A 50,524-nucleotide genomic window follows, 5' to 3' on the forward strand; every position below is an offset into this window, starting at 1 on the left:
TCTTCACGATCAGCGCCACCCTGAGTGTCCTGACCTGTCGGTGACCAGACACGCGGCCGGAAACGCGGTGTCGGGCGGGAGTGGGCAGCCCCGTCGCGGTGTAGCCACGGGAGCCTGGTCACCCGTACCGCAGAAGGGGTTGTGCCGTCAGGCGTCGGTAGTAAGGGCTGGAAAGCTGGAGCTCGGCGTGGGTGCCGGCGTTCGCGATGACGCCGCCGTCGATGACCAGGACGCGGGCCGCGGAGCGGATCGTCGAGAACCGGTGGGCGATGACCACCAGGGCGCACACCGACGCGACCTCGTGCAGGGTGGCGGTGAGGGCGTGTTCGCTGTCCGGGTCGAGGTGGGCGGTCGGTTCGTCGAGCAGGATCAGGTCGGGCCGGGCGAGCAGGCAGCGGGCGATGGCGACGCGCTGACGCTGGCCGCCGGAGAGGCGGCGGCCGTGGTCGCCGACCGGGGTGTCGAGGCCGTCCGGCAGGTCGGCGGCGACCCGGGTGAGCCCGGTCATGGCGAGGACCCGGCGCAGCTCACGGTCGGTGACCCGGCCGGCGCCGTAGAGCAGGTTGTCGCGCAGTGTTCCGGCGAGCAGCGGGCTGTCCTGTTCGACCAGTCCGACGGCGGAGCGGTGCCTGGCATACGGGGTGAATCGCGCATCCCGCCCGTGCAGCAGGATCGATCCGCGGTCCGGTTCGTAGAACCGTTCGGCCAGCGCGAAGATCGTCGACTTGCCGGCGCCGGACGGGCCGACCAGCGCCACCTGCCCGCGGGCCGGGATGGTGAACCCGATCCCGCGCAGCACCGGACGGCCGGGCCGGTAACCGAACCAGACGTCCTTGAACTCCAGCACCGGCCGCACGCCGCCACCGACCCGGGCGACCGCGACCGGCCGGTCCCGTTCGACCGGGAGCGCGAGCACCTCGTTGATCCGGTGCAGCGCCCCCGACCCCTGCTGGACCGCGCTGACCGCCTGGAAGATCTCGAACACCGGCGCGGCCAGGTAGGTCATCGCGAGCGTGAACGCGACCAGGTCACCGAGGCTCATCGCGCCCGACGACACCCGGGTCGCGCCGAACAGCAGCACCGCCAGGAACGCGCCGCTGACCGCCAGGTCGTTGGCCGGCCCGCTGAGCGCCACCATGCCGGCCATCCGCAGGTTCGCCAGGTAGGCCCGCCCGGCCGAGGTGTCCAGCCGTTCCGCTTCGAGGGGCTCGGCCCGGCAGGCACGGACCAGACGGATGCCGCCGAGCGCGCGTTCCAGATCGGCGAGCAGGGCGCCTTCGGCGTTCTGGGCGGTACGTGACGCGATCCGCACCCGCCGCACCACCGCCAGCAGCGCCCCGAACGAGCTGCCGAACAGCACGATCACGGTGGCCAGCAGCCACGGGTCGAGCCAGGCGAGCAGCGCGACCGCGGCGGCCAGCCCGATCAGCCCGGCCAGCCCGGTGCCGAGGCTCTGCGCGATCAGCGTCTTCACCACCGTGGTGTCCCCGCAGGCGCGGGCGATCAGGTCGCCGATCCGGCCGTCGTCGAACGCGGCGATCCGGACCCGCAGCAGGTGAGCGGTCAGGGTGCGGCGCAGGTCACGGGTCATCGTCTCGCCGGTGTGCGCCTGCACGTACCGGGCCAGGGCCAGGGCCGACGCCTGCGCGGCGAACAGGGCGGCCAGCGCGCCCAGCACCGGCCACCGCAGATCACCGGCCGCGGCGCCGTCGACCGCCTCCCGGGCCAGCAGCGGCTGGGTCAGCGCCAGCAGGGTGCCGAGCAGGCTGAGGGCGGCGGCGCCGGCGATCGGGCCGCGGTAGCCGCCGGCCAGCCGGCCCAGGTCCCGCCATCCGGCCATGCCCGTCCCCCTCTCACCAGGAGATCTGAACGTTAGGCAGGGGTTTTCGGCGGCGGCAACGGCGGTGGGCGGGGTGGCAGCGCGGCAAGAGGGCAGGCGGTCGCCCTTTCGTAGGATCCGGTCATGCGCCTGATCGACTCCCCTGATCTGCCGGACGCGGTGGTCACGCCGTCCGGTTCGCTGTCGCGTCATCAACTGCTGGAACAGGCCTCGCGGGTCGCCGGCCGGATCAAGGGCGCGCCGATCGTCGCCGTGGACGCCGTGCCCGATCTGTCGACCATCGTCGCGGTGACCGGGGCGCTGCTGGCCGGGGTTCCGATCGTGCCGATCCCCCCGGATGCCGGGGATCTGGAGAGGGCGCACATTCTGCGGGACTCCGGTGCAGCTCTTCTGGCAGGTTCCGACATTTCCGAGATATCGCCTGGTAGGCCCCGGCTCGACGCCGCCCTCGTGCTCTACACCAGCGGGACCACCGGCGCCCCCAAGGGCGTGGTGATCTCCTCCGAGGCCGTCGAGGCCGGCCTCGACGCCCTCGCCGAGGCCTGGCAGTGGACCGCGGAGGACACCCTCGTCCACGGCCTCCCGCTCTACCACGTGCACGGCCTGGTCCTCGGGGTCCTCGGCCCGCTGCGGCTCGGCTGCCGCCTGATCCACACCGGCCGACCCACCCCGCAGGCGTACGCCGCCAACCCCGGCACCATGTACTTCGGCGTGCCCACCGTCTGGTCGCGGATCGCCGCCGACCCGGCCGCCGCCCGCGCGCTGGCCCCGGCCCGCCTGCTGGTCTCCGGCAGCGCCCCGCTCCCGGCGCCGGTCTTCGACGACCTGGCCGCCCTGACCGGCCAGGCCCCGGTGGAGCGCTACGGCATGACCGAGACCCTGATCACGGTGAGCGCCCGGGCCGATGGGGAACGCCGGGCCGGCCAGGTCGGCCAGCCGCTGCCGGGCATCACCACCCGGCTGGTCGACGAGTCCGGCGCGCCGCTGCCGTCCGACGGCACGACCATCGGCCATCTCCAGGTGCGGGGCCCGACCCTGCTGGACGGCTACCTGCGCCCGGGCGGGGTGCGTCCGCCGGACCTGACCGACGGCTGGTTCCCGACCGGCGACGTGGCGACCGTCGGCCCGGACGGCTGGCACCGGATCGTCGGCCGCGCCTCCACCGACCTGATCAAGACGGGCGGCTACCGGGTCGGCGCCGGTGAGGTGGAGGACGCTCTGCTGCTGCACCCGGCGGTCCGGGAGGCCGCCGTGATCGGGGTCCCGCACCCGGACCTGGGCGAGCGGATCACCGCGTTCGTGGTGGCCGGCCCGGTCGCGCCGGCCGAGCTGATCGACTTCGTGGCCGGGCGGCTGGCCGTGCACAAGCGTCCCCGGGTCGTGCATCTGGTCGACGAGCTGCCCCGTAACGCGATGGGGAAGGTGCAAAAAAGTTTCCTAACCGAAGATTGACTCAAGCTTCGGTCTTCCGGTGCCGATCTCAGTGCTCGTGACGAGACCATCCCTTCGCCCGGCCGCCGTGCTCGCCCTGTCGGCGGCCTGGCTGCTGGTCGCCGTCGCGCTCGGCGCCGCCGGGCTGCTGTGGCCGGTGCCGGCGTGGCTGCTCTGGCCGGCCGCCATCGGCGCGACCGCGACGGCGACGGTGGCCTGCCGGAACGCCGCAGCCGACGGGCATGCCGTGGTGCGCGACTTCTGGCGGCGACTCACCAAGACCTGGGTCTTCCTCACTGTCGGCGGCGTCGTGCAACTCGCCAGCCGGCTCTTCATCGACGACTCCGAGGCGCTGAACCCGGTGGCCGCGGTCTGTTTCGCGGGCGCGGCCGCGTTCGCCATGGTGGCCGTGGTCCGGCTGCCGCGTGCCCGGCGCACCTGGCGCACGTCGCTCGCGATCGGCCTGGACATGGCCATCGTCACGACCGCGGCGGCGATCGTCTTCAGCCACTTCCTCTGGAACACCGCGAACCCGGCCACCGGCGGCACGGCCACCGCCACGTTCCTGCTGATCGTGATGATCACCGGGTCGGCCGCGGTGGCCGCCGTGATCAAGGCCGGGGTCAGCGGCGCCGGCCCGGCGCTGGCGCCCGCGCTGTGGACGCTCGCGCCGATCGGGCTGATCTCGCCCATCTCCTGGATCCTGGCCCCGGCCCTGGAACCGTGGCCGCACCTGGACACGTCGGTGGCCTCGCTGCCGGTGTCCAGCCTGATCGTCGCGATCGCCGCCTGGGTGCAGAGCCGGGTGACCGCCGCCGGCCGGCCCGCGGTGGCCCAGCCCTCCCCCGGCCGCCGGGGCGGGCCGTGGCGCAACATCAGCCTGGTGCCGTACCTCGCGGTCGCCGCGGTCGCCACCCTGCTGATCGTCGTGACGCTGCGGATGGGTTACCTGACGCCCGGCCTGGCCGGCGGCTCGGTGATGCTCACCGTGCTGGTGGTGACCCGCCAGCTGATCGCGCTGCTGGACAACGCGATCCTGCTGGACCGGCTGGAGGACCAGGCGCACCACGACGACCTGACCGGGCTGCCGAACCGCCGGCTGTTCACCGCGACGCTGGCCCGGCGGACCGAGCGGACCACCGTCGCGGTCTGTGACCTGGACGGATTCGCGGCGCTCAACGATCGGCTCGGCGACGAGACGGGCGACGCGCTGCTGCGGGCCGCGGCCGAGCGGGTCACCGCGGTCACCGGCGCGGAGGCGGTGGTGGCCCGGCTGCTCGGCGACGAGTTCGGCGTGCTGATGCCGGGTGGCGACACCACGCTCGCCGAGACGCTTGTGGACGCGTTCCGTACCCCGCTGCGGGTCGACTCCCGTGACCTGCTGGTGACGGTGACCGCCGGGGTCGCGACGGGCACCGGCGACGAGGTGCCGGATCTGCTGCGCCGCGCCGAGGTGGCGTTGCAGGCGGCCAAGTACACCGGCGCGGACCGGGCCCGGGAGCACAGCGGCGCCCTGGACGCCACCGCCCAGCACCACGCCGAGCTGGCCGCCGCCCTGCGCCGCGGCCTGGAGCTGAACGAGTTCCGCCTGCTCTACCAGCCCATCGTGGAGTTGCCGAGCGGAACCGTCACCGGGGTCGAGGCGCTGATCCGCTGGCACCCGGCCGACCAGCCGGTGATCTCGCCGGCCGAGTTCATCCCGGTCGCCGAGCACAGCGGTCTGATCATCGACCTGGGCGCGTGGATCCTCGACCAGGCGTGCGCCGACGCGGCCGCCTGGCAGCGCGAACACGGCGCGGGCGGCCCGCGGGTGAACATCAACGTGTCGGCGCGGCAGCTGCTCGACCCGGATCTGCCCGGGCTGGTGGCGAACGCCCTGCACCGGCACGGACTGGCCCCGGACCGGATCACCATCGAGATCACCGAGACCGCGGTGTTCGCCGGTGGCGCGGCCCTGGAGACGGTACGGGAGCTGCGCGAACTCGGTGTCGGCCTGGCCCTGGACGACTTCGGGACCGGGCACAGCTCGCTGACCCTGCTGCGGACCTGCCCGGTCACCACGCTCAAGGTGGACAAGTCGTTCATCGACGATCTGAACGGCACAGCCGAGCAGGAGGCCATCGCGTCGTCGCTGAGCACGATCGCCAGCACTCTCGGGCTGCGGGCGGTCGCCGAGGGTGTGGAGACCCGCGATCAGGCTGACCGTCTGCACGCGCTCGGTTACCGATACGCACAGGGCTTCTACTTCGCCCGCCCGGTGCCGGCCGCCGACATCACCGCGCTGCTCACCGCCCCGGCCCTCATCCCATGACCCTCAACATCATCGACACATCGACCGGTTATAGTCCCGGGCCGTGCGCCCCCTTTTCGCCGCCAGCGACATGCACGGCCATCGTGCCGAGTTCCGGGCCGCGCTGCGTGACTCCGGCCTGATCGACGGGGCCGGGGACTGGTGCGGCGCCGACGCCCGGTTGTGGGTGCTCGGCGACTACTTCGACCGCGGGCCGGACGGCATCGGGGTGGTCGACGACATCCGCCGGCTCACCGTTCAGGCGGCCCTGGCCGGTGGCGAGGTGGGCGCGCTGCTCGGCAACCACGAGGCCCATCTGCTGGCCGCGCACCGGTTCGGGTCGGCGCCGGTGCCCGGCTGGGCGGCCCGTGCCGACGGCTACTGGGGCGCCTGGATGACTCTGGGCGGGCGCGAGGACGACATGCGCCGGCTGACGCCCGAGCATCTGGAGTGGCTGCGGTCGCTGCCGGCGATGGCGCTGGTCGACGGCCATCTGCTGATGCACTGCGACAGCACCCGCTACCTGGAGTTCGGCGACACCGTGGAGGCGGTCAACAAGGCGGTCGCCGGGCATCTGGCCGGGCTCGATCCGGCCGAGTGGCTGACCTTCTGCTTCCTGGTCAGCGGTCGCGGCGAGCTGCATTCGCCGGAGGCGGCCGACTTCCTTCTCGCCGCCTTCGGCGGCTCGCTCATCGTCCACGGTCACAGCACGTTGATCAGTTGCTTCGGCCTCAGCCGGGCCGAGGCACGACGACCTTTCCGGTACGGCGGAGGCCGTGTCCTGGCCATCGACGGCGGCGTGTTCGAAGGTGGCGACCTGCTGGTGACACGCCTGCTCTGAAAGTGGCGGGCGTGAAGCCACCGGACAGGGGTACCGTCCGCAGGGTGATCTGTTCCTGTCCCGAGTGCGGTGCGGCCGGCGTGCCGCTGATCTTCGGGCTGCCGGCCGCCGAGGCGCAGGCCGCCGCCAGCCACGGGGAGCTGGCGCTGGGCGGCTGCCTGATGCCGGTGCAGCCGCCGAACTGGCAGTGCCCGCACGGCCACCGGTGGCGTGACGCCGACGAGACGGCCTGGGACGAGCGGTTGCTGGCGGTCCTCGTGGCACACGGCTACCCGGAGGACTGACCGGGCCCGATGCCCGAAAAATCAGCACTTAGCATTAGCGAAACAGTGAAGGCCGACAATTCAATAAGCGGGGTAGAACGACGAGAACCGCATTGTTATCGTCAACATCCGTTCCGGGAATTGATCATCTGGATTCATGCCGACGGGGGCCCCGCGATGCGCAGACGTTCTTTCGTGACCTTGACCGCGGCGGGCGTCGGCTCGCTGCTGGCGGGCTGCGCCGAGGACGAGGCGGGCGGGATCGACCTGAAGAATCCGCCGAAGGGCCCGATCTCGCTCGGTTTCTCCCAGGTCGGCGCCGAGGGCGGCTGGCGTCAGGCGAACACGAATTCGATCAAGAAGGCGGCCGAGCGCAACCGGATCGACCTGAACTTCAAGGACGCCGGCGGCGACCCGAAGAAGCAGATCGCCGACGTCCACTCGTTCATCGACGCCCGGGTCAACGTGATCGCGTTCGCCCCGGTGGTGGAGACCGGCTGGGGCGAGGTGCTGCGCCGGGCCCGGGACGCGGCGATCCCGGTGGTGCTGACCGACCGGCTGATCGACGAGAAGGACACCTCGCTCTGGGTCAGCTCGATCGGCGCCGAGTTCGCCTCCGAGGGCAACCTGGCCGCGATCTACCTGGAGAACGACTACGCCGGCACGACCGGGACGGTGAACGTGGTGGAGATCCTCGGCGCGACCGGGGCCACCCCGACCAAGCTGCGGGCGGAGGGCTTCGCCGCCACCGCCGCCAAGACCAGGCGCCTCAACATCATCGACAAGGCGACAGGCGACTGGACGAAGGACGGCGGCCGGGCCGCCATGCGGAAACTACTGGATCGCAACAAGCGGATCGACGCTGTTTTCGCGCAGAACGACGACATGGGATTGGGCGCTGTGATCGCTCTCGAAGAGGCCGGGAAGAAACCGGGGACAGCGCCGAAAATCGTCACCGTGGATGGCACGAAAGCGGCCCTTCAGGGACTCGCCGACGGCAAACTCACCTATGTAATCGAATGCAGTCCGGAGATCGGCGAGCCACTCATGTCGGTGGTCGTCGACCTGTTCCACGGCGGCCGCGTGCCGAAACGCATCGAGTCGGACAAGGCGGTCTTCGACCCGCAGACCGCCGCCGACGCCATGACCGGCCGCACCTATTGAGGACGGCCGGCCGGGCGCGCGAGAAACGGCGGATCAGTCGCCGACGGCCTTGAAAAGTGCGGCGACCTCGGCCGCCGACAGGTGCCGGAAACCGCCGGGCCGCAGGTCGCCGAGGCGGATCGGGCCGACCGCGGTACGGATCAGCCGGGTCACCGGGTGGCCGACGGCGTCCATCATCCGCCGGACGATGTGCTTGCGGCCCTCGTGCAGGACGATCTCCACCTGCGCGGTCTTGCCGATCGCGTCGACCAGGCGGAACGAGTCGACCTTGGCCGGGCCGTCCTCCAGCTCGACACCCGCCTGAAGGGCGCGGCCCACGCTGCGCGGCAGCGGCCCGACCACCTCGGCCAGGTAGGTCTTGTTGATCTCGTACGACGGGTGCATCAGCTTGTGCGCCAGCCCGCCGTCGTTGGTGAACAGCAGCAGCCCCTCGGACTCGGCGTCGAGCCGGCCCACGTGGAACAGCCGCTGCTCGAAATTCGCCCCGAGGAAGTCGGCCAGCTCGGTGCGGCCCTTCTCGTCGTCGAGGCTGGAGACGACGCCGCGCGGCTTGTTCAGCGCCACGTAGACGAGCTTGGTGTTGGTGATCACCCGCTGCCCGTCGACGTGGATCTCCGCCGTGGCGGGGTCGACCTTGTCGCCGAGCTTGGCGACCCGGCCGTTGACGGTGACGCGCCGCCGGAAGATCAGGTCTTCGCAGGCGCGCCGGGATCCAACACCGGCCGCCGCCAGGACTTTCTGGAGGCGTTCGGCGGTGTCAGCCTGAGGCATCGAGCACTTCTTCCACATCGTCGGGCAGGAACGGAGCGAGCGGCGGCAGCTGCTCGACCGAGTTGAGGCCCAGCTTCTCGAGGAACAACGGCGTCGTCCGGTACAGGTATGCCCCGGTTTCCGGCTCGGTGCCGACCTCCTCGATCAGGCCGCGAGTGACCAGCGTACGCATGACCCCGTCACAGTTCACACCGCGGATGGCCGAGATGCGGGATCTGGTTACCGGCTGCTTGTAGGCGACCACGGCGAGTGTCTCCAGGGCAGCCTGGGTGAGCCGCACCGACTGGCCGTCCAGCACGAACCGTTCGACGTAGGCCGCGTACTCCGGCCGGGTGTACAGCCGCCAGCCGCCGGCCACCCGCCGCAGGTCGATGCCGTGCCCGGCCGCCGTGTACCGCGCCGACACGTTCTCCAGGGTCCGCGCGATCCGCTCCACCGGCTGCTCCAGAACCTGCGCCAGCTGCAGCTCACCGACCGGCTCGTCGACGACCAGCATGATCGATTCGAGCGCCGCCGCGAGATCGGAATCATCAAGATCAACCACAGCGGCGGTACGGGCGACGCTCTCGGCAACCGCAGGAACATCCCCCCGGGGCCGCCGGGGCTGCGACGGCACCGAGGCCACCATGACCGGCTCCGGCGCCTTCGGTGTGACTTCCGGCTCGGCCTCCGCGACCGGCTCGACCTCGGGCTCAGCCTCGACCTCCGCGACCGGCTCGACCTCGGGCTCAGCCTCGACCTCCGCGACCGGCTCGACCTCGGGCTCCGGATCGAATTCAGCGATCGGCTCGGCCGCGGGCTCGATCTCCGGCTCGTCCTCCGCGACCGGCTCGACCTCAGGCTCGGCCTCGGGTTCGGGTTCAGCTGCCGCGACCGGCTCAGCTTCCGGCTCGTCCTCCGTGAACGGCTCGCTCTCCGGATCGGCCTCCGCGGACGGCTCGCTCTCCCGATCGGATTCAGCGATCGGCTCGACCTCGGCCGCCGCCTCGGCTTCCGCAGCCGCCTCGGCTTCCGCGGCCGCTTCGGCTTCCGCCTGGTACTCGCGGTCGGGCTCCCGCCGGCGCTCCCAGGGCGGCACCCACGCCGCTGCCTGCGCGGCCAGGGAATCGGGATGCTCCTCGCTGCTCACGAACTCTCCTCCACAACCGCGGGTGCGGCGTCATCCGTGCCAAGATCGCCATCAGGGGCGTCCGAGTCAAGGCGCGCGGCCGCGGGATCGTCCGAACCGGTATCGTCCTCTGCCGGTTTGCTGCCCTCGTAGTCGTCCACCTCCAGCTCGACGTCACTGTCCCCGCCGATCCAGCGGACGGTCAGCTCGTCGAGGGAGACCGGCTGCTCGAAGTCGATCAGCCCTTCGCGGTAGAGCTCCAGCAACGCCAGGAACCGGGCCACGACCTCGAGCGTGTTGTCACAGTCGGCGACGAGCAGGCTGAACGTGGCCACCCCGGCCCGGCGCAGCCGGTCACGCAGCAGATTGGCATGCTCGCGGACACTGACCCGCACCTGATGGATGTGCGCGATGGAGACCTGCGGCGGCCCCGGTTTGGGCAGGAAACTCTTCAGCGCCATCTTCAGCAGGCGCTCCGGCCCGATGCCCAGCACCAACTCGGGGAGCGCTTCCGCGTACCGCTGCTCGAGGGTCACCATCCGCGGCCAGCGACGCGCCCCGGTGGCCTCGAGCTCGGCGATGTGCGCGGCCGCCTCCTTGTAGGCCTTGTATTGCAGGAGCCGGGCGAAGAGCAGGTCGCGCGCCTCGAGCAGCGCCAGGTCCTCCTCGTCCTCGACCTCGGCGGCGGGCAGCAGCCGGGCCGCCTTGAGGTCCAGCAGGGTCGCCGCGACCAGCAGGAACTCGCTGGTCTCGCCGAGGTCCCAGTCGTCGCCCATGGCTCTGATGTAGGCGATGAAGTCGTCGGTGACCTGGTGCAGCGCGATCTCGGTGACGTCCAGCTTGTGCTTGCCGATCAGCTGGAGCAGCAGATCGAACGGGCCGGTGAAGTTGTCCAGCCGGACGGTGAATCCGCTGGCCTCCATCTCCACGCCGGCGGGCGCGACGGCCGGGACGGCGTCGCCGGAGTCCGGGGGCGACGGGGCGGGCTCTTCAAGCACGTGCCGACCGTAGACCATGCCTGTGACGAGTTCCTCCGGGTGCACGCTTCTCCAACGTCACAATCCCGGCCGGGTTGCTCCGCCACCGGGTTACCGGCCGGTTACATTTCCTCGCGATCCCGGTTACGCTGCGGCGATGCGGTCACTGATCTCACCCCGGCTGCTTCTTCGCGAGTGGGAGGAGAAGGACATCGACTTCCTCCTCGACATGTACTCGCGATGGGAGGTGGCACGGTTCCTCGGTTCGGCGCCACGTGTGCTGACCGGGCACGACGACGCGGTCGCGACGCTCACCCGCTGGCGGTCGCGGCAGGACGACGTGCACACGATCTGGGCGATCCAGGACCGGGCGACCGGGCACCTGCTCGGGACGGCCCTGCTGGTTCCGCTGCTCGCCTCGGGCGAGACGATGCAGCCCTGCGACGACACCGAGATCGGCTGGCATCTGCATCCGAACGCCTGGGGCAAGGGGTATGCGACCGAGGCCGCGAACGCGGTGATGGCCTATGCGGCCCGTTCCGGAATCAGGCCGGTGCTGGCCGTGACATGGCCGGAGAACACGGCGTCACAGGCGGTGTGCCGACGACTCGGAATGCGTCACCTGGGACCGACCGACAAGTATTACAACGCAACCTTCGAACTGTTCACGAACGCGTCCTGAGAACGGGCCGCCGAGCCGAATAGCGCGACGGCCCGGCAGATCACTTCTTCTTGGCCTTCTTCGCCTTGGCGGGGGCCTCGACAGCAGCCGGCTCCTCGACGACCGGAGCCGCCTCGACAACCTTCTTGGCCTTCTTGGCCTTGGCAGGGGCCTCGACAGCAGCCGGCTCCTCGACGACCGGAGCGGCCTCGACGACCTTCTTGGCCTTCTTGACCTTCTCCGCCTTCACCGGCTCAACCGGCGCAGCCTCGACCTTTTCCGCCTTCTTGGCCTTTTCCTTGGTCTTCGCCACGTCGGCCTCCTTTCGCAGATGTACCTCACGCGACCTGACCGGCGCGCGTGTGTGTGGACGCGACTATAGACACCGCCGCGAAATCTGGGGTTAGTGTGACCGAAGTGAGATGTTCACCATTCTGTTTTCTGGCTGATCATGCACAGCGATCTACACATCGGGAAAGCCGGGAGCCGCACGCAATTGCGACTCCCGGTGACACACGTCGCCGACCCTCCACCGTGGAGGGTCAGTCCACCTGGCTGAACAGGACCGCGCACTCGATGGCCCGCCGCCACCGGGCGTAGTCACGGTCGCGGCGGCCGGAGTCCAGTGTGGGCCGCCAGCGGCCGGCCCGGTGCCGGTTGGCCCGCAGATCACGCAGGTCCGACCAGTAGCCGACGGCCAGCCCGGCCGCGTAGGCGGCGCCCAGCGACACCGTCTCGGCCACCATCGGCCGGACCACGGGCACCTGGAGGACGTCGGCGACGATCTGCATCAGCAGGTTGTCCGCGGTCATCCCGCCGTCCACGTTGAGGGTGGTCAGGGCCAGGCCGGAGTCGGCGTTCATCGCGTCCACCACGTCACGGGTCTGCCAGCCGGTCGCCTCCAGCACCGCGCGGGCCAGGTGACCCTTCGTGATGTACGAGGTGAGGCCGACGATCACCCCGCGCGCCTCGCTGTGCCAGTACGGCGCGTAGAGCCCGGAGAACGCCGGGACGATGTAGCAGCCGCCGTTGTCGTCGACCGTACCGGCGAGGGTCTCGATCTCGGAGGCGGTGCCGATCAGCCCGAGGCCGTCGCGGACCCATTGCACGAGTGAGCCGGCGATCGCGATCGAGCCCTCCAGCGCGAACACCGGCGCCTCGCCGCCGATCCGGTAGCCGACCGTGGTGATCAGGCCGTGGCTGGACCGGACCGGGGTGGTGCCGGTGTTCATCAGCAGGAACCCGCCGGTGCCGTAGGTGCACTTGGCCTCGCCCGGCTCGAAACAGGTCTGCCCGAACAGCGCGGCCTGCTGGTCACCGATGGCCGCGGCGATCGGCACCCCGGGCAGCACGGCGCCGGCTGTTCCGTACACCTCGGAAGATGATCTTATCGTCGGCAGCATGGCCCGCGGGATGCCGAAGAGCTCCAGGAGGTCGTCGTCCCAGTCCAGGGTGGAGAGGTTCATCAGCATGGTGCGGCTGGCGTTCGTGACGTCGGTGATGTGCAGGCCGCCGGTCAGGTTCCAGATCAGCCAGCTGTCCATAGTCCCGAACAGCACTTCGCCGCGTTCGGCGCGGTCCCGCAGGCCGTTGTCGAGCAGCCACTGGATCTTGGTGGCGGAGAAATAGGTGGCCGGCGGCAGACCGGTCCGGCTCTTCACGAACTCCGGGTCGATAGTGGAGACGTCGGTGCGGGTGTCCTGCCAGACGATCGCCGGCGCGACGGGCACCCCGGTGGCCCGGTCCCACAGCACCACGGTCTCCCGCTGGTTCGCGATGCCGATCGCCGCCACCTCGGACGGGTCGACGTCGGCCAGCGCCTTCTTGATCAGCCGTTGCAGGTCACGCCAGATCCGGGCGGCGTCGTGCTCGACCCAGCCGGGCCGCGGATAGGACTGCGGATGCTCGGCCCGCACCGCCGACACCACGGTCGCCCGCCTGTCGAACAGGATGCACCGCGTCGACGTCGTCCCCTGGTCGATCGCCAGCACATAACTCATGCCCCGGCCACGTCCCCTCTCGTCGCCCGGCCGGCACGTCTCATGATCCGGCCACGTCCCTGGAGATCGAGCGAGCCGCGGCCACCACGTGCTCGACCAGGGCCGGGCGGGCCTGCCGGCGGGTGTCGGTCACCCGCTCCACCGGGCCGGCGATGCCCACCGCGCCGACCACCAGACCGCCTGACGTGCGGACCGGCGCGGCGATCGCGGCCAGCCCGGGCCGCCACTCCTCCACCGACAGACCCCAGCCGCGGGCGCGGGTCTCGGTCAGCGTCCGGGCGAGATCACCGCGGTCGGTCACGGTTCTTCTGGTGTACGCGTCGAGCCCGCCCGCTGCCACCGAGGCCTCCGCGGCCGCCGAGTAGGCGAGCAGAACCTTGCCGAGCGCGGTGGCGTGCGGCGGGAGCCGGACCCCGGTGTCCAGTGACTGGGCCGAGTCGTCCGGCCGGAAGACGTGGTGCACGACCAGGACCCGGCCGTCGTCGAGCACACCCAGCCGGACCTCCTCGCCGCTCCGCGCGGCAAGCGCGTCGGCCCAGTTGAGCGCCCGGCCGCGCAGTTCGTTGGCGTCGATGCCGGTCGAACCCAGGTCGAGCAGCCCACGGCCGAGCCGGTAGCGGGCGGTCCGGGTGTCCTGCTCGACGAACCCGACGTGCTCCAGGGTCCGCAGAATGCTGTGCGCGGTGGATTTCGGCAGGCCCAGCGCATCCGCGATCTCCTTGACGCGCAGCCGGTCCGGCCCGGCCGCGAGCAGGCGCAACACGGCCGACGACCGCTCGATCGACTGGATCAGCCCAGGCACGTGCGACATTGTCGCACGCACCGCGTTGCCGCACCCCTGAACGCCTCCTAACGTCCGGGACGTCGAGGACAGGAGGCACTTGTGGCGCGGTACGTCGGGGCGATCGATCAGGGCACCACCAGCACGCGGTTCATGATCTTCGACCGGGCCGGTCGTGAGATCGGCCGTCACCAGCTGGAACATCGGCAGATCCAGCCGCGTTCGGGCTGGGTCGAGCACGACCCCGCGGAGATCTGGGAGAACACCCTCAAGACCATCGCGGTGGCGCTCGCCGACACCGGGCTCACCCCGGCCGACCTGGCCGCCGTCGGGATCACCAACCAGCGCGAGACCGTCGTGCTCTGGGACCGGGCCACCGGGGCGCCCGTCGCGCCGGCGATCGTGTGGCAGGACACCCGCACCGACTACCTGATCCCGGCACTCGACGCCGAGTTCGTGAGCAGCCGGACCGGTCTGCCGCCGGCCACCTATTTCTCCGCCACCAAGATCCAGTGGCTGCTCGACAACGGCCTGCGGGACCGCGCCGAACGCGGCGAGGTGCTCTTCGGGACCATCGACTCCTGGCTGATCTGGAATCTCACCGGTGGACTGCACGTCACCGACGTGACGAACGCCAGCCGTACCATGCTGATGAATTTGAATGATCTGGCCTGGGATGACGAACTCCTGGAACTGTTCCGGATCCCGCGCGCGATGCTGCCGGAGATCAGGTCGTCGGCCGAGGTCTACGGCACCGCCGGGACCGTGCTGCCCGGGGTGCCGATCGCGGCCGCCATCGGTGACCAGCAGGCCGCGCTGTTCGGGCAGACCTGTTTCGAGCCGGGCGAGGCCAAGTGCACCTACGGCACCGGCGGGTTCCTGCTGATGAACACCGGCACCACCCCGGTCCGGTCCAGCCACGGCCTGATCACCACGGTCGGCTACCGCTTCGGGACCGAAGCCCCGGTCTTCGCGCTGGAGGGCTCGATCGCCGCGTGCGGGGCCGCCATCCAGTGGCTGCGTGACCAGCTCGGCGTCCTGGAGACGGCCGGTGACAGCGAGACCCTGGCCGGGCAGGTCGAGGACAGCGCCGGGGTGTGTTTCGTGCCCGCGTTCTCCGGCCTGTTCGCGCCCTACTGGCGTCCGGACGCCCGCGCCGCGATCGTCGGGCTGTCCCGCTTCCACACCGCGGCCCACATCACCCGGGCCGCCCTCGAAGCCATCTGCTACCAGACCCGGGACGTCGTCGAGGCGATGGCCCAGGACTCCGGGACCGCCCTGGACTGCCTCCAGGTCGACGGCGGCGTCACCGCCAACGCGCTCTGCATGCAGTTGCAGGCCGACATCCTCGGCGTGCCGGTCAGCCGGCCGGCCGTCGCCGAGACCACCGCGCTCGGCGCCGCCTACGCGGCCGGGCTCGCCGTCGGCTTCTGGGACTCCCTGGACGACCTGCGCGCCAACCGGCACGAGGACCGGCGCTGGCAGCCGTCCTGGTCGGCGGACCGGCGCAGCACCGGCATCACCCGATGGAGAGCGGCCATCGACCGCACCCTCGACTGGGTCAGCGTCGGCTGACTCGCTGGAAAAGAGGAATCACATGAAAACCGGAGTGATCTCGCCCCAGGCCCGCGCCAAGGCCCTCGACGCCATGTCGTCCGGCCCCGAACTGGACGTGCTCGTCGTGGGCGCCGGAGTGGTCGGCGCCGGGTCGGCACTCGACGCCGCCACCCGCGGCCTCTCCGTCGGCCTCCTCGAAGCACGCGACTTCGCCAGCGGCACCTCCAGCCGGTCCAGCAAACTCATCCACGGCGGCCTGCGCTACCTGGAGATGCTCGACTTCAGCCTGGTCCGGGAGGCGCTGCGGGAACGCGGCCTGCTGATCCAGAAACTCGCGCCGCACCTGGTCCGGCCGGTGCCGTTCCTCTACCCGCTGCAGAAGCGCGCCTGGGAACGCCTGTACGTCGGCGCCGGCGTGGCCCTCTACGACATCCTCGCCCTCTCCGGCGGCGGGGCGGGTGTGCCCGTACACCGGCACCTGAGCCGAGTCGAAGCCCTCAAGGCGTTCCCGTCGCTGCGCCCGGAGACCCTGGTCGGCGCGATCCGCTACTACGACGCGCAGGTCGACGACGCCCGGCACACCATGTTCCTGGTCCGCACGGCGGCCGCGAACGGCGCGCACGTCGCGTCCCGTACCGAGGTCACCGGTTTTCTCCGGGAGGGCCGCCGGGTCGTCGGCGTCACCGCCCGCGACCTGGAGACCGGCGCCGAGTTCACCGTCCGCGCCCGCACGGTGATCAACGCGACGGGGGTGTGGACCGGCGACAGCCAGGCCCTCCTGACCGGCGAACGCGGCGAATTCAAGATCACCGCGAGCAAGGGGATCCATCTGGTGGTGCCGCGCGACCGGATCGCCGGCCGCACGGGCATGATTCTGCGTACGGCCACCAGCGTCCTGTTCGTGATCCCCTGGGACGAGCACTGGATCATCGGAACCACCGACACGGCCTGGAGCCTCGACAAGTCCGACCCGGCCGCGTCCGGCAGGGACGTCGACTACCTGCTCGACGAGGTGAACAAGGCGCTCGCTGTGCCGCTGACCCGCGACGACGTGCAGGGTGTCTACGCCGGCCTGCGCCCGCTGCTGTCGGCCGAGGCGGCCAGCACCGCCAAACTGTCGCGTGAGCACGCGGTCGGCAACCCGGTCCCCGGGATGATCGTGGTCGCCGGCGGCAAGTACACGACGTACCGGGTGATGGCCAAGGACGCCGTCGACGCCGCCGTCCGCGAACTGTCCGCCCGCGTCCCGGTCTCCTGCACCGACCAGGTTCCGCTGCTCGGCGCCGACGGCTACCGGGCCGCCTGGAACCGCCGGGCCGCCCTGGCCCGCGAGTCGGGCCTCACCGTCACCGTGATCGAGCACCTGCTGCGCCGCTACGGCACGCTGATCGACGAGGTGCTGACCCTGATCGAGGACGACCCGTCACTCGGCCTGCCGATGGACGGCGCGCCCGGCCACCTGCGCGCCGAGATCCGCTACGCGGCCAGCCATGAGGGCGCGCGGCACCTCGAGGACGTGCTGTCCCGGCGTACCCGGATCGCTTTCGAGACCCCGGACCGCGGTGTCGCGGCGGCCCGGTCCGCGGCCGCCCTGATCGCGCCGGTCCTGGGCTGGTCCGAGGCCGACGCCGCCCGCGAGGCCGACGCCTACGAGTCCCGGGTGATCGCCGAACTGGCCGCCCAGCAGCAGCCCGACGACGCAACAGCCGACGCCACCCTCCGCCGCACAACCTTGGCCACCGCCGCCTGACCGAGTCGCTCCGGCGTGCGAGGGGGCACGCCGGAGCACTCCTCACCGCAGCAGCGCACCTCGCAGCCCTTCGTCCCGCAACACGGCCACAATCTCCGGGACGTCCTTGAAGACCACCGACGCCCCGGGCAGCTCCACCTGCCGCAACATGGCCTGGCAGACGTCGGCGCAGGGCTGCTCCCGGATGATGTGCACCACCTGGTCCGGCTGGTACGCGCTCTTCCCGCTCACCGCGTCCGGCCATTGCCGCAGGCACATCACGACCACGTTGAAAGCCTGCTGCCGGCCGCGCGCCAGGATCGGCCGGTTCAGCCCGAACACGTCGATGCTCGCCCGGCCCTTCTCGGTCAGCGCCCGATACTCACCTACGGACAGCGACAGCAGCAGATGGTCGAAGGGATCTTCTGCGCTCGGGTCGATCAGCAGCGGCCGGCCGTACTCGTCGACCGGGAACCGCTCCCGCTTGTGGTGACTGTTGCAGTGCGAGCAGGCCAGCAGGTGGTTGAGCCAATCGAAGGTCCGCAACGGGTCGCGGGCCATCGGCTCGTGGTGGTCGATGTCGGTACCCTGATTGTCGCCGCAGTACATGCAGCGCTCAGCACCCGCCGCCATCCCGGCAAGAACGGTCCGGACAGGGTTCGTGACACTGACCCGGGTGCTGCTCTGGCGCCACAGCGCCCGTGCCGCCGGCAACCGTTCGGCCGCTTCCTCCTGCTGGATCCGGCCGGTCAGATTCGTCATTCGTGTAACGAGTTCCGATGGCAACGGTGGCCGGACAATGGGGATCATGTACGGCGCTGGTCCGCGTCGGAGACGATCCGGGCGGCGAGTTCCTCGACTCGAGCCGCGGGCGAGCTGTTCAACCGGTCCCGCAGTTCCTCGTAACGCCGCACGGCCCCCTCGTCGGCGCGTCCGACGAGGACGTCGGTCTCGAGAGTGACCAGCTCACGACGTAGGCGGATCGCTTCCTCGGAATAGGGCGTGTCCAACCCGAACAGCTCGGACATGACGGCGTCGTCACCGCTGCCGTAGACGATTCGCTCGTACAAGTCCTGATGGACGATTCGCGGTGGCGCACTCTCGTCCGGACCGGGCAGCCGGATCAGCCCGTTCTCATCGGCTGCCTGGCAGATGTAGGGGCTGTGCGTCGTGACGATGAACTGGATCCGCGGGAAATGTGCCTTGAGCCAGTTGCCGATCCGCTTCTGCCAGGAGACGTGCAGGTGCGCGTCCACCTCGTCGATGAGAACAACGGCGGGAGCGGTGATGACCACCGGCCCGAGGCCGGGATCGGTCGCCAGTCGGCCGTAAGTCTCGTGGAGATGCCGCATGAGATCGACCACTAGCGCGGCGACCGCACGATAGCCGTCGCTCATCTCCCTCAGCGGAAATCGGCGGCCGCCCGTCGTGACCCACAGGCCCTCGGAGTCGACTCCCTCGATCCGATAGCCATCCGGCAACATACCGTCCCCGAGCACTGCCAAGGCGAGGTCCTTGAGTTCCCGCGCCCCCGGCCGACCCTCGAGCGCTCGCAGATGCTGTTGAATCAGCCAGCCGACACCCTCCGCGAGCGGGGCGTCCTCGTCGAACAGACTGACCAACCGATCAGCCGGACCATTGACGGCCCCGCCTGGGTGGGAGTTTCCAGTGAGCCGGCGGAACGGCCCGTAAGCGACACAGCACCAGCCTTCCGGGTTGGCGTTCCAAGGCCCCGATTCGCCAAGCTCGACTGTTGCCACGTCAAGAGTGGACATCAGGATCGGCTGAGCACCGGGCCCGGACCCGCGGAGCTGCATCCAAGCCAAGCCGGCACGAACGGCCTGCCCAGAGGGCCGGTCGTCGCCAGCGAAATGATCGACCTCGGCGTCATGGACAAGACTCGCCGTGACATTCCCGCGGGGACTGCCGGTCGAAATCCAGTTGGAGAAGTCGGTGACGAGGTTCCGCGCCACGCTCGGCCCACCGATCGCGAGTGCAATCGCGCGCAGGAGCGAAGTCTTACCCGAGCCGTTGCGACCCGCAATGACCGTCCAGCCCGCCAGCGAACCGCCCGGTCGGCTGAGATCCAGGGCAACGCGACGGGAACCGTGGAATCCCCGCAGGTCCACCAACTCGATCTCTTTGATGTACACCCGAACAGCCTAACGAGGCGGAATCCGGTAAGCCCGTCCCTATCTGCCATTGCCCGTTCCGGTGCCGCAACATCGGCACAGAAGCGAATTTTCCGGCGTGACAGGACGCCTGACATGGCCGGAAATGACGGAGGCCGCCAACCGGGTGAGGTCTGCCATGCGTCAGGAGCGGTCGGCTGGGGAACGGGCTTCGCTGCCGGCTGGGCCTCGGGGGCGTGGGAGCGGGCGGCGGGCCGGAGTCGGGGCCGGGGGTGGGCGGCCGGCGTGGGCGGTGGTGCCCAGGGCGAAAGCGATCGTCGCCGCCACCGTGAGGGCGCCGCAGAGCAGCAGGGTTCCGGTGTAGCCGAGGAGGGAGACCGCGGCGCCGCCGACGATGCCGGCCAGCACCATGCCGGCGGTGGTGGCGTTGGCGAACAGGGTGGTGGCGCGGCCGGTGGCGGGGGCCATCACGTCCTGGAACCAGCGGATTCCGGCGGCGCCCACGACCGCTATCGCGATGCCCCGGACCACCTGGCCGGCGACCAGCAGCGTCATGTCGCGGGCCAGCACGGTCAGGGCGAAGAAGAACACGAAACCGCCCATCCCGGTGAGGATGACCAGGCGCTGGCTGATGTGGGCGGGTACCGCGGCGAGAAGCAGGGCGGCGACCACCTCGACCGCCGCGCAGACGCTGAACAGGACGCCGACGGAGGAGGCGCCCTGGCCGAGTTCCCTGGTGACGAAGAGCGGCATCGCCACCGAGGCGGCGAACATCGCGGTGAAGAACAGGGTGATGCCGGTGGTCAGCAGGATCGTGGCGGCCCGCGGGACCTTCGGGACCGGTTCGCCGCCGGGCAGGCCGGACGGCCGGTGCCGGCCTGGGCGGGGTACGGCCACCAGCACCCAGACGGCGGCGACGACGAGGACCACCCCGGCCGAGCGGAGGATCGCCGGGAAGCCGGCCACAGCGCGGACCGCGGCGCCGATCAGCGGGCCGGCCGCCCAGGCCAGCGACCACACCGAGCGCAGCAGCGGCACCGTGCGCCCGGCCTCCGGGGTGTCGCCCACCGACTGGCGGGCCAGCGCGAACAACTGCGGGAAGGCGGCGGCCAGCGCGGCCAGGAGGGTGACGGCGAGCAGAGCCAGCCAGGCGTACGACCGGATGACCGTCATCAGCCACAGGGCGACCCCGCCGCACAGCATGGACGCGGCGGCGTAGCCGCGGGAGGGCCGTCTGTCGAAGCCGTGTCCGGCCAGCCAGGCGATCAGGATGCCGCCGGCGCCGTGGATCGACACGAAGACGCCGGTCTGGAGCGGCGTCAGGCCGACGACCTCGGTCACGAACAGGACGAAATAGGAGCCGACCATCGAATCGGCCACGCCGAGCAGCAGCACAGCGACAGCCAGTGACATCGACATCGCTCAAACAGTAACCGCGGTTGCCGGGAAAAACACGGCCGGGAGGTACGGAAACCGCGGAACGGGGCTGGTCTCAGGCCCAGATTCGCAGGAAGAGGGCACCCAGGAAGTCGATGATCGTCAGCAGGAGCGGGTAGCCGGTGGGGAAGAACGCGCACACCAGCAGCACCAGCGCGCCCACGTTCTTGTCCTCGAACCACAGCCGCAGCCAGGCCATGCTCGGGCCGGGTTTGCGCAGCGCGAACCACAGGATGCCGAAACCGTCCAGCGGCGGGATCGGGATGAGCGCCAGCAGGCCGAACGTGAGCAGCCCGACGCCGAGCGACAGCATCACCTGCCCGCCGGCGGCCATCGGCTGGAACCCGCGCAGGATCATGCCCGGGGTCGCGAAATTGAGGATCTCGGCCGGGTAGACGAACGCGAACGCCGCAATGATCAGCTCACCGGCCAGGATGCAGGCGACCGGCCCGGCGGCGAACACGGCGGCGGCCCGGCCCCGGCCACGCCAGTTGGGCACCTCGTCGATGGTCACCTGCCGGCCCCAGCCCACCCCGCCGATCGCCGCCGAAACCGCGCCGAACGGGTCGATGTCGTGCCGCGGGCTGAACCTGACCAGCGGGCGACCGTCACCGAGGCCGACGATGCGGGCCGTGAACCTCATGGCGACGGCACGCAGCGCCAGGCCGAGCAGGAAGGCGACGACCAGGGCGACGAACGCCACGGGTTCGCCGAGAGCGAAGAGCACGGTACGGGACCTAGCCTCGATCTGCCTGGGCGGCGATGACCTCGCGAGCGAGTTGACGGTAGTTACGGGCGCCGGACGACGCAGGGTCCAGCGTAGTGATCGGGGCTCCCGCCACGGTCGACTCGGGGAACTTCACCGTCTTCGTGATCACTGTCTGGTACACCTTGTCGCCGAACGCCTCGACCACACGCTGGAGCACCTGACGGCAGTGGGTGGTGCGGGAGTCGTACATGGTGGCGAGGATGCCCTCGAGCTCGAGGTCGAAGTTGAGCCGCTCGCGCACCTTGTCGATGGTGTCGAGGAGCAGCGCCACCCCGCGGAGGGAGAAGAACTCACACTCCAGGGGGATGAGCACGCCGTGCGCGATGGTCAGCGCGTTGATCGCCAGCAGGCCCAGCGAGGGCTGGCAGTCGATCAGGATGAAGTCGTACTCCTTGCGGACCGAACGCAGCGCCCGGGCCAGCGCCATCTCCCGCGCGACCTCGTTGACCAGCTGGATCTCGGCCGCCGACAGGTCGATGTTGGCGGGCAGCAGGTGCAGGCCGGCGACGTCGGACTTGATGATGACGTCCTCGGTGGCGACATCGTCCTGCATGAGCAGGTTGTAGACGCTCAGGTCGAGGTTGTGCGGGTTGACACCGAGGCCGACCGAGCAGGCGCCCTGCGGGTCGAAGTCGACGAGGAGGACCTTGCGCCCATACTCCGCCAGCGCCGCGCCCAGGTTGATGGTGGTGGTCGTCTTGCCGACACCACCCTTCTGGTTCGCCAGGGCGATGATGCGGGCCGGGCCGTGCCGGTCCTTCGGCATCGGCTCGGGGATGGGCCGGCGCATGGTGTAGGCCGTGGGGTCCGCGGGACCCAGGTCGGCGCCGAGGTCCAGCGAGTTCTGCTGCTCCCGGAGAGTGGAGGTCCAGGCCTCTGCACGCTGGCCGTTCCCTGACATTTCCCTCGCCCCCCTTCGACTCGCAGCCGGAGCCGATGCCCGACTGTACGCCACCCGCCGCTCCCCGAAAGGGTTCAGCCGTTCGGCGTGTCGCGCCTACGCATCCATAGCCTCTAACGAGCGCGTGGGTGTGCGGTCGCGTACACCTCCCGGAGGCGTTCGACGGTCACCAGGGTATACACCTGCGTCGTGGTGACCGAGGCGTGTCCCAGCAGTTCTTGCACCACCCGTACGTCGGCCCCGCCGTCCAGCAGATGAGTCGCGTAGGAGTGACGCAGCGTGTGCGGGCTCACCGCGTACGGCCCGTCCACCGGAAGGCCCACGGCCTGCGCGCAGCGGTGCAGAACCGTCCACGCGCTCTGCCTCGACAGCCGTCCGCCGCGGGCGTTCAGGAACACGGCGGGTGTGCCCCGGCCCGACTCGGCCAGCGAGGGCCTCGCCCGTACCAGATAAGCCTGCAACGAAGCCCGCGCGTAACCGCCGACCGGGACCAGACGCGTGCGCCCGCCCTTGCCCCGCAGGATGACCGCGGGGTCGGTGTCCAGTTCGAGGTCGTCGATGTCGGCGCCGACCGCCTCGGAGATCCGGGCCCCGGTGCCGTAGAGGAACTCCAGCAGCGCCCGGTCACGCAGCCCGAGCGGCGAGTCGGCGTCCGGGACCGCGAGCAGCCGGCCGACCTGATCCACGTCGAGGGCCTTGGGCAGGCGTTTCGGCGGGGCCGGTGGCCGTACGTCCGCAGCCGGGTCCTGTGCCGACAGCCGCTCGCGGACCGCGAACCGGTGCAGCCCGCGGACCGCCGAGACGGCCCGCGCCGCCGACGCCGGCGCCAGGCCCTCCTCGCGCAGCCGGGCCAGGTGGCCGGCGACGTGCGCCGGGCGCACGCCGGCGAGGTCGGTGACACCCTCGGCGGCCAGCCCTTCGGCGTACCGGTCCAGGTCACGCCGGTAGGACAGGAGCGTGTTGCGGGACAGCCCGCGCTCCACAGTGAGGTGATCCAGGAAGCTCTGGATCGCCCGGGCCAAGCCGGCGGGAAGGGGACTCAGCGCAGCACCTCCGTCAGCGGTATCGAGGGCATCCCGTGCGCCTCCGCGACCGGCCCGTAGACGATGTTCCCGTCGAACGTGTTCAGACCCGCGGCCAATGCGGGATCGGCGTTCAGGGCGCCGCGCCAGCCGCGGTTGGCCAATTCGAGAGCGTACGGCAGAGTGACGTTCGTGAGAGCGTAGGTGCTGGTGTGCGGCACCGCCCCGGGCATGTTCGCGACGCAGTAGAACATCGACTCGTGCACCCGATAGGTCGGATCGTCGTGGGTGGTCGGCCGCGAGTCCTCGAAACAGCCGCCCTGGTCGATCGAGATGTCCACCAGCACACTGCCCGGCTTCATCCGCGACACCAGCTCGTTGGAGATCAACTTCGGCGCCTTCGCGCCGGGCACCAGGACCGCGCCGACCACCAGGTCCGCGTCGAGCACGGCTTTCTCGATCTCGTACGCGTTGGACGCGATCGTCTGGATGTGCCCACGGTAGTCCGCGTCCACCGCCCGTAGCCGCGCCACGTTCTTGTCCAGCAGCAGCACCTCGGCCTGCATACCGAGGGCGATGGCGGCCGCGTTCAGCCCGGACACGCCGGCCCCGATCACCACGGCCTTCGCCGCGTACACCCCCGGCACGCCGCCCATCAGCACACCGCGCCCGCCGCCCTGCCGCATCAGGTGATAGGCGCCCACCTGCGGGGCGAGCCGACCGGCCACCTCGGACATCGGGGCGAGCAACGGCAGCGACCGGTCCGGCAGTTCGACCGTCTCGTAGGCCACCCCGGTCACCCGGCGCTCCACCAGCGCGTCGGTGCACTCCTTCGACGCGGCCAGATGCAGGTAGGTGAAGAGCACCTGCCCCGGGCGCATCCGGTGGTACTCCGGTGCCACCGGCTCCTTCACCTTGAGGATCAGGTCACCGAAGGCCCAGGTCTCGTCGGCGTCCGGCAGGATCACCGCCCCGGCCGCCCGGAAGTCGGCGTCACTGATCGACGAGCCGGCCCCGGCTCCGGACTGGACGGCCACCTGGTGACCGTTGCGGGCGAGCTCGAAGACGCCCGCCGGGGTGATCGCCACCCGGAACTCGTTGTTCTTGACCTCGCTGGGAATGCCGACCTTCATCTGCCGGACGTTACCCCTGAGCTGCTGATCCATCCGGATTCGTGCACCGGGATCCCCCGGTCGACGGTCCGGGCTGTACGGTTCCACCCGATGAGTGGCTTTCCCTGGCTTGTGGTGGACCAGAACACCGACGACGGTGAACTAGTCATCGCCGCGTGCTCCGACATCGACGGTCTTTTCGTCGAGTCCCCCGAGCCGCCGGTGGAGCGCTACAGCCTGCTCGGCTGCGAGCCGGCCGGACGGCTGGCCGCGGCGTGCGACGGCGCCGGCCCGGCCTGGCTGGGCAACGTCGGCCTGGACGCCGTCCACCCGCCGCAGTCCAAGCACCCGGCACACTGCTGGCACTGCGCCGAGGAGCTGCTCGACATCACCGTGCTCGACGCCCGCCCGTCCACGCTGGGCCGCGGGCTGATCGACGTGACGCTGGAGGGCCGGCTGCGCATCGAGGAGCTGGCCCGGTTCGCCCGCGGCGCCGACAAGGCGCCCGACGCCGACGGATACCTGCTGGTCGGGGTCACCGGCGACGGCGAGGAGGACTTCGGGGCGTGCCGCGAGGTGGCCGGGGTGTTCCGGCCCCGGCCGACACCGGCGCCGCGCGGCGCCACCCTGATCGGCTGCCGGCCCGAGCCGCCGCTCCAGCGCGCCCTGGACGCGCTGAGCCGCGGTGCGGCCCCGCGACGCCGCTGGATCCAGGGCTCGATCTTCAGCGTCGACCGGGACGGCACGGCGGTCGGCATGGTCGGCGCCGGCCTGGGGGCCGAGGTCTCGGCGGTACGTCCGTCGCGTCTCGGTGACGGCCTGGTCGACGTCACCCTGCAACCCACCTACGGCGACGCGATCGGCGGCCCCCGCCCGGCCGGGGCGCGCACCGTCTGGCAGCTCTGGCGGGCCGGGCGCCCCGACGTGCACGGCGAATGGGCCGAGTACGACGCCGACCTGCGCCACGAGTGGGCCGGGGTCGCCCTCGCCCACCACGAGCAGCGCCCCGACCGGCCCACCGGCACCCGCTACCACATGGCCGGCCGGCACATCACCGACGTCGAGGGCTTCTTCTGCGCCATCGGCGAGGCGGTCAACGGGCCCGGCGGCTACTTCGGGTGGAACCTGGGCGCACTGCACGACTGCGCCAACGGCGGCTGGGGCGCGGGCCCCGGGTTCCGGCTGGTGTGGCACGACTCCGAAGTGGCCCGCACCCATCTGGTGCCCGGATACGACAGGCGCTGGTGGACCCCGGCGGTCACGATGGACGACCTGCTCGGCTACCTGGCCGACTCCGGCGTGGACGTCGAGCTCCGCTGACCGATTTTGCCCAGATCGCAGTGGGGCATGTAGATTTCTGCCATGGCGGTCGATCTCAACACGTCCCTCCCCCACTCGGCCCGGATCTACGACTTCCTGCTGGGCGGCAAGGACAACTTCGACGCCGACCGCAAGGCCGCCGCGGAGATCGTCAAGCAGTCCCCGAGCCTGCCGATCTCGATGCGCGCCAACCGCGACTACCTGGCCCGCGTCGGCCGGTTCCTCGCCGCCGACCTGGGCATCCGCCAGTTCCTGGACATCGGGACCGGGCTGCCCACCTCACCCAACCTGCATGAGGTGGTGCAGGGCGTCGACCCGTCGTCGCGGGTCGTCTACGTCGACAACGATCCGATCGTGCTGGTCCACGCCCGCGCCCTGCTGACCTCGTCGGCACACGGCTCGACCGCCTATCTGGATGCCGACCTGCGCGACACCACGGCCATCCTGGCGTCGCCCGAGATCGGCGCCCTCGACTTCAGCCGTCCGATTGCGATCAGTCTGCTGGCGATTCTTCAGTTCATCACCGAGGAGGCGGAGGCGTACCGGATCATCGACGCCCTCCTGGAGCGCCTCGCACCCGGCAGCGCCCTCGCCATCTCCACCGTGACCGCGCACAACGAGCAGGCGGTTCTCGGCGCGAAGGCGTACACGGCCCGCGGCATCCCGGCCCGGCCCCGCACCGACGACGAGGTCCGCCGGCTGTTCCGGGGCCTCGACCTGGTCGAGCCGGGGGTCGCGCTGGTCAGCCGCTGGCGTCCGGACGGCCCCACCCCCGACGACTTCCACGTGCAGATGTCCGGGGGTGTCGCCGTCAAACGGTGACGCCGCCCGGGCGGCGACGCCGACCAGCCGGTGGCGATGCTGGTCAGACGGTGACGTCCCTCTTGTGCACGGTCAGGCGGTGCGGGTCGGTGTCGGCGTCGCTCGCACCGAGGCCGAAGGCGATCACCCGGCGCGGGTGGATCCGGATGATCTCCTCGGGGCCGTCGATCGCCTCGCCGTGGCCGCGGATCTCCAGGCAGCGCACCCGCCACGGGCTGGTCGAGGGCAGGTCGTCGACGACGAACGCGACCCGGCCGTTGTCCGCCACGTTCCGGAACTTGCGGCTCGCCGCCATGTTGAATCCCCGGATGTCGATGGTGGCGGTCTCCGCGTTCCAGGCGAACCCGACCGGGCTCACCTGAAGCGTCCCGTCCGGCTGCACGGTGGCCAGCCGGCCCAACCGCTGGCCGGCCAGGTATTCGATCTCCTGCGCGGTGAGTGTCATCCGCCCAGACTGCAACCTCGATCAAGCTTGAGGTCAAGCCACCGCACGCCGGTCTCGTGGCCGCGCCCTCAGTTCCGCGCGGGATTCCCCGGCGAGAACCTGCCCGGCGCAGAGGATTCAGCCCCAACCGGCCTGGTAGATCTTGCAAGGTTCTCCACCTTCGCGGCGACGCGAGGTTCTCCACCTTCGCGGCAGATCTTGCAAGGTTCTCCACCTTCGCGCCGATCTTGCACGGTTCTTCATGTCTGGGTGTGGTTGATCGTGCAAGGTCTACTACGCCGGGGAGACCTTGCAGCTTTCTTCCCGTCGGGACATGGAAAGGGCTGCAAGATCGGCGCGAGGGTGGAGATTCGTGCAAGATCCGTGAAGCGGGCGGACGCCCTGGTGAAGCCAACGCCAAACGGCGACCCGACATGGGTGAGGAGCGCGGCCCGGGAACCCGGCTCGGAAGAGGAACGCGGCTCGGGAGGGGAAGGTCCGACGCGCGACGGGCGAGGCCGGGGGTCAGCTCACGAAGACGCAGACGATATGGCCGTCGGGGTCGGCGTAGGCGCGTAGTGGCTCGTCTAGGTCGGTGGAGCGGTCGAAACGTAGCGTGGCGCCCAGGGCCAGGATGCGGTCGTGCTGGCGGTTCAGCTCGGCCAAGGACGGCACCGACGTGTCCAGGTGCGCCTGCTGGGGGATCTCGTCGCCAGGCCAGCTCGTCGGGCGTACCCCCGTGGTCTGTTGAAAGGACAACCGGAAAGCGTCATCGCGCGCCCGCAGCTGCAACCAGTCGCGGCCTCGCGGATCGTCCGAACCCGCCGGAGGCGGCTCGTCGCCCTTCCGGTACTCGAGGTCCAGCAGCTCACGGTAGAACTCGGCGAGCCGGCGAGCGTCTGTGGTGTCGAGCACGAAGGCCCTCAGGATCGGCACGGTCATGGCTGCGGCGTACCCGCCTAGAGTGGATTGATGCGTGTTCTCGTGGTCGCCGCGCCGCTGATCGGGCACGTCCTCCCGCTGGTGCCGCTGGCCCGGGCGTTGCGCGACGCGGGGCACGAGGTGCTGTTCGCGACGGGGGCGGACGGGCTGCGGGTGACCGGGTTCGAGGTGCGTGACGTGGCGCCGGGGTTCCGGTTCGGCGCTGTGGCGGCGTTGACCGCGCTGCGGCATCCGCTGCTGGTCCGCGACGAACTGGCCGGGACGGCCGGCACCCGGATGGTGGGTCACCTGTTCGGGGCGGTGAACGACCGGATCGTCGACCGGGTCGAGCGGACGGCCCGGCAGTGGCGGCCGGACCGGATCGTCTACGAGCCGCTGGCGGCGGCGGGCGCGGTGGTCGCGGCCCGCCTCGGGGTGCCGGGCATCCTGCACGAGAATTCGCTGTACGACGGACCGGCGCTGCTGGCCGCGACCCGGATGCGCGGCCGCCCGGAGCTGGCCGCGCCGGCCGTGGTGATCCGGATCGCACCGGCCAGTGTGGCCGGGCGGGGCACCCACCTGCCGATGCGGTTCGTGCCCTACACCGGCCCCGAACCACTGCCACGCTCCAGCGCCGAACCGCTGCCGCAGAAAGCCGGCCCGCGGCCCGAGGAACTCTCCGGGCCACCCCTCCGCCCGCGCATCCTGGTCAGCCGCAGCACGGTGCCGCAGCCCGGCCCGGACCGGATGATGTCCCGGGTCGCCGAGGCCGCCCGGGACGTCGACGCCGACGTGGTGCTGATCAGGTCGAACGTCCGTCGCCCGCCGCCGGGCGTGCGGGCCGTCGGCTGGGTGCCGATTCCGGCGGCGCTGGCGGCGGGCGCGGTGATCGTCCATCACGGTGGCGCCGGCACCACGCTGACCGCGTTGCAGGCCGGCGTCCCGCAGCTGATCATCCGGGGCGCCGGGGACCGCCGGCACAACGCGGAACTCGTTGCGGCCCGGGGCGCCGGCCTGGCCGCTGACGAGCGGGACATCACGCCGGCCCTGCTGACCCGGTTGATCACCGATCCGGTGCTGCCGGCCGCCGCCCGCGAGGTGAGCGCCGAGATCGCCGCGATGCCACCGCCGGAGCACCTGGTGGAGGCGATCCGGCAGGCCGGCTGATCCGGCCCGGCCGGCCGGTCAGACCGGGACGGCCACGTTGCGTGGGGTGCGCTGGATCCAGCGGATCACCGGCCCGCACAACACACCACAGAGCAGGAAGATCCCCGCGATCACCCACCAGCCCCACCCTCCGGTCTGGATGGCGAGGATGGTGAGCCCGGCCGGGCCGATCATCTTGCCGAGACCCCCGACGGACTTGCTGAGCCCGACATAGGCGCCCCGCTGCCCGGGCGGCGGCACCTCGGTCTGGAGATACCACTGGGCCGCGGACACCCACAGTTCGGTCCCGGTGAGCAGGGCCACGGCGACGGCGAGCACGGCGACCGTGACCCACCCGTGGGTACGCCCGGTGAACGCCACGATCGGGCAGGCGACAGCCGCCGCGACAGCGGACAGGCGCAGCAGTCTCGTCGCGCCCCCGAGGGTGTCGGCGCCCCGGGCCGCCCGCACCTGCAACAGCACCGCCATCACCGTGTTCAGCCCGACGAGCGCCCCGAGCACGGGTTTCGGCGCATCGGTCATGGTGATCGCCCACAGCGGCAGGATCTCGGCCCAGACGGTGCTGTGCAGCCAGAGCACGCCGAGCAGGAGGGCGGAGGCGGTGTACGGGTGGTCGCGCAGCACTCCCCACGGGCTGGGCCGGGGCCCGTCGTCGCGGACCGGTGGGCCGACGGCCGGCATCCGGGCGACGAAGAACGCGTTGACCGCGATCCCGGCGGCGGCCGCGAGCACCAGGATGACCAGGCCGGCCCGGTTGTTCAGGGCGAGGGCGGCGGCGCCGACGCCGGAGCCGATGGTGAAGCCGACGTTGAGGTACGCGCGGGTGAACGCCATCACCCGCACCCGGCCCTCCCTGGGCACAGCGGCCGCGGTGTAGACGACCCGGCCCGCGTTGGCGAACGCCTCGGCCGCGGTCTGCGCGCAGATCACCAGCAGGAACAGCAGGAAGCCGTCGGCCAGCGGGTAGGCCGCGAACGCCGCCGCCTCGGCGACCGCCCCGATCACCCAGGCGCGTTGCCCGCCGATCCGGTCGGCGAGGTGCCCGAACGGCATCGACCCGACGAGGCCGACGAATCCGGCGGCGGACAGTCCGATGCCGATCTGCACCGGGGTCAGTCCGACGTAGAGGCTGAAGAAGACGATGCTGCCGGTCAGGAAGGCGCCGTTGCCGATGGCGTAGATCAGGGACTGGACCGCGAGGGTACGCGGCAGTCCGGGTGGTGGCAGGATTTTTCCGATTGTTCCCCGTGGAGTGTTCATCGTCGTACATGAGATCATTTCAAGCTGTCAGGGTCGCAACGCCGCCAGGGCCAGGTCGACGATCCCGTCCGCGTACTCCTCGGTGAGCGGCCCGGTGCGCATCATCCAGCGGTGGTACATCGGCCCGATCAGCAGTTCGACGGCCTGGTCGAGGTCGACGTCGTCGCGTACCCGCCCGCGCAGCCGCTCTTTGATCGTGTCGAGTTGGGGCCGCAGCAACCTGTCGCGCATCGTCGTGGCGAAGGTCTCATTGGAGAGTGTCTCGATGGTGAGGGCGCGGGTGGTGACCGAGAGCCGGGGGTCGGCGAGCTCGGCGACGATCGCCCGGACGACGAGACGCAGGTCGGCCTCCAGATCGCCGGTGTCGGGCAGGGCGGGCGGGCCGGCCGGGCCGATCTGCTCGACCAGGGCGTCGAGGACGACCGCCCCGCGCCCGGACCACCACCGGTAGATCGTCTGCTTGCCGACTCCGGCCCGTGCGGCGATCTTCTCGACGGTCAGGTCGGCGTATCCGCCCTCCTGGAGCAGGTCGAGGGCGGCGGTGAGGATCGCGGCACGGGAGCGTTCGCTGCGGCGGGTGACGTCGGGCACGGCGCGAGTCTAGCCCACAACAAGACGCAACGTCTCGTCTTGACACAGCCGTCGAATGGCGAGACGCTACGTCTCGTCTCACTGAGCCGAAAGGATAAAGAAATGCACATCGCCATGGTCAGCATCCCGTTCCCCGGCCACGTCAACCCGAGCATCGAGGTGATCCGCGAGCTGGTCGCCCGTGGCCATCGGGTGACCTACGCCAACGACCCGTCCTGGGCGGACGCGGTCGAGTCGGTGGGCGCCGAGCTCAAGCCGTACGAATCACGGCTTCCAGCAGGTGACGACTGGGACGGCGACATGATCGACCACCTGACGCTCTTCCTGGACGACGCGATCGGCATGCTCCCGCAGCTGCGCGCCGCCTACACCGACGACCGGCCCGACCTGTTCCTCTACGACATCGCCGGCGCCCCGGCCCGGCTGCTGGCCGAGCAATGGGGCATCCCGTCGATGCAGATCTCCCCCACGTTCGTGGCCTGGGACGGCTACGACCTCGAGATGGCACCGATGATCGAGCAGATGCGGGCCGATCCGCGCGGCGCCGCCTACTACCAGCGGTTCGAGCAGTGGCTGGCCGAGGAGAAGTCGCCGATCACCGACAGCGCCGCCTTCCAGGGCCGGCCGGACCGCGGGCTGGTCCTCATCCCGCGGGTCATGCAGCCGTTCGCCGACCGGGTCGACGAGACGGTCTTCCGGTTCGCCGGGCCGATCCTCGGCGAGCGCGACGAGCAGGGCGACTGGACCCGGCCGGCCGGGGCGGAGAAGGTGCTGCTGGTCTCGCTCGGCTCCACCTTCACCGATCACCCGGAGTTCTACCGGCACTGTGTGGAGGCGTTCGCCGGCCTGCCCGGCTGGCACATCGTGCTCCAGATCGGCAGACACGTCGACGCGGCGGTCCTGGGCGAGACGCCGGCCAACGTCGAGGTCCACCACTGGGTGCCGCAGCTGCGGATCCTGCGGCAGGCCGACGCGTTCGTCACCCACGGCGGCATGGGCGGCTCGGTCGAGGGCCTCTGGAGCGGCACGCCGATGCTTGTCGCGCCGCAGGCCGCCGACCAGTTCGGCAACGCCGAGAAGCTGGTCGAGCTGGGCGTGGCCCGCCGGATCGACACCACGATCGGCGCCGCCGAGCTGCGGGAGACCTTTCAAAATCTGATCAACGACCCGGGAGTACGGCGGGCAAGCGCCGAAATCAGCCGGGAACTGAAGGCCGGCAGTGGCGCCGGTTACGCCGCGACGCTCATCGAGAACGCCGCGGCGTGACGGTCAGGCGGTCCGGAGGATCGTCCAGCCGGTGTCCCGGGCGCGCGCCGCGGCCAGGATGCCGGCGACCGCGGCCGCGTTGGTGATCTCCCCGCGGAACACCATCGCGACGCACTCGTCCAGGTCGACCCGGCGCACCTCGAGGTCGGCCTCCTCACCGGTCCGCACGTGCCGGTCGGCGTCGGCGACCGGCGCCAGATCACGGGCGAGGAACACCCGGACCGCCTCGTCGGCGAAGCCGGGTGAGGTGTGCAGGTCGATCAGCCGCTCCATCCGGCCGGCCGTGAGGTCGACCTCCTCGGCCAGCTCGCGGGCCGCGGTGAGCGCCTCGTCCTCGCCGACCACGTCGCGCAGCCCGGCCGGCAGCTCCCACAGATGCCGGCCGACCGGGTGCCGGTACTGCTTGATCAGCACCACCCGGTCCTGCTCGTCCAGGGCCACCACCACGACGGCGCCGCGGTTCTCCACCACGTCACGGGCCGCGGTGCTGCCGTCGGACATGGTCACCTGGTCGGTGTAGACCGAGAAGATCGCGCCGTGGTAGCGCTCGGACCGGGACACCGTCTCGTGGGCGAAACCCATGTCAGGAGGCCTCGGGCACGTCGATCTCGACCGGCAGCTCGTCCGCCGACGCGTACGCGATGGCCGCCTTGACCAGGCCGTCGAAGAGCGGGTGCGGGCGGGTCGGGCGGCTCTTCAGCTCCGGGTGCGCCTGGGTCGCCACGAAGTACGGGTGCACCTCCCGGTCCAGCTCGATGAACTCGACCAGCCGCCCGTCCGGAGACGTGCCGGAGAACACCAGGCCGGACTGCGACAGCTTGTCACGGAAGTCGTTGTTCACCTCGTAGCGGTGCCGGTGCCGCTCGGAGATCACCGTCGCGCCGTACACCTCGGCGACGATCGAACCCTCCTTGAGCTTCGCCGGATAGGCGCCGAGCCGCATGGTGCCACCCAGGTCACCCTTGCCGGCCACGATGTCCTCCTGGTCGGCCATCGTCGAGATGACCGGGTAGGTGGCCCGCTCGTCGAACTCGACCGAGTTGGCCCCGGCCAGCCCGGCCAGGTTGCGGGCGGCGTCGATGGTCATGCACTGGAGACCGAGGCACAGCCCGAGGATCGGGATCCGGTTCTCCCGGGCGTACCGCGAAGTGTTGACCTTGCCCTCGATGCCGCGGACGCCGAACCCGCCCGGGATGACGATGCCGTCGGCGCCCTTCAGGGCGGCCGCCGCGCCGGCCGGGGTGACGCAGTCGTCGCTCGGCACCCAGCGCAGCTGGATCTTCACGGTGTTGCCGAACCCGGCGGCCCGGATCGCCTCACTGACCGAGAGATACGCGTCGGGCAGGTCGACGTACTTGCCGACCAGCGCGATCGTGATCGTCCGCTTCGGGTGGTGCACCCGCTCCAGCAGGTCGTTCCAGGTCTTCCAGTTGACGTCACGGAAGGACAGCCCGAGCCGGCGCACCACGTACGCGTCCAGGCCCTCGTCGTGCAGCACCTTCGGGATGTCGTAGATGCTCGGCGCGTCCGGGCAGGCGATGACGGCTTCCACGTCGACGTCGCAGTAGAGCGCCAGCTTGTGCTTCATCTTCTCCGGGATCTCCCGGTCGCTGCGGCAGATCAGGGCGTCCGGCTGGATGCCGATGTTGCGCAGCGCGGCCACCGAGTGCTGGGTGGGCTTGGTCTTCAGCTCACCGGACGGGGCCAGGTAGGGCACCAGCGAAACGTGCAGGTAGAAGACGTGATCACGGCCGACCTCGTGGCGGACCTGGCGGATCGCCTCCAGGAACGGCAGCGACTCCATGTCGCCGACCGTGCCGCCGACCTCGGTGATCACCACGTCCGGGACGTTGCCGTTCTCGTCCGGGTCGGCCATCGCGAAGATCCGCGACTTGATCTCGTTGGTGATGTGCGGGATGACCTGCACGGTGTCACCGAGGTACTCGCCGCGCCGCTCCCGGGCGATCACCGCCGAGTAGACCTGGCCGGTCGTCACGTTCGCCTTGCCGGACAGGTCACGGTCGAGGAAGCGCTCGTAGTGGCCGACGTCGAGGTCGGTCTCCGCCCCGTCCTCGGTGACGAAGACCTCACCGTGCTGGAACGGGTTCATCGTCCCGGGGTCGACGTTGAGGTACGGGTCCAGCTTCTGCATCACGACGCGGAGACCGCGGGCGGTGAGCAGATTGCCGAGGCTGGAGGCGGTGAGGCCCTTGCCCAGCGAGGAGGCGACGCCCCCGGTGACGAAGATGTGCCGCGTGTCGCGCACTGTTGAGGCCAAGGCCCGCTCCCGTGGTCGCCGTTTAATCGGTTCTTGCGGCCGGGGCGAGACCCCATCCACGGGAATTCACCGTAACACTGTTTGCCGACACCCCCACGTTCGGGCTGGTGGGCGTGCGTGTCATGGCACAGTTACCGGATCTTCGTCGGATTTACGCAGAAGCGGCCCACCTGGGCCGTCCGTCTCCCCCGGCGGTGGTGTCCGGTCCGCGGCGTGCAGCAGCACCCGCAACGCTGTGAGCACCGCCACCGGAACAGCCGCCGCAGCCGCCGCGCCCGCCGACCCGAGAGCCGTGCCGCCCAGCACCCCGGCGATCAGCGTCGCCACCGCGGTCCCGGCCACCCCGGCCCGGATCGCCGGATGCAGGCCGTAAACCCGGTTCAGGCCGCCCCACGGGGAGAACTGGCAGAACGCCAGCATCGCCGCGCCCAGCAGCGCCAGCAGCGTGAGCGGGCTGTCCACCAGCGCCTGCCCGTTCGCCGCAGCGGCCCGCTGCATCGCCGGACCAGCCGTCCCGTCGCCGAGCGAGGTCAGGAACCGGCCCAGCGTGCCCTGCTCCAGCGGGGCCCGCCGCAGGTCGAGCACCGCGAACGTGATGGTCACCACCACACCGGTCAGCGCCGCCCAGGCGATCCGCGCGAAGGTCAGCCAGCCGCCGGTGCTCATCGCCGCCGCCACACACGCCCCGGCGGTCACCGCGATCGCGCCCACCGGGTCGGCGCCCAGATGCCCGCTGCCGACCATCACCACACCGAGGCTGCCGAAGGTCACCAGGACCAGCGGCCGCCAGCGCCTGGTCACCCACTGCGCCAGCGAACCGGCCAGCAGGAACAACCCGGCCACGAACACACCGAGGCCGACGCCGCCGAGCCCGGCGTAGCGGATGCCGTGCACCGCCGAGTAGCCGGCCACCCCGTTGAGCTGGAGCCGCGCCCCGGTCGCCAGGTCCACCGCCACCACCAGCACACCGATCGCGGCCGCCGCGGCCATCGGCCACAGCGTCCGCGGATAGCGCGGCGCCAGCCGGATCAGCAGCGTGCCCAGGACCATCAGCGCGGCCGTCGCCGACCCGAACATCCAGGCCGGGTGCGCGCTGCTCCACCACGGGACCACGTCGGCCAGCAGCGCCGCCGGGATCGCCAGCCCACCGGCCAGCAGCGCCGCCTCGGCCAGGTCGACCAGCCGGCGCGGCGGCAGCGGCGGGCCCAGCGGACCGGCGTGCCGGCGGGCCCGGACCAGCACCGGGACCACCGCCACGAACAGCACCGCCTGCAGGATGGCCAGCACGGTGAAGAAGATCTCGGCGACCCCACGCTGGGCGATCGCCCGCCGGTCGGCGTCCTGCGCGCCCTGCATGGCGGCCGCCGGGTCGGCCGGGCGGCCCGGCGCGATCGACGCCGGGTAACCGGCGAACAGCTTCTCCGGGACCGGCTTGCCGAGCGCCGCCAGCACCGTCGGGGCCAGATCGACCAGCTGGAGATAGCCTTCCCGGCCGGTGCCGGCCGAGGTCAGCCAGCCGGTCTCCCAGCCGGGGCCCTCGGCGATCGCCACGTGCAGGCGGGAGCTGGCCTCGGTGTCGGCGAGCCCGGCGATCAGCATCAGCGAGCGCGGCGGGCGGGCGGCCAGGACCCTGGCGAGGGTACGGTCGGCCGCCTCCACCAGCGCCTGCCGGGCCGTGCCCTCACCGGTGATCGTGCCGAGGTCGACGATGCTCAGCACACAGTCGCCGAGCAGGGTGGCCGCGTCGGCCGGGAGCTCCGGGACGTACTGGTCGACCCGGCCGAACGGGCGGGCCGCCGCGATCGCCGCGCCCGGGCCGACGGCGACCGTGCACCGCACCGACTCGGCCAGGGCGCCCGGCGTCGTGCCGTACGGCAGCCGGTCCTGATTGTTACGGACCACGGTGGGCTGGTCGGTCAGGTTCGCGCCGATGTCGTCCGGCCGCAGCAGTCTCGGTTCGGCGGCCGGGCACCGGCCGGTGACGGCCCGGGTGTCCCAGGCCGCGTAGTTGCCGGCGCCGAGCGTCAGCCAGCCGTCCGACGGGCAGGTCACCGAATGCGCCGAGCGCACCGACAGCCAGCCCACCGAGCCTTTCGACGCCTCCTGCCACAGCGCCGGGGTGCGCTGCGGGTCGAGGTCCTCCCAGCGCAGCCCGGCCGCGGCCGCGACCACCACGTAGTCCGCGTCGCCGCCGCGCGTGCGCTCGGCCGGGCGGATCGCCAGCACGGCCAGGCTGGCCGCCGCGACCAGCGCCACCATCAGGTAGGGCACCCAGGCGGCGACCAGCGGGCGGCGCGGGGTGCCGGGCCGCCGCACTCGCCGCATCCGGTCGAGCAGGGTCCGCGGCGCCGGCTTCCGGTTCGAGGCCGGCCCGCTCGGGCCGTCCTTGCCCAGGCCATCCCGGCTCGGGCCGTCCTTGCTCGGGCCGTCGCTGCTCGGGCCGTCGCTGCTCGGGCCGTCGCTGCTCGGGCCGTCCTTGCTCGGGCCGTCCTTGCTCGGGCCGTCGCTGCTCGGGCCGTCGCTGCTCGGGTCCGGAACGTCCGGGTTTTCGGGCACGGTCACCGGCGGACCGCCGCTACCTCGGCGTACGCCGACCGCACATCGGCGACCACGTCCGCCTCGGTCGGCCAGGCAGCCGCCTGCCGCGGCCCGCGGGCCGCGTAGTCGGCGCGCAACGCCGGATCGCCCAGCAACCGCCGGACCGCCTGGTCCAGGGCGTCGAGATCGTTCGGCGGGATCTGCACCGCCGCGTCACCGACCAGCCCGGGCAGCCCGCCGACCGCGGTGGTGACCAGCGGCACCCCGGCGTGCAGCGTCTCCTGCGCGAACAGCTGCCGCGCCTCCCAGTCGCTGGTGATCACCGCGAGGTCGGCGCCGAGCAGCAGATCGGGCACGTCGGTCCGGTGCCCGAGCAGGTGCACCGGGGCGTGCAACATGGACGCGCGCTGCGCCAGCGGCATGTAGCTGGGCCCGGAGCCGGCGATCACCACGACCGGGGCCGGGGTCAGGTCACGCCACCGGGCGGCGGCGTCGATCAGCAGGTCGTGGTGCTTCTGCGGGTGCAGCCGCCCGACCGACAGGATCAGCGGGGTGTCGCCCCGCAGCCCGAACTCGGCCCGCACCGCCGACCGGGTCCGTTTCGGCGGAGCCAGCTGGGGTGTCGCCACCGGGCCGAGCCGCGCCTTCCGCGCGCCGAGCGTCACGGCCCGCTGCACCAGGTCGTCGGAGGCGCCCAGGGTCAGCATCGCGTTGCGTGCCACGATCCGCTCCAGCAGGGCCCCGGCCTGGCCTTTCAGCCCGCGGGCGAGGACCGCGTTGTGCCAGGTGACCACGAGGGGCACACCGGTCCGCGCGACCGAGGCCACGAAGGCGGCCCGCAGCCCGTGCGCGTGGATCACCTCGGCGTCCCGGCCGGCGACCGCCCGGCGCAGCTGCCGGATCGCGCCGGAGTCCTGCGCGCCGGGGTCGGCCGGGATCTCCACGGGTGTGAACTCGACGCCGCTCGCCGTGAACCCGAAGTGCTGGTCCACCGCGGCCGGCCCGCACACCAGCACCCGGCAGCCACCGGCGGCCAGGCCGCGGGCCAGGGAGGCGACGTGCTGGCCGATCCCGCCGGTACTGGACGCCACCACCAGCACGACCGAGCCGCGCCACTCCCCGTCGCTGCTCACGACCGCCAACCCCTCAATCTCTTCCGACTCGTCCCCGGCAGGAGCCGAACCTACCGGCTCGTCCCCGGCGGCCGCCGAACCTACCGGCTCATTCCCGGCGGCCGCCGAACCTGCCGGCTCGTCCCCGGCGGCCGCCGAACCCGCCGGCTCATCGCCGGCCGGCGCCGGACCTACCGGCGGAGACGTGCGATCACCGTGCCGGCCAGCGGCCCGAGATCGCGCCGGTTCAGCACGAAGGCGACCGCGAGGAAGACCGCGCCGACCGCCACACCGCCCAGCATGCCTTCAACGAGGCTGCCCAGCACGCCCGGGGTCGGCCAGACGGACGACCGCAGACCGGCGACCACACCCCATCCGGCCACCCCGGCCACGGCGGCCGCGAGCACCGCGGCGACCAGGGCCCGGCTCAGACCGGCCAGCGCGGCCGGGCCGGCGTGCCGGCGAACCGCGAGGACCAGCAGCAGCCCGGTGACCGTCATGCCGACCGCGTTGGCCAGGCCGAGCCCGAACACCTCGCCACCCGGGACCGGCGCCATGGTGACGACGATCACGGCCAGCGCGGCGGTGAGCCATCCCACGGCCGACGCGACGGCGGCCGCCACCGTGGCGCCCCGCGCGTAGAGCGCCCGGGACAGCAGCGCGAACAGCGCGTAGCCGAGCAGTCCGGGCGCGAACCCGACCACCCCCGGCACCGCGCCCGGCACGTTCATCAGGTCGGTCATCGGGATCGCCAGCCCGGCCAGGGCGGCCGTGCCCAGACCGGCCAGCAGCACCACCGAACGCGCGGTCCCGGAGAGCGCGGCCGCATAGCCGGCGTCGTCGCCGCTCGACGCCGCCGCCGACAGCCGTGGATACACCGCGGTGGCCAGCGGCACCGCCAGCACCGCCCACGGCAGCAGGAACAGGGTCTGCGCGCCGCTGTAGGGCGCCATCTGCCGGGCCGCCAGCACCACGATCAGCGCGGCCACCACCTGCTGCGCGCCGACGGTGACCGCGCCGGCCCAGCCCAGCCGCACCGCCTGGCGGCCCTCGTCACCGGGGAACCGCAGCGCCGGCCGCAGCCGCAGACCGAGCCGGGCCACCGGGACGACCAGGCAGAGGCTGAGCGCGACGACCCCGAGGGTGGTGCCGGCCGACAGGGTCAGCTCCCCGGCCCGGCTCAGCCCGGCGAAGTCGGTCCCGGCGCCGTCGATCCCGGCGTAGGTCAGGTAGGCGGTCATCACCGTCACGCTGGACAGCAGCGGCGCGATCACCGGCCAGGCGAACCTGTGGTGCGCCTGGAGCACGCCGGTCAGCACGATCCCGATGCCGTAGAGCGGCAGCTGCGGCGCGAAGATCCGCAGCATCCGGGCGGCCACCTCGCGGTGCTCCGGCGGGATGTCGCCGAACAGGCCGGTGATCGGGCCGGCCAGCAGGAACACCAGCAGGGCCAGCGGGACGGTCAGCGCCAGCACCCAGGAGAGCAGCGCCGACGCGACCCGGTTCACCCGGTCCCGGTCGCCGGCCGCCACCGCCCCGGCCAGCAGGGGCACCACCAGGCTGGCCAGCGCGCCTCCGGCGGCCAGCTCGAAGACGATGTTCGGGATCAGGTTGGTGGCCAGGTACACGTCGGCGAGCGCGTCGTCGCCGACCGTGTAGAAGAACACCGTGGTCCGGCCGAAACCGGCGAGCCTGGCCAGGATCGTGAGGACCGAGATCAGCGCGGCTGCGCCGGCGAGCTTGCCCGCCGTACCCCTGGAGGGGTTCGAAGAAGCAGTTGACGAGGTCACGCTTGAGGTGGCCGGCGGCCGAGGTCGTCGAGGGTCCGCAGCCAGGGCGTGTCGTTGATGACCTTGGTGAAGCTGATCTTCTCGCTGGCCGCGGTCAGCGCGGCCAGCGCGGCCAGCGCCGCCGCCCGCCCGGCGGTCCCGCTGCGGGCCACCAGGGCCACCCCGAGCAGGGCGCCGAGCGAGTTCGCCCCGGCGTCGCCGAGCATGATCTCCTCGCCGAGGTCGTCCGGCAGCAGGGCGGCGCCCGCGCCGAGCGTGCCCGCGGTCATCGACGCGTTGCGGCCCACCGCGAGCGGCGCGCCGAGGATCGCGCCGGCCTTGAGCGCGCGGCCCGGCCGCAGGTCCAGCAGGTTGATCAGGTTGGCCGTGCCGGCGATCACCCCGGCGCCGAGCAGCACGTCGACGCCGCGGCCGAACCGGGAGCGGCGGCCGCTGCCGATCAGCGCGGACGCCGCGAGACCGGCCGCGCCAACCCCGGCGATCTTGACGAGGCCGCTGGTGACGAACCCCTCCCGCAGCGCGCCCAGGTGGCCGGCGAAGCCCTTGGCCGCTTTCTGCTCGGGCCGGTTGCCGACCACGTCGTCGTAGAAACCGACCGCGCCGCTGACCGCCCCGGCGACGACCGACGCGGCCGCGAGGCGGGTGGTGGGCGCGCCCGAGGCGGCGCCGACGGTGGCGCCGACCGCGAGGGCCGGGCCGCCGGCGAGCGTCACGGTACGGCCGTGGAAGTTGGTCCGCTCCAGCTCACGGGCCTGCGGATCGCGGCGCACCCAGCCGAGCACGCTGCGTGCGACCAGGGCGCCGAGGGCGGAGGAACGGAGGTAGGCCATGGCCGCAGAGTCTAGACCGGAGAGGCTAGGGGGCGGCCGAAGGCACGATCGACGTGGCGCCGGTGGCCAGCCCGTACTGCCCGACCTTGTTCTGTACCACCCGCTCGACCGTGACCAGGGCGGTGGCGACCTGGCCCTGCACGGTGCTCACGTTGTCCACCGTGGAGATCTGCTTGACCAGGGTCGGGTCGTTGCGGATGCCGGACACCAGATTTCCCTCGCCCGCGTTGTCGCCGGCGACCACCAGCATCCGCGTGTCCTTGCCGAGTTGCTCGGCCATGGTCAGTGCGTACCGGCTCTTCTTCGCCGCCTCGTTGTCGGTGGCGGGCACCCCGGAGACCAGCACGATCGCCTCGGCGCCACCTGTCGCGCCGTCCTCGGTGGTGAGGTAGCCGGGCTGGGCGAACGCGGCCAGCACCGCGGTCACGTCCTCCGCGGTCGGGCTGGTCGGCGTGGCCTGGAGCAGGGTGAGCGCCAGCAACGCGCTCGCCGTCTCGACCCCGTCGCTGTTGAGCGGCACGTTCGCCGTCGAGATGCTCGGCTGGGACAGCTCGTCGACCAGGAACAGCAGATCGTTGACCGTCTTCGGGTCGAAGAACTTGTCCTCCATCCGGACCCGCGCGGTGATCGTCGCCCCGGCCACGGTGAGCATCTTGACGACGCCCTCGGTGTGGTCCTCGGTGCCGGGCAGCGCCACCACGGCGATCTTGCGGCCGGCCAGTTTGCCGCCGAGCAGGCCCGGCGCGATCTGGCTGGCGAACTCCTGGCTGCGGTTGACCGACTCGTTGAGCTGGTTGACCTGCTCCCGGCGGACGTTGTTGTCCTTGTTGAGCGCCTCCAGGTTGTTACGGAGGTTCTCCGAGACCGGGCCGTTGAGCGCGGCGGTGCCGACCACCAGGCCGATCGCCAGCGCGAGGAAGACCGCGGTGAGCGACACCACGTGGTACCGGAAGTTGATCACAATGCCCTCAGAACAGATTGCCGAGCTGGAAGAGCAGATTGTCCCACCACTCGGACACGACGGTGAGATACGCCTTCCCCACCGTGGACACCGCCACCGCCGACGCCATCGCGGCAAGCGCGGACAGCACCAGGAGCAGCACCGCCGACCCGGAGATGCTCTGCCGGTAGAGCCGGCTCACACCTTTCGCGTCGACCAGTTTGCCGCCGACCTTGAGCCGGGTCAGGAACGTGGAGGCCATCCCGCCGCGGCCCTTGTCCAGGAACTCGACCAGGTTGGCGTGCGTGCCGACGGCCACGATCAGGGACGCGCCCTTCTCGTCGGCGAGCAGCATCGCCAGGTCCTCGCTGGTCGCCGCGGCCGGGAAGGTCAGCGCGTCGACACCCAGGTTCTCCACCCGCTTCAGACCGGGCGCGCGGCCGTCCGGATAGGCGTGCACCACGATCTCGGCGCCGCAGCGCAGCACGTCGTCGGTGACCGAGTCCATGTCACCGATGATCATGTCGGGGGTGTAACCGTTCTCCACCAGCGCGTCCGCGCCGCCGTCGACACCGATCAGGACCGGCTTGTACTCCCGGATGTACGGCCGGAGGACCTCCAGGTCCTCCTTGTAGTCGTAGCCGCGCACCACGATCAGCACGTGCCGCCCGCCGATCCGGGTCTGCACGTCGGGCACGCCGACACCGTCGAGCAGCAGGTCACGTTCCTGCTTCAGATAATCCATGGTGTTCGCGGCGAACGCCTCGAGCTGCACCGACAGGCCCTCGCGGGCGTCGGCCATCGACTTGGCGACCGACTCCGCGTCCTGCCGGACACCCGTCGCGACCGGCTCGCCGTCGAGCAGCACCACGCCGCCCTCGATGCTGACCGTCTGCCCCTCGCGCAGGCCGGTGAACACGTCCTCGCCGAGCTCGTCGACCAGGATCACGCCGCCCTGGATCAGCACCTCGGGGCCGAGGTTGGGATAGCGCCCGGAGATCGACGGCTTCGCGTTGAGCACCGCCATCACCCCGGACGCGACGAGCGAGTCGGCGGCGACCCGGTCCAGGTCGACGTGATCGATCACGGCGATCTCGCCGGGCCGCAGCCGGCCGGTCAGGCGCTTGGTCCGCCGGTCCAGCCGGGCCACGCCGGAGACCGGACCAGGGTCGACGCTCCTGGTCCGGCGGAGGGTGGGAATGGGAAGTCGCATCCCGGCCATCCTGACACGCCCCCGCACCCGCGGCCCCCACGACATGCGCCAGCTCACCATTCTCAGGCGCGTTTCTCCCTGGCAGCCACGGAGAGTAGCTCCTCCGCATGCGCAATGCCTAGATCGGAATCGGGCAGACCCGCCAGCATCCGGGACAATTCCCTGGCTCGTTCGGTTTCTTCCACAATGCGCACACCACTCGTGGTGATCGCTCCGCCGGTGTCTTTCGCGACCACCAGGTGACGATCGGCGAATGCCGCGACCTGCGGCAGGTGCGTCACGACCAACACCTGATGGGTACGCGCCAGCCGCGCCAGCCGCCGCCCGATCTCCACCGCGGCCGTCCCGCCGACACCCGAGTCCACCTCGTCGAACACCAGCGTCGGCGGCCCACCGGCGCCGGCGAACACCACCTCGATGGCCAGCATCACCCGGGACAGCTCACCACCTGAGGCGCCCTTCTGCAGGGGCAGCGCCGGCGCGCCCGGGTGGGCGTGCAGCCGCAGCTCCACCTCGTCGGCCCCGTCCGGCCCGGCCGCCAGCAGCTCCCCGTCGACGGTCACGGCCGGCTCGTCACGCGACGGCGCCCGGGTGAGCACCGCCACCTCGACCCGCGAATGTGGCATCGCCAGCCCGGCCAGCTCCACGCTGACCGCCTCGGAGAACCGCCCGGCCGCCTCCCGCCGGGCCGTGGTCAGCCGCCCGGCCAGCTCGCCGACGGTCGCCTCCAGGCGCTGCCGCTCCTTGTCGAGCTCCTCGAGCAGCTCGTCGGACGAGTCCAGCTGGCTCAGCTTGGTCCGGGCGTTCTCCGCCCAGGCGATCACGCCGTCGACGTCGTCGGCATATTTCCGGGTCAGCGCACGCAGCGCGGCCCGCCGCTCGTAGATCGCCTCCAGCCGGGCCGGATCGGCGTCGAGCGAGCTCAGGTAGGCGGACAGCTCCGAGGCCACGTCACCGACCAGGGTGGCGGCCTCCTCGATGCGGGCGGCCAGGTCACCGAGCGACGAGTCGACCGCCGACTGGCCCTCCAGGGTCCGCCGGGCCAGGCCGAGCAGCTGCGTCGCGTCGGGGGTGTCGTCGGCCGCCTCCACGCCACCGGCCAGCGCCTGCGACGCCAGGGTGGCCGCGACCCGCAGCCCCTCGGCGTGCTCCAGCCGCTGCACCTCGTTACGCAGATCGTCGTCCTCGCCGGGCTGCGGATCGACCCGGGTGATCTCGTCGAGGCCGAGCTTGAGCAGGTCGGCCTCCTGCGAGCGCTGCCGCGCGTTGCGCCGGCGGTCGGCCAGGTCCTCGACCACGGCCCGCCACCTGCCGAACGCCTCCTTGTAGGAGTCGATCAGCTTCTCGTGCGGTGGACCGGCGAACCTGTCGAGCGCCGACCGCTGCTCCGACGGGCGCAGCAGGCGCAGCTGATCGGACTGGCCGTGCACGGCCAGGATCTGCTCGCCCAGCTCGCTCAGCGTCGACACCGGCATGCTGCGGCCACCGACGTGCGCCCGGGACCGGCCCTCGGCCGTCACCGTGCGGCTCAGCAGGATCGAGCCGTCGTCGTCGGCCTCGCCGCCGGCGTCGGTGATCCGGGTCCGCACCGCGTCACCCAGGGAGCCGCGCAGCTTGAGCCGGCCCTCGACCACGGCCCGGCCCGGGTCGGCCCGGACCCGGCCGGCGTCGGCCCGGCCACCGAAGAGCAGTCCGAGACCGGTCACCACCATCGTCTTACCGGCACCGGTCTCGCCGGTGATCACATTCATACCCGACGTGAGCCGCAGCGTCGTGTCGTCGATGACGCCGAGCCCGGTGATGCGCAGTTCCTCCAGCACAGCCAGACAGTATCGGCACCCCCCGACAATTGCCCAACGGCGGGGGTCTGATCAGCGTCGATTCCCACGCCATCCGACGACCGGCAGACCGAACTTCGCCACCAGCGTGTCAGTGAACGGCCGGGGCGCCAGCCGGACCAGCCGGACCGGCAACTGACCCCTTTCGACCGTCACCTGCGAACCGGGCGGCAGGTCCCAGGTCCGCCGGCCGTCGCAGCACAACACCGCAAAAGACGTGTACGGGTCGACCGTCAGCACGAAGGTCGACGTCGGAGCGGTCACCAGTGGCTTGGAGAACAGGGCGTGCGCGCTGATCGGCACCAGCAGCAGCGCCTCCACCTCGGGCCAGACGACAGGTCCACCGGCCGAGAACGCGTACGCCGTCGACCCGGTCGGTGTGGCGCACACCACACCGTCGCAGCCGTAGCGGGACAGCGGCCGGCCGTCCACGTCCACCATCAGCTCGAGCATCTGGGCCCGCTGGCCCTTCTCCACGGTCACCTCGTTGAGCGCCCACGACTCGGCGATCAGGCGGCCGTCGTACTCGGCCCGGACATCCAGCGTCAGCCGCTCGTCGACGGTGTAGTCGCCGCGCACCACCTCGGCGACCGCGTGGTCGATGTGATCGATCTCGGTCTCCGCGAGGAAGCCGACCTTGCCCAGGTTGATCCCGAGCAGCGGCGCCTTCGCCGGCCGGGCCAGATCGGCGGCCCGCAGGATGGTGCCGTCACCGCCGAGCGCGAGCACGATCTCCACGCCCTCGGCCGCGTCCGGGCCGACCACCGGCTCCACCCCCGGGGGCAGCTCCAGGTCGTCGATCTCCTCGGCGATCACCCGGACCTCGAACCCGGCAGCGATCAGGTCCAGCGCCACCGCTCGGGCGTGCTGCGTACTCTGCCGGCGCCCGGTGTGCGTCACCAGCAGGGCCGAGCGCGTCATTTCTCCTCCATCAGGGAAACGGGTCCAGCTTCGACGACAGCTTCGATCCGGGCCGGATCGGCCGGCGGGGCGTCCCGCCGGAACCACACGAAGAACTCCACGTTTCCGCTCGGCCCCGGCAGCGGGCTGGCGGTCACGTCCGCCACCCCGAGCCCGAGCTCCGCGGCGGCCGCCGCCACGTCCAGCACCGCCTCGGCGCGCAGCCGCCAGTCGCGGACCACACCACCCGAGCCGACCTTCTCCTTACCGACCTCGAACTGCGGCTTCACCATCAGCGCGAGATCGCCGTCGGCAGCGGTGCACGCCGACAGCGCGGGCAGCACCAGCCGCAGCGAGATGAACGACAGATCCGCCACGGTCAGATCGACGACCCCACCGATCGACTCGGGCGTGATCGCGCGGACGTTGGTGCGCTCCTGCACCACCACCCGCTCGTCGTTGCGGATCGGCCAGGCCAGTTGGCCGTACCCGACGTCCACCGCGACCACCTGCCGGGCCCCGGCACGCAGCAGCACGTCGGTGAACCCGCCGGTGGACGCGCCCGCGTCCAGGCAGCGCCGGCCGGTCACGGCCAGGGTCTTGAAGGCGGCCAGCGCGCCGGCCAGTTTGTGGCCGCCCCGGGACACGTAGTCGTCCTTCGGGTCCTCCCCGGACACCACGATCGGGTCGGCCGGGTCGACCATGGCGGCGACCTTCAGCGCGGCGGTGCCGCGCACCTGCACACGACCGGCCGCGACGAGCGCGGCGGCCTGCTCCCGGGAGCGGGCGAGCTTGCGTCGGACGAGCTCGGCGTCGAGTCGCGCACGGCGGGCCATCAAATTCCTTTATTTTGTACGGTCGTTCAGCGGTCGATGCTGGCCAGGGTTTCCTGGAGCACCTGGTGCGCGGCCTCGTACTCGGCGATCTGCTCGGCCGGGGCCAGCCGCGCGGCGTTGGCGAGCGACCGTAGCACCGCGTCCACGGCGGGGTGACCGGTGTCCTCCCCACTCGGTGACGGCGCCACCGGCGGGAAGCCACCCGGCGCGGACACCGCCGGCGGGAAACCGCCCGGAGCCGGCGCCGCCGGCGGGAAACCGCCCGGAGCCGGCGCCGCCTGTGGGAAACCACCCGGAGGCGGCCCGGGACGTGGGCCGGGCTGGGGATAGGTCACTGGCTCAGGCCTCCGAGCTCTCGGTCCGGCTGACCGTCTCCGACGCCGGTTTCGGCTGTGCGGGCACCTGTGCCGCCTTCTTGGCCGGCGCCTTCCGCGGTGTCGTCTGCTTGGCCGGAGCCGCCGACTTCGCGGCGGTCGTCTGCTTGGCCGGGGTCACCGACTTCGCGGCGGTCGTCTGCTTGGCCGGGGTCACCGACTTCGCGGCGGTCGTCTGCTTGGCCGGGGTGGCCCGCTTGGCCACTGCCTTGCTGGCCGGAGCCCGCTTGGCCGCCGCCTTTCCGGCCGGCGCCGTCTTGGCCGGCGCCGTCTTGGCCGGCGGCTCGGGCGAGACCGGCTCGACGAACACCGGCTCGACAACGGCCGGCGTCACCGCGACCTCGGCCGCCTTACGCGGCGCCCGCTTGACCGGCGCAGTCTTGGCGGGCGCAGTCTTAGCCGGGACCGCCTTGGCCGCAGCCCGCTTGGCCGGCGCGCGCTTCACCGGCGCGGCCGGGGCAACCTCAGGTGCGGCCGCCACGTTCGCTGGCACCGCAGCCGGCCCGGTCCCGGCCGCCGGCATCGCGTTCGGCTTGGCCTTGACCGCCTTCTTCGCCACCGTCTTCTTGGCCGGCCGGGCCACCGGCACCTCCGGCACCCCGGTCTCGGCCGCGTTCACCCGCGCCTGCGCCTGCCGCAGCTGCCGCTCCAGGTCGTGCACCTTGGCCGTGAGATCGGACACCTCCTCGGCGGTGGCCAGTCCCACCCGTCCGAGCGCCCGGTCCACCTCGTAGCGGACGATGTTCGTCAGCGCCTCACGATTCGCGATGCCCGCCGACAGCAGATCCTCCACGAGGCCCTGCACCTGCACCGCTGTGGCACCGCCTCGGGTGAGCAGCTCCCCGGCGACCTGTTGCGCCTTCTTCCGGGGTGCCTCCGTCAGGCCGAGTGCCAGGTCCAGATAAGCCCGCCATGCGTCCGGCATGTCTCGCCTCCTCTCGCCGCGTCGGGTGCCACGCTACCGGGCACCTCCGGGAAACTCCTGGGGTACCGTGCCGGTGTCGTGAGGGAGGATGGCCCTATGGCCACCTTGGACGAGTGCCGCCGGGCACTGCACGACCTCGCCGCCCGACTGGAGAGCAACGCGGAGGCCCGCGGCAAACTCGACCTGGATCGCACGCTCGCGTGCCGGCTGACCGACCTGGGCGCGGCGTTCCACGGCCGGATCACCGGCGGCCGGCTCGTCGACATCACCGACGGCGACGACCCGAAAGCGAAGATCGCCCTGGTCACCACGAGCGACGAGCTGCTCGACCTGGTGGCCGGCAAGCTCGAGGTGTCCCGTCTGATCACCGCCATCCGGGCGAACCCGTTCGACCTGCTCAAGCTCCGCAAGCTCCTCTGAACGACCGGACCGGTTGTGCCCACGTGTACGGGCACAACCGGCAGGTCAGTTCAAAGATCAGCGTTCGGTCGAAGCGGAGAGTGTCTCCAGGCCGGCGAGCACCTGGTCGGCCGCCGCGGTCGCCGCGGACAGCTGGGTGGTCACCTCGGCCAGTACGGCCGCCTGTTCCTCCACCGAGGACGCGATGTTGAGCTGCAGCTCGTGGATGTCGTCGACGGCGCCGGTGGTGGCGGTGAAGGTCTGCGCCACGTCCCCGGTCTCGGCCACGATCGCGGTGATCACCTGGTTGACCTTCTCCACCGAGGTGGCTGTCTCCCGGGCCAGGTCCTTGACCTCCCCGGCCACCACGGCGAAGCCCTTGCCCAGCTCACCGGCGCGGGCGGCCTCGATGGTGGCGTTGAGGGCGAGCAGGTTGGTCTGTTCGGCGAGCGACGCGATGATCGCGTTCACGTCGGCGATCTCACCGACCGACTTCTCCAGCCGGCGTACCTTCTCCCCGGCTGACGCGGCCGCGTCCTTGCCCGTGGAGGCGGTGCCGGCGGCCTGGGCGGATCGTTCGGCGATGTCGCGCACCGAGGCGGTGAGCGCCGCGAGTTCCCGGTCGACGGCGGCGACGGCGGAGATCGCGGTGTGCGCCTCGGCGCTGATCTGGGCGACGTCGCCGGTGATCCGCCGGGCCTGCGCAGCGGACTCCTCGGACCGCAGCCGCAGTTCCTCAGCGGCCCGTTCCTGAGCTTCGTGCTCGGCCCGTTCGACCTCGCGGCGGGCCTCCTCGGCCTGCCGGGCCAGCGCTTCGTTCTCCCGTTCGGCCTGCTCGGCGAAGTGCCAGAACACCACGATGCCGGCCACCTCGAGGGTGAGCAGCCCAGCGTGCACGGCGACCATGCCGATCGCGGCGGCGACACCCATGTGGTGCTCGCCGAACACCCGTTCCGGTGACACCAGCCCGAGCACCCCGTGGTGCACGACGACCACCAGGATCGCCGACACCAGCGGCGCCCACTGCTGGTACAGCGCCACGAAGATCAGCACCGCGTACAGGTGGATGTGCGTGGACATCTCGCCACCGGTCAGCTCGATCGCGACAAGCGTGCACGCGATCAGCCCGACACTGACATGGCTGGCCCTGGCCTTGGGTTTGTCGGCCGGCACCAGAGCGCCGAGGGCCGCCCAGACCCCGATGGCCGCGGCCATGCCGACCGCCTCCCAGGGCGATCGCGGCCCGAGGATGCCGATCACCAGGAACGCCGGCACATGGAACCACAGCAGCCGGCTCACGATCCGGTGGCGGGCCTGCCAGGACGCTTCGGAAAGCCGGGCGCCGCGCGGCAACGTCAGAGAACTCACATCTCCCTGATCGACCGTGAAAAGGTCTGGTTGACCTCCTGCGGCAAAAGGCGCAAGCCCTGTCCGTTCAGCCCCGGACGGTGCCACGATTGAGGTAGGGAACCCACCGGCCGGCGGCCGCGCCGGCCCCGATCAGGGAGGGACCATGACCCGTAACCGTCCCGGCCTCCCGCGCTTCGACGCCACGCTGACCACCGCGAACGTCCACGAGCGCGCCGAACAGGTCGCCGTGCCCGACTTCGACTGGATGACCACCCCGGTGCTGGCCATCGTCGACGCTCTTCTGCACATCGACATGAACGCCCCGCTCCCCCGCCGCTTCCGGGCGTCGATCCCGGTCCCGGCCGACGCTCCCGCCACACCGCCGATCGACGCGGCAGCCCACAGCGCCGGCCATCTCCTGGCCGACCTGACCCGAATCAACCGCTGACCCCTATGCGGTACGCCGTAGAGCACCCCACCCGCACCACAACTCCCCTGGCTGTCCCCGCGACGTAGTCCCGGCTCGAGCGCCCAGCGCGACCGCCGGGCTGGTTGCGTGGTCACCGTTCCTTCTCCGGCCCGGGCGCGCCCCCGGGGGGAGAAAAAGAAGGAAAACGCGAGATGCCGGGCGGGGAAGAGGACCG

The 50,524-nt window shown here is 71.6% G+C and carries 47 protein-coding genes; 15 read left to right on the forward strand and 32 right to left on the reverse strand.

Going from position 1 to position 50,524, the window contains the following annotated elements:
• Window positions 1–118: 118 nt before the first annotated feature.
• Window positions 119–1,840, reverse strand: a complete 1,722-nt coding sequence (locus AB0E94_RS31450) for an ABC transporter ATP-binding protein (protein ID WP_360333603.1) — start codon at window positions 1,838–1,840, stop codon at window positions 119–121.
• Window positions 1,841–1,963: 123 nt separating this feature from the next.
• On the opposite strand from AB0E94_RS31450, the gene AB0E94_RS31455 reads away from it, so the two are divergent.
• From AB0E94_RS31455 to AB0E94_RS31475, 5 genes are all read left to right on the forward strand, one after another.
• Window positions 1,964–3,292, forward strand: coding sequence for an acyl-CoA synthetase (locus AB0E94_RS31455; protein WP_360333606.1), 1,329 nt, complete (start codon window positions 1,964–1,966; stop codon window positions 3,290–3,292).
• Window positions 3,293–3,311: 19 nt separating this feature from the next.
• Window positions 3,312–5,582 (forward strand): bifunctional diguanylate cyclase/phosphodiesterase, encoded by a 2,271-nt coding sequence (locus AB0E94_RS31460; RefSeq protein ID WP_360333609.1) that lies wholly within the window; start codon window positions 3,312–3,314, stop codon window positions 5,580–5,582.
• Window positions 5,583–5,625: 43 nt separating this feature from the next.
• Window positions 5,626–6,402, forward strand: coding sequence for a metallophosphoesterase (locus AB0E94_RS31465; RefSeq protein WP_360333612.1), 777 nt, complete (start codon window positions 5,626–5,628; stop codon window positions 6,400–6,402).
• A gap of 44 nt (window positions 6,403–6,446) precedes the next feature.
• Window positions 6,447–6,686, forward strand: a complete 240-nt coding sequence (locus tag AB0E94_RS31470; RefSeq protein ID WP_360333615.1) for a hypothetical protein — start codon at window positions 6,447–6,449, stop codon at window positions 6,684–6,686.
• A gap of 174 nt (window positions 6,687–6,860) precedes the next feature.
• Window positions 6,861–7,829: an ABC transporter substrate-binding protein gene (locus tag AB0E94_RS31475; RefSeq protein ID WP_360333618.1), complete on the forward strand. Its 969-nt coding sequence runs from the start codon at window positions 6,861–6,863 to the stop codon at window positions 7,827–7,829.
• 33 nt (window positions 7,830–7,862) lie between these two features.
• On the opposite strand, the gene AB0E94_RS31480 is transcribed toward AB0E94_RS31475, so the two are convergent.
• The 3 genes from AB0E94_RS31480 to AB0E94_RS31490 all read right to left on the reverse strand — a co-directional run bounded on the left by AB0E94_RS31480 (window position 7,863) and on the right by AB0E94_RS31490 (window position 10,724).
• Window positions 7,863–8,618 (reverse strand): pseudouridine synthase, encoded by a 756-nt coding sequence (locus tag AB0E94_RS31480; RefSeq protein WP_360333621.1) that lies wholly within the window; start codon window positions 8,616–8,618, stop codon window positions 7,863–7,865.
• Window positions 8,587–9,405, reverse strand: a complete 819-nt coding sequence (gene scpB, locus AB0E94_RS31485; RefSeq protein ID WP_360333728.1) for an SMC-Scp complex subunit ScpB — start codon at window positions 9,403–9,405, stop codon at window positions 8,587–8,589. The genes AB0E94_RS31480 and scpB overlap by 32 nt, the downstream gene beginning before the upstream one ends.
• A gap of 320 nt (window positions 9,406–9,725) precedes the next feature.
• Entirely contained in the window at window positions 9,726–10,724 is a 999-nt protein-coding gene (locus AB0E94_RS31490; RefSeq protein ID WP_360333624.1) for a segregation/condensation protein A, read from the reverse strand.
• Between the two features lie 118 nt (window positions 10,725–10,842).
• Here AB0E94_RS31490 and AB0E94_RS31495 point away from each other — a divergent pair, with 118 nt between their 5' ends.
• The gene (locus tag AB0E94_RS31495; RefSeq protein ID WP_360333627.1) at window positions 10,843–11,367 is read left to right on the forward strand and encodes a GNAT family N-acetyltransferase; all 525 of its coding nucleotides are present in this window, start codon (window positions 10,843–10,845) and stop codon (window positions 11,365–11,367) included.
• 40 nt (window positions 11,368–11,407) lie between these two features.
• Here AB0E94_RS31495 and AB0E94_RS31500 read toward each other — a convergent pair whose 3' ends face one another.
• From AB0E94_RS31500 to AB0E94_RS31510, 3 genes are all read right to left on the reverse strand, one after another.
• Window positions 11,408–11,659 carry a hypothetical protein gene (locus AB0E94_RS31500; protein WP_360333630.1) on the reverse strand — a complete coding sequence of 84 codons (252 nt, stop codon included), beginning with the start codon at window positions 11,657–11,659 and terminating at the stop codon, window positions 11,408–11,410.
• 229 nt (window positions 11,660–11,888) lie between these two features.
• Complete coding sequence (gene glpK, locus AB0E94_RS31505) at window positions 11,889–13,346, reverse strand: glycerol kinase GlpK (protein ID WP_360333633.1); 1,458 nt, start codon at window positions 13,344–13,346, stop codon at window positions 11,889–11,891.
• 40 nt (window positions 13,347–13,386) lie between these two features.
• Window positions 13,387–14,148 (reverse strand): IclR family transcriptional regulator, encoded by a 762-nt coding sequence (locus AB0E94_RS31510; RefSeq protein WP_360333636.1) that lies wholly within the window; start codon window positions 14,146–14,148, stop codon window positions 13,387–13,389.
• Window positions 14,149–14,229: 81 nt separating this feature from the next.
• Here AB0E94_RS31510 and glpK (AB0E94_RS31515) point away from each other — a divergent pair, with 81 nt between their 5' ends.
• Together glpK (AB0E94_RS31515) and AB0E94_RS31520 are read left to right on the forward strand one after the other, a co-directional pair.
• The gene (gene glpK, locus AB0E94_RS31515; RefSeq protein ID WP_360333639.1) at window positions 14,230–15,702 is read left to right on the forward strand and encodes a glycerol kinase GlpK; all 1,473 of its coding nucleotides are present in this window, start codon (window positions 14,230–14,232) and stop codon (window positions 15,700–15,702) included.
• A 22-nt stretch (window positions 15,703–15,724) separates the two neighbouring features.
• On the forward strand, window positions 15,725–17,434 hold the full coding sequence (locus AB0E94_RS31520) for a glycerol-3-phosphate dehydrogenase/oxidase (protein WP_360333642.1): 1,710 nt from the start codon (window positions 15,725–15,727) through the stop codon (window positions 17,432–17,434).
• Window positions 17,435–17,476: 42 nt separating this feature from the next.
• Here the strand turns inward: AB0E94_RS31520 and AB0E94_RS31525 are convergent, their stop codons facing one another.
• The 7 genes from AB0E94_RS31525 to ald all read right to left on the reverse strand — a co-directional run bounded on the left by AB0E94_RS31525 (window position 17,477) and on the right by ald (window position 24,807).
• Window positions 17,477–18,175 (reverse strand): hypothetical protein, encoded by a 699-nt coding sequence (locus AB0E94_RS31525; protein ID WP_360333645.1) that lies wholly within the window; start codon window positions 18,173–18,175, stop codon window positions 17,477–17,479.
• 44 nt (window positions 18,176–18,219) lie between these two features.
• Window positions 18,220–19,566: an AAA family ATPase gene (locus tag AB0E94_RS31530; protein WP_360333648.1), complete on the reverse strand. Its 1,347-nt coding sequence runs from the start codon at window positions 19,564–19,566 to the stop codon at window positions 18,220–18,222.
• A 162-nt stretch (window positions 19,567–19,728) separates the two neighbouring features.
• On the reverse strand, window positions 19,729–20,964 hold the full coding sequence (locus AB0E94_RS31535; RefSeq protein ID WP_360333650.1) for an MFS transporter: 1,236 nt from the start codon (window positions 20,962–20,964) through the stop codon (window positions 19,729–19,731).
• A 73-nt stretch (window positions 20,965–21,037) separates the two neighbouring features.
• Window positions 21,038–21,709, reverse strand: coding sequence for a hypothetical protein (locus AB0E94_RS31540; RefSeq protein ID WP_360333653.1), 672 nt, complete (start codon window positions 21,707–21,709; stop codon window positions 21,038–21,040).
• A gap of 10 nt (window positions 21,710–21,719) precedes the next feature.
• Window positions 21,720–22,652, reverse strand: a complete 933-nt coding sequence (locus AB0E94_RS31545) for a ParA family protein (RefSeq protein WP_360333656.1) — start codon at window positions 22,650–22,652, stop codon at window positions 21,720–21,722.
• Between the two features lie 113 nt (window positions 22,653–22,765).
• Window positions 22,766–23,695, reverse strand: coding sequence for a site-specific tyrosine recombinase XerD (locus AB0E94_RS31550; RefSeq protein ID WP_360333731.1), 930 nt, complete (start codon window positions 23,693–23,695; stop codon window positions 22,766–22,768).
• The gene (gene ald, locus AB0E94_RS31555) at window positions 23,692–24,807 is read right to left on the reverse strand and encodes an alanine dehydrogenase (protein ID WP_360333659.1); all 1,116 of its coding nucleotides are present in this window, start codon (window positions 24,805–24,807) and stop codon (window positions 23,692–23,694) included. The genes AB0E94_RS31550 and ald overlap by 4 nt, the downstream gene beginning before the upstream one ends.
• 90 nt (window positions 24,808–24,897) lie before the next feature.
• On the opposite strand from ald, the gene AB0E94_RS31560 reads away from it, so the two are divergent.
• Together AB0E94_RS31560 and AB0E94_RS31565 are read left to right on the forward strand one after the other, a co-directional pair.
• Complete coding sequence (locus AB0E94_RS31560; RefSeq protein ID WP_360333662.1) at window positions 24,898–26,106, forward strand: barstar family protein; 1,209 nt, start codon at window positions 24,898–24,900, stop codon at window positions 26,104–26,106.
• Window positions 26,107–26,148: 42 nt separating this feature from the next.
• A complete protein-coding gene (locus tag AB0E94_RS31565) occupies window positions 26,149–26,928 on the forward strand; it encodes an SAM-dependent methyltransferase (protein WP_360333665.1) in 780 nt (259 codons plus the stop codon).
• A gap of 43 nt (window positions 26,929–26,971) precedes the next feature.
• On the opposite strand, the gene AB0E94_RS31570 is transcribed toward AB0E94_RS31565, so the two are convergent.
• Both AB0E94_RS31570 and AB0E94_RS31575 read right to left on the reverse strand, forming a co-directional pair.
• Window positions 26,972–27,373 carry a PPOX class F420-dependent oxidoreductase gene (locus AB0E94_RS31570; protein ID WP_360333668.1) on the reverse strand — a complete coding sequence of 134 codons (402 nt, stop codon included), beginning with the start codon at window positions 27,371–27,373 and terminating at the stop codon, window positions 26,972–26,974.
• Between the two features lie 504 nt (window positions 27,374–27,877).
• The gene (locus AB0E94_RS31575) at window positions 27,878–28,294 is read right to left on the reverse strand and encodes a VOC family protein (RefSeq protein ID WP_360333670.1); all 417 of its coding nucleotides are present in this window, start codon (window positions 28,292–28,294) and stop codon (window positions 27,878–27,880) included.
• A 30-nt stretch (window positions 28,295–28,324) separates the two neighbouring features.
• Between AB0E94_RS31575 and AB0E94_RS31580 the strand changes: the two genes are divergently transcribed.
• Entirely contained in the window at window positions 28,325–29,440 is a 1,116-nt protein-coding gene (locus AB0E94_RS31580) for a nucleotide disphospho-sugar-binding domain-containing protein (RefSeq protein WP_360333673.1), read from the forward strand.
• A gap of 18 nt (window positions 29,441–29,458) precedes the next feature.
• Here AB0E94_RS31580 and AB0E94_RS31585 read toward each other — a convergent pair whose 3' ends face one another.
• On the reverse strand, window positions 29,459–30,700 hold the full coding sequence (locus tag AB0E94_RS31585) for an MFS transporter (RefSeq protein ID WP_360333676.1): 1,242 nt from the start codon (window positions 30,698–30,700) through the stop codon (window positions 29,459–29,461).
• Between the two features lie 27 nt (window positions 30,701–30,727).
• Entirely contained in the window at window positions 30,728–31,291 is a 564-nt protein-coding gene (locus AB0E94_RS31590; RefSeq protein ID WP_360333679.1) for a TetR/AcrR family transcriptional regulator, read from the reverse strand.
• 102 nt (window positions 31,292–31,393) lie between these two features.
• On the opposite strand from AB0E94_RS31590, the gene AB0E94_RS31595 reads away from it, so the two are divergent.
• Window positions 31,394–32,557, forward strand: a complete 1,164-nt coding sequence (locus tag AB0E94_RS31595) for a macrolide family glycosyltransferase (protein ID WP_360333682.1) — start codon at window positions 31,394–31,396, stop codon at window positions 32,555–32,557.
• A 3-nt stretch (window positions 32,558–32,560) separates the two neighbouring features.
• Here the strand turns inward: AB0E94_RS31595 and AB0E94_RS31600 are convergent, their stop codons facing one another.
• The 13 genes from AB0E94_RS31600 to AB0E94_RS31660 all read right to left on the reverse strand — a co-directional run bounded on the left by AB0E94_RS31600 (window position 32,561) and on the right by AB0E94_RS31660 (window position 47,411).
• On the reverse strand, window positions 32,561–33,139 hold the full coding sequence (locus AB0E94_RS31600) for an NUDIX hydrolase (protein WP_360333685.1): 579 nt from the start codon (window positions 33,137–33,139) through the stop codon (window positions 32,561–32,563).
• Window position 33,140: 1 nt separating this feature from the next.
• Window positions 33,141–34,835 carry a CTP synthase gene (locus AB0E94_RS31605; RefSeq protein ID WP_360333688.1) on the reverse strand — a complete coding sequence of 565 codons (1,695 nt, stop codon included), beginning with the start codon at window positions 34,833–34,835 and terminating at the stop codon, window positions 33,141–33,143.
• 120 nt (window positions 34,836–34,955) lie between these two features.
• Window positions 34,956–37,397: a hypothetical protein gene (locus tag AB0E94_RS31610; protein ID WP_360333691.1), complete on the reverse strand. Its 2,442-nt coding sequence runs from the start codon at window positions 37,395–37,397 to the stop codon at window positions 34,956–34,958.
• Window positions 37,394–38,506 carry a glycosyltransferase family 4 protein gene (locus AB0E94_RS31615; RefSeq protein ID WP_360333694.1) on the reverse strand — a complete coding sequence of 371 codons (1,113 nt, stop codon included), beginning with the start codon at window positions 38,504–38,506 and terminating at the stop codon, window positions 37,394–37,396. The genes AB0E94_RS31610 and AB0E94_RS31615 overlap by 4 nt, the downstream gene beginning before the upstream one ends.
• A gap of 170 nt (window positions 38,507–38,676) precedes the next feature.
• Window positions 38,677–40,275 carry a lipid II flippase MurJ gene (locus tag AB0E94_RS31620; protein WP_360333697.1) on the reverse strand — a complete coding sequence of 533 codons (1,599 nt, stop codon included), beginning with the start codon at window positions 40,273–40,275 and terminating at the stop codon, window positions 38,677–38,679.
• Window positions 40,272–41,105 carry a hypothetical protein gene (locus AB0E94_RS31625; RefSeq protein ID WP_360333700.1) on the reverse strand — a complete coding sequence of 278 codons (834 nt, stop codon included), beginning with the start codon at window positions 41,103–41,105 and terminating at the stop codon, window positions 40,272–40,274. The genes AB0E94_RS31620 and AB0E94_RS31625 overlap by 4 nt, the downstream gene beginning before the upstream one ends.
• A gap of 25 nt (window positions 41,106–41,130) precedes the next feature.
• Window positions 41,131–42,066, reverse strand: a complete 936-nt coding sequence (locus tag AB0E94_RS31630; protein WP_360333703.1) for a copper transporter — start codon at window positions 42,064–42,066, stop codon at window positions 41,131–41,133.
• 7 nt (window positions 42,067–42,073) lie between these two features.
• Window positions 42,074–43,267 carry a putative cytokinetic ring protein SteA gene (steA, locus tag AB0E94_RS31635; protein WP_360333706.1) on the reverse strand — a complete coding sequence of 398 codons (1,194 nt, stop codon included), beginning with the start codon at window positions 43,265–43,267 and terminating at the stop codon, window positions 42,074–42,076.
• Between the two features lie 53 nt (window positions 43,268–43,320).
• Window positions 43,321–45,078: a DNA repair protein RecN gene (recN, locus tag AB0E94_RS31640; RefSeq protein WP_360333709.1), complete on the reverse strand. Its 1,758-nt coding sequence runs from the start codon at window positions 45,076–45,078 to the stop codon at window positions 43,321–43,323.
• Between the two features lie 51 nt (window positions 45,079–45,129).
• Complete coding sequence (locus AB0E94_RS31645; protein ID WP_317791364.1) at window positions 45,130–46,017, reverse strand: NAD kinase; 888 nt, start codon at window positions 46,015–46,017, stop codon at window positions 45,130–45,132.
• A complete protein-coding gene (locus tag AB0E94_RS31650; protein WP_360333713.1) occupies window positions 46,014–46,832 on the reverse strand; it encodes a TlyA family RNA methyltransferase in 819 nt (272 codons plus the stop codon). The genes AB0E94_RS31645 and AB0E94_RS31650 overlap by 4 nt, the downstream gene beginning before the upstream one ends.
• 26 nt (window positions 46,833–46,858) lie before the next feature.
• Window positions 46,859–47,167, reverse strand: a complete 309-nt coding sequence (locus AB0E94_RS31655) for a hypothetical protein (RefSeq protein ID WP_360333716.1) — start codon at window positions 47,165–47,167, stop codon at window positions 46,859–46,861.
• A 4-nt stretch (window positions 47,168–47,171) separates the two neighbouring features.
• Complete coding sequence (locus AB0E94_RS31660; protein ID WP_360333719.1) at window positions 47,172–47,411, reverse strand: hypothetical protein; 240 nt, start codon at window positions 47,409–47,411, stop codon at window positions 47,172–47,174.
• Between AB0E94_RS31660 and AB0E94_RS31665 the strand changes: the two genes are divergently transcribed.
• Both AB0E94_RS31665 and AB0E94_RS31670 read left to right on the forward strand, forming a co-directional pair.
• Window positions 47,395–47,940 carry a pentapeptide repeat-containing protein gene (locus tag AB0E94_RS31665; RefSeq protein WP_360333734.1) on the forward strand — a complete coding sequence of 182 codons (546 nt, stop codon included), beginning with the start codon at window positions 47,395–47,397 and terminating at the stop codon, window positions 47,938–47,940. The two genes, AB0E94_RS31660 and AB0E94_RS31665, sit on opposite strands and share 17 nt — an antisense overlap.
• 287 nt (window positions 47,941–48,227) lie before the next feature.
• The gene (locus tag AB0E94_RS31670; RefSeq protein WP_317791360.1) at window positions 48,228–48,551 is read left to right on the forward strand and encodes a sterol-binding protein; all 324 of its coding nucleotides are present in this window, start codon (window positions 48,228–48,230) and stop codon (window positions 48,549–48,551) included.
• A gap of 57 nt (window positions 48,552–48,608) precedes the next feature.
• On the opposite strand, the gene AB0E94_RS31675 is transcribed toward AB0E94_RS31670, so the two are convergent.
• Complete coding sequence (locus AB0E94_RS31675) at window positions 48,609–49,898, reverse strand: methyl-accepting chemotaxis protein (RefSeq protein ID WP_360333722.1); 1,290 nt, start codon at window positions 49,896–49,898, stop codon at window positions 48,609–48,611.
• A 145-nt stretch (window positions 49,899–50,043) separates the two neighbouring features.
• On the opposite strand from AB0E94_RS31675, the gene AB0E94_RS31680 reads away from it, so the two are divergent.
• Complete coding sequence (locus AB0E94_RS31680) at window positions 50,044–50,328, forward strand: hypothetical protein (RefSeq protein ID WP_360333725.1); 285 nt, start codon at window positions 50,044–50,046, stop codon at window positions 50,326–50,328.
• The last annotated feature ends 196 nt before the right edge of the window (window positions 50,329–50,524 follow it).

Origin of the sequence: Actinoplanes sp. NPDC026670, assembly GCF_040638175.1 — a bacterium.
Taxonomy (GTDB): Bacteria; Actinomycetota; Actinomycetes; order Mycobacteriales; family Micromonosporaceae; genus Actinoplanes.

Bases quoted from the DNA above. Each gene is read 5' to 3' on its own strand.
- AB0E94_RS31450 (WP_360333603.1), bottom strand. From the start codon at position 1,840: ATGGCCGGATGGCGGGACCTGGGCCGGCTGGCCGGCGGCTACCGCGGC.
- AB0E94_RS31455 (WP_360333606.1), top strand. From the start codon at position 1,964: ATGCGCCTGATCGACTCCCCTGATCTGCCGGACGCGGTGGTCACGCCG.
- AB0E94_RS31480 (WP_360333621.1), bottom strand. From the start codon at position 8,618: ATGTGGAAGAAGTGCTCGATGCCTCAGGCTGACACCGCCGAACGCCTC.
- AB0E94_RS31490 (WP_360333624.1), bottom strand. From the start codon at position 10,724: ATGGTCTACGGTCGGCACGTGCTTGAAGAGCCCGCCCCGTCGCCCCCG.
- AB0E94_RS31495 (WP_360333627.1), top strand. From the start codon at position 10,843: ATGCGGTCACTGATCTCACCCCGGCTGCTTCTTCGCGAGTGGGAGGAG.
- glpK (WP_360333633.1), bottom strand. From the start codon at position 13,346: ATGAGTTATGTGCTGGCGATCGACCAGGGGACGACGTCGACGCGGTGC.
- AB0E94_RS31520 (WP_360333642.1), top strand. From the start codon at position 15,725: ATGAAAACCGGAGTGATCTCGCCCCAGGCCCGCGCCAAGGCCCTCGAC.
- AB0E94_RS31525 (WP_360333645.1), bottom strand. From the start codon at position 18,175: ATGACGAATCTGACCGGCCGGATCCAGCAGGAGGAAGCGGCCGAACGG.
- AB0E94_RS31535 (WP_360333650.1), bottom strand. From the start codon at position 20,964: ATGTCGATGTCACTGGCTGTCGCTGTGCTGCTGCTCGGCGTGGCCGAT.
- AB0E94_RS31545 (WP_360333656.1), bottom strand. From the start codon at position 22,652: ATGTCAGGGAACGGCCAGCGTGCAGAGGCCTGGACCTCCACTCTCCGG.
- ald (WP_360333659.1), bottom strand. From the start codon at position 24,807: ATGAAGGTCGGCATTCCCAGCGAGGTCAAGAACAACGAGTTCCGGGTG.
- AB0E94_RS31560 (WP_360333662.1), top strand. From the start codon at position 24,898: ATGAGTGGCTTTCCCTGGCTTGTGGTGGACCAGAACACCGACGACGGT.
- AB0E94_RS31565 (WP_360333665.1), top strand. From the start codon at position 26,149: ATGGCGGTCGATCTCAACACGTCCCTCCCCCACTCGGCCCGGATCTAC.
- AB0E94_RS31570 (WP_360333668.1), bottom strand. From the start codon at position 27,373: ATGACACTCACCGCGCAGGAGATCGAATACCTGGCCGGCCAGCGGTTG.
- AB0E94_RS31575 (WP_360333670.1), bottom strand. From the start codon at position 28,294: ATGACCGTGCCGATCCTGAGGGCCTTCGTGCTCGACACCACAGACGCT.
- AB0E94_RS31580 (WP_360333673.1), top strand. From the start codon at position 28,325: ATGCGTGTTCTCGTGGTCGCCGCGCCGCTGATCGGGCACGTCCTCCCG.
- AB0E94_RS31585 (WP_360333676.1), bottom strand. From the start codon at position 30,700: ATGAACACTCCACGGGGAACAATCGGAAAAATCCTGCCACCACCCGGA.
- AB0E94_RS31595 (WP_360333682.1), top strand. From the start codon at position 31,394: ATGCACATCGCCATGGTCAGCATCCCGTTCCCCGGCCACGTCAACCCG.
- AB0E94_RS31600 (WP_360333685.1), bottom strand. From the start codon at position 33,139: ATGGGTTTCGCCCACGAGACGGTGTCCCGGTCCGAGCGCTACCACGGC.
- AB0E94_RS31625 (WP_360333700.1), bottom strand. From the start codon at position 41,105: ATGGCCTACCTCCGTTCCTCCGCCCTCGGCGCCCTGGTCGCACGCAGC.
- steA (WP_360333706.1), bottom strand. From the start codon at position 43,267: ATGGCCGGGATGCGACTTCCCATTCCCACCCTCCGCCGGACCAGGAGC.
- AB0E94_RS31645 (WP_317791364.1), bottom strand. From the start codon at position 46,017: ATGACGCGCTCGGCCCTGCTGGTGACGCACACCGGGCGCCGGCAGAGT.
- AB0E94_RS31650 (WP_360333713.1), bottom strand. From the start codon at position 46,832: ATGGCCCGCCGTGCGCGACTCGACGCCGAGCTCGTCCGACGCAAGCTC.
- AB0E94_RS31670 (WP_317791360.1), top strand. From the start codon at position 48,228: ATGGCCACCTTGGACGAGTGCCGCCGGGCACTGCACGACCTCGCCGCC.
- AB0E94_RS31680 (WP_360333725.1), top strand. From the start codon at position 50,044: ATGACCCGTAACCGTCCCGGCCTCCCGCGCTTCGACGCCACGCTGACC.